Source organism: Nitrospirota bacterium, from assembly GCA_040755395.1.
Taxonomy (GTDB): Bacteria; Nitrospirota; Nitrospiria; order Nitrospirales; family Nitrospiraceae; genus DATLZU01.
Genome location: JBFMAX010000003.1, coordinates 283,296 through 339,398, shown reverse-complemented (window position 1 = coordinate 339,398; position 56,103 = coordinate 283,296). Strand labels below are relative to the sequence as shown.

Annotated in this window: 58 protein-coding genes and 1 tRNA gene (2 of these 59 running past the window's edge); 35 read left to right on the top strand and 24 right to left on the bottom strand. The window is 62.4% G+C overall.

Annotated elements, in window-relative coordinates; all coding sequences use genetic code 11:
- Nucleotides 1-139 carry the end of an SLATT domain-containing protein gene (locus AB1555_07810; protein MEW6246599.1) on the top strand. 362 nt of this gene lie to the left of the window's left edge, so only the last 139 of its 501 coding nucleotides appear in the window; its start codon lies beyond the left edge, outside the window; the stop codon is at nt 137-139.
- Between the two features lie 655 nt (nt 140-794).
- On the opposite strand, the gene AB1555_07805 is transcribed toward AB1555_07810, so the two are convergent.
- The 8 genes from AB1555_07805 to AB1555_07770 all read right to left on the bottom strand — a co-directional run bounded on the left by AB1555_07805 (nt 795) and on the right by AB1555_07770 (nt 9,320).
- Nucleotides 795-870: transfer RNA gene (locus tag AB1555_07805), tRNA-Ala, on the bottom strand.
- 237 nt (nt 871-1,107) lie between these two features.
- Nucleotides 1,108-1,371, bottom strand: coding sequence for a hypothetical protein (locus AB1555_07800; protein MEW6246598.1), 264 nt, complete (start codon nt 1,369-1,371; stop codon nt 1,108-1,110).
- Nucleotides 1,372-1,375: 4 nt separating this feature from the next.
- Nucleotides 1,376-2,053 (bottom strand): phosphoribosylglycinamide formyltransferase, encoded by a 678-nt coding sequence (purN, locus tag AB1555_07795; protein MEW6246597.1) that lies wholly within the window; start codon nt 2,051-2,053, stop codon nt 1,376-1,378.
- Nucleotides 2,043-3,080, bottom strand: a complete 1,038-nt coding sequence (purM, locus tag AB1555_07790) for a phosphoribosylformylglycinamidine cyclo-ligase (protein MEW6246596.1) — start codon at nt 3,078-3,080, stop codon at nt 2,043-2,045. Before purM ends, purN begins: the two co-directional genes overlap by 11 nt.
- 92 nt (nt 3,081-3,172) lie before the next feature.
- Nucleotides 3,173-4,474, bottom strand: coding sequence for a 23S rRNA (uracil(1939)-C(5))-methyltransferase RlmD (rlmD, locus tag AB1555_07785; protein MEW6246595.1), 1,302 nt, complete (start codon nt 4,472-4,474; stop codon nt 3,173-3,175).
- A 384-nt stretch (nt 4,475-4,858) separates the two neighbouring features.
- Entirely contained in the window at nt 4,859-6,250 is a 1,392-nt protein-coding gene (locus AB1555_07780) for a sigma-54 dependent transcriptional regulator (protein ID MEW6246594.1), read from the bottom strand.
- A gap of 114 nt (nt 6,251-6,364) precedes the next feature.
- Complete coding sequence (locus tag AB1555_07775; GenBank protein ID MEW6246593.1) at nt 6,365-8,725, bottom strand: ATP-binding protein; 2,361 nt, start codon at nt 8,723-8,725, stop codon at nt 6,365-6,367.
- Nucleotides 8,726-8,897: 172 nt separating this feature from the next.
- Nucleotides 8,898-9,320, bottom strand: coding sequence for a DUF1844 domain-containing protein (locus AB1555_07770; protein MEW6246592.1), 423 nt, complete (start codon nt 9,318-9,320; stop codon nt 8,898-8,900).
- A gap of 123 nt (nt 9,321-9,443) precedes the next feature.
- Here AB1555_07770 and mazG point away from each other — a divergent pair, with 123 nt between their 5' ends.
- Complete coding sequence (mazG, locus tag AB1555_07765; GenBank protein MEW6246591.1) at nt 9,444-10,373, top strand: nucleoside triphosphate pyrophosphohydrolase; 930 nt, start codon at nt 9,444-9,446, stop codon at nt 10,371-10,373.
- Nucleotides 10,374-10,400: 27 nt separating this feature from the next.
- The gene (locus AB1555_07760) at nt 10,401-11,018 is read left to right on the top strand and encodes a hypothetical protein (protein MEW6246590.1); all 618 of its coding nucleotides are present in this window, start codon (nt 10,401-10,403) and stop codon (nt 11,016-11,018) included.
- A gap of 298 nt (nt 11,019-11,316) precedes the next feature.
- Here the strand turns inward: AB1555_07760 and AB1555_07755 are convergent, their stop codons facing one another.
- From AB1555_07755 to AB1555_07720, 8 genes are all read right to left on the bottom strand, one after another.
- Complete coding sequence (locus AB1555_07755) at nt 11,317-11,724, bottom strand: hypothetical protein (protein ID MEW6246589.1); 408 nt, start codon at nt 11,722-11,724, stop codon at nt 11,317-11,319.
- Nucleotides 11,717-13,201 (bottom strand): protoporphyrinogen oxidase, encoded by a 1,485-nt coding sequence (hemG, locus tag AB1555_07750; protein MEW6246588.1) that lies wholly within the window; start codon nt 13,199-13,201, stop codon nt 11,717-11,719. Before hemG ends, AB1555_07755 begins: the two co-directional genes overlap by 8 nt.
- A gap of 10 nt (nt 13,202-13,211) precedes the next feature.
- Nucleotides 13,212-14,156, bottom strand: a complete 945-nt coding sequence (gene hemH, locus AB1555_07745; GenBank protein ID MEW6246587.1) for a ferrochelatase — start codon at nt 14,154-14,156, stop codon at nt 13,212-13,214.
- Between the two features lie 104 nt (nt 14,157-14,260).
- Entirely contained in the window at nt 14,261-15,286 is a 1,026-nt protein-coding gene (gene hemE, locus AB1555_07740; GenBank protein MEW6246586.1) for a uroporphyrinogen decarboxylase, read from the bottom strand.
- A 45-nt stretch (nt 15,287-15,331) separates the two neighbouring features.
- Nucleotides 15,332-15,799 carry a hypothetical protein gene (locus tag AB1555_07735; GenBank protein ID MEW6246585.1) on the bottom strand — a complete coding sequence of 156 codons (468 nt, stop codon included), beginning with the start codon at nt 15,797-15,799 and terminating at the stop codon, nt 15,332-15,334.
- Between the two features lie 38 nt (nt 15,800-15,837).
- Complete coding sequence (locus AB1555_07730; protein ID MEW6246584.1) at nt 15,838-16,764, bottom strand: DMT family transporter; 927 nt, start codon at nt 16,762-16,764, stop codon at nt 15,838-15,840.
- A 138-nt stretch (nt 16,765-16,902) separates the two neighbouring features.
- Nucleotides 16,903-17,106, bottom strand: a complete 204-nt coding sequence (locus AB1555_07725; GenBank protein ID MEW6246583.1) for a hypothetical protein — start codon at nt 17,104-17,106, stop codon at nt 16,903-16,905.
- A 59-nt stretch (nt 17,107-17,165) separates the two neighbouring features.
- On the bottom strand, nt 17,166-17,342 hold the full coding sequence (locus AB1555_07720; GenBank protein ID MEW6246582.1) for a hypothetical protein: 177 nt from the start codon (nt 17,340-17,342) through the stop codon (nt 17,166-17,168).
- Nucleotides 17,343-17,513: 171 nt separating this feature from the next.
- Between AB1555_07720 and AB1555_07715 the strand changes: the two genes are divergently transcribed.
- The 15 genes from AB1555_07715 (at nt 17,514) to AB1555_07645 (ending at nt 31,282) form a co-directional block, all read left to right on the top strand.
- Entirely contained in the window at nt 17,514-17,843 is a 330-nt protein-coding gene (locus tag AB1555_07715) for a zinc ribbon domain-containing protein (GenBank protein ID MEW6246581.1), read from the top strand.
- Between the two features lie 103 nt (nt 17,844-17,946).
- On the top strand, nt 17,947-18,774 hold the full coding sequence (locus tag AB1555_07710) for a substrate-binding domain-containing protein (protein MEW6246580.1): 828 nt from the start codon (nt 17,947-17,949) through the stop codon (nt 18,772-18,774).
- A gap of 14 nt (nt 18,775-18,788) precedes the next feature.
- Nucleotides 18,789-19,241: an IPT/TIG domain-containing protein gene (locus AB1555_07705; protein ID MEW6246579.1), complete on the top strand. Its 453-nt coding sequence runs from the start codon at nt 18,789-18,791 to the stop codon at nt 19,239-19,241.
- Between the two features lie 209 nt (nt 19,242-19,450).
- Complete coding sequence (accC, locus tag AB1555_07700) at nt 19,451-20,869, top strand: acetyl-CoA carboxylase biotin carboxylase subunit (protein ID MEW6246578.1); 1,419 nt, start codon at nt 19,451-19,453, stop codon at nt 20,867-20,869.
- Between the two features lie 246 nt (nt 20,870-21,115).
- Complete coding sequence (oadA, locus tag AB1555_07695; protein ID MEW6246577.1) at nt 21,116-22,936, top strand: sodium-extruding oxaloacetate decarboxylase subunit alpha; 1,821 nt, start codon at nt 21,116-21,118, stop codon at nt 22,934-22,936.
- A gap of 73 nt (nt 22,937-23,009) precedes the next feature.
- The gene (locus tag AB1555_07690) at nt 23,010-23,903 is read left to right on the top strand and encodes an alpha/beta fold hydrolase (protein MEW6246576.1); all 894 of its coding nucleotides are present in this window, start codon (nt 23,010-23,012) and stop codon (nt 23,901-23,903) included.
- Between the two features lie 91 nt (nt 23,904-23,994).
- Nucleotides 23,995-24,663 carry a thiol peroxidase gene (gene tpx, locus AB1555_07685; protein ID MEW6246575.1) on the top strand — a complete coding sequence of 223 codons (669 nt, stop codon included), beginning with the start codon at nt 23,995-23,997 and terminating at the stop codon, nt 24,661-24,663.
- Nucleotides 24,664-24,825: 162 nt separating this feature from the next.
- Complete coding sequence (gene sthA, locus AB1555_07680; GenBank protein ID MEW6246574.1) at nt 24,826-26,241, top strand: Si-specific NAD(P)(+) transhydrogenase; 1,416 nt, start codon at nt 24,826-24,828, stop codon at nt 26,239-26,241.
- 26 nt (nt 26,242-26,267) lie between these two features.
- Complete coding sequence (locus AB1555_07675) at nt 26,268-27,209, top strand: ABC transporter substrate-binding protein (GenBank protein MEW6246573.1); 942 nt, start codon at nt 26,268-26,270, stop codon at nt 27,207-27,209.
- A gap of 34 nt (nt 27,210-27,243) precedes the next feature.
- Nucleotides 27,244-27,912, top strand: coding sequence for a thiaminase II (gene tenA, locus AB1555_07670; protein MEW6246572.1), 669 nt, complete (start codon nt 27,244-27,246; stop codon nt 27,910-27,912).
- A gap of 849 nt (nt 27,913-28,761) precedes the next feature.
- Entirely contained in the window at nt 28,762-28,959 is a 198-nt protein-coding gene (locus tag AB1555_07665) for a type II toxin-antitoxin system HicA family toxin (protein MEW6246571.1), read from the top strand.
- A complete protein-coding gene (locus AB1555_07660; protein MEW6246570.1) occupies nt 28,956-29,168 on the top strand; it encodes a type II toxin-antitoxin system HicB family antitoxin in 213 nt (70 codons plus the stop codon). Before AB1555_07665 ends, AB1555_07660 begins: the two co-directional genes overlap by 4 nt.
- Nucleotides 29,169-29,258: 90 nt before the next feature.
- Complete coding sequence (locus AB1555_07655; protein MEW6246569.1) at nt 29,259-29,483, top strand: DUF2283 domain-containing protein; 225 nt, start codon at nt 29,259-29,261, stop codon at nt 29,481-29,483.
- Nucleotides 29,484-29,496: 13 nt separating this feature from the next.
- The gene (locus tag AB1555_07650) at nt 29,497-29,619 is read left to right on the top strand and encodes a DUF5647 family protein (GenBank protein ID MEW6246568.1); all 123 of its coding nucleotides are present in this window, start codon (nt 29,497-29,499) and stop codon (nt 29,617-29,619) included.
- A 763-nt stretch (nt 29,620-30,382) separates the two neighbouring features.
- Complete coding sequence (locus tag AB1555_07645; protein MEW6246567.1) at nt 30,383-31,282, top strand: AbiJ-NTD4 domain-containing protein; 900 nt, start codon at nt 30,383-30,385, stop codon at nt 31,280-31,282.
- Here the strand turns inward: AB1555_07645 and AB1555_07640 are convergent.
- Nucleotides 31,257-32,033 (bottom strand): NlpC/P60 family protein, encoded by a 777-nt coding sequence (locus AB1555_07640; protein MEW6246566.1) that lies wholly within the window; start codon nt 32,031-32,033, stop codon nt 31,257-31,259. The two genes, AB1555_07645 and AB1555_07640, sit on opposite strands and share 26 nt — an antisense overlap.
- 136 nt (nt 32,034-32,169) lie before the next feature.
- On the opposite strand from AB1555_07640, the gene AB1555_07635 reads away from it, so the two are divergent.
- The 9 genes from AB1555_07635 to AB1555_07595 all read left to right on the top strand — a co-directional run bounded on the left by AB1555_07635 (nt 32,170) and on the right by AB1555_07595 (nt 40,385).
- The gene (locus tag AB1555_07635; protein MEW6246565.1) at nt 32,170-32,625 is read left to right on the top strand and encodes a hypothetical protein; all 456 of its coding nucleotides are present in this window, start codon (nt 32,170-32,172) and stop codon (nt 32,623-32,625) included.
- Nucleotides 32,626-32,640: 15 nt separating this feature from the next.
- Nucleotides 32,641-32,955, top strand: coding sequence for a hypothetical protein (locus AB1555_07630; GenBank protein MEW6246564.1), 315 nt, complete (start codon nt 32,641-32,643; stop codon nt 32,953-32,955).
- Between the two features lie 325 nt (nt 32,956-33,280).
- Nucleotides 33,281-34,072, top strand: a complete 792-nt coding sequence (gene thiD, locus AB1555_07625; protein MEW6246563.1) for a bifunctional hydroxymethylpyrimidine kinase/phosphomethylpyrimidine kinase — start codon at nt 33,281-33,283, stop codon at nt 34,070-34,072.
- Nucleotides 34,073-34,081: 9 nt separating this feature from the next.
- Nucleotides 34,082-35,365 (top strand): hypothetical protein, encoded by a 1,284-nt coding sequence (locus AB1555_07620; GenBank protein MEW6246562.1) that lies wholly within the window; start codon nt 34,082-34,084, stop codon nt 35,363-35,365.
- Between the two features lie 225 nt (nt 35,366-35,590).
- Nucleotides 35,591-36,829, top strand: a complete 1,239-nt coding sequence (locus AB1555_07615) for a hypothetical protein (protein MEW6246561.1) — start codon at nt 35,591-35,593, stop codon at nt 36,827-36,829.
- Nucleotides 36,826-37,608: a hypothetical protein gene (locus AB1555_07610; GenBank protein ID MEW6246560.1), complete on the top strand. Its 783-nt coding sequence runs from the start codon at nt 36,826-36,828 to the stop codon at nt 37,606-37,608. Before AB1555_07615 ends, AB1555_07610 begins: the two co-directional genes overlap by 4 nt.
- Before the next feature lie 67 nt (nt 37,609-37,675).
- Nucleotides 37,676-38,467: an alpha/beta fold hydrolase gene (locus AB1555_07605; protein ID MEW6246559.1), complete on the top strand. Its 792-nt coding sequence runs from the start codon at nt 37,676-37,678 to the stop codon at nt 38,465-38,467.
- A gap of 147 nt (nt 38,468-38,614) precedes the next feature.
- On the top strand, nt 38,615-39,073 hold the full coding sequence (locus AB1555_07600; protein ID MEW6246558.1) for a hypothetical protein: 459 nt from the start codon (nt 38,615-38,617) through the stop codon (nt 39,071-39,073).
- A 1,081-nt stretch (nt 39,074-40,154) separates the two neighbouring features.
- Nucleotides 40,155-40,385 carry a fibronectin type III domain-containing protein gene (locus AB1555_07595; protein ID MEW6246557.1) on the top strand — a complete coding sequence of 77 codons (231 nt, stop codon included), beginning with the start codon at nt 40,155-40,157 and terminating at the stop codon, nt 40,383-40,385.
- A 10-nt stretch (nt 40,386-40,395) separates the two neighbouring features.
- On the opposite strand, the gene AB1555_07590 is transcribed toward AB1555_07595, so the two are convergent.
- From AB1555_07590 to AB1555_07575, 4 genes are all read right to left on the bottom strand, one after another.
- On the bottom strand, nt 40,396-41,229 hold the full coding sequence (locus AB1555_07590; GenBank protein MEW6246556.1) for an SUMF1/EgtB/PvdO family nonheme iron enzyme: 834 nt from the start codon (nt 41,227-41,229) through the stop codon (nt 40,396-40,398).
- 90 nt (nt 41,230-41,319) lie between these two features.
- Nucleotides 41,320-41,976 (bottom strand): class I SAM-dependent methyltransferase, encoded by a 657-nt coding sequence (locus AB1555_07585; GenBank protein ID MEW6246555.1) that lies wholly within the window; start codon nt 41,974-41,976, stop codon nt 41,320-41,322.
- Between the two features lie 76 nt (nt 41,977-42,052).
- Nucleotides 42,053-42,538, bottom strand: coding sequence for an MOSC domain-containing protein (locus AB1555_07580; protein MEW6246554.1), 486 nt, complete (start codon nt 42,536-42,538; stop codon nt 42,053-42,055).
- Entirely contained in the window at nt 42,539-43,417 is an 879-nt protein-coding gene (locus AB1555_07575; protein ID MEW6246553.1) for a 50S ribosomal protein L11 methyltransferase, read from the bottom strand.
- Between the two features lie 131 nt (nt 43,418-43,548).
- Here AB1555_07575 and AB1555_07570 point away from each other — a divergent pair, with 131 nt between their 5' ends.
- Together AB1555_07570 and AB1555_07565 are read left to right on the top strand one after the other, a co-directional pair.
- Nucleotides 43,549-45,450: a hypothetical protein gene (locus AB1555_07570; protein MEW6246552.1), complete on the top strand. Its 1,902-nt coding sequence runs from the start codon at nt 43,549-43,551 to the stop codon at nt 45,448-45,450.
- Nucleotides 45,437-46,132, top strand: a complete 696-nt coding sequence (locus AB1555_07565; protein MEW6246551.1) for a hypothetical protein — start codon at nt 45,437-45,439, stop codon at nt 46,130-46,132. Before AB1555_07570 ends, AB1555_07565 begins: the two co-directional genes overlap by 14 nt.
- Nucleotides 46,133-46,144: 12 nt before the next feature.
- Here the strand turns inward: AB1555_07565 and AB1555_07560 are convergent, their stop codons facing one another.
- From AB1555_07560 to AB1555_07550, 3 genes are read right to left on the bottom strand one after another with little or no spacing between them, the layout of a single operon-like run.
- Nucleotides 46,145-46,777 (bottom strand): hypothetical protein, encoded by a 633-nt coding sequence (locus AB1555_07560; GenBank protein MEW6246550.1) that lies wholly within the window; start codon nt 46,775-46,777, stop codon nt 46,145-46,147.
- Nucleotides 46,778-46,791: 14 nt separating this feature from the next.
- Nucleotides 46,792-47,019, bottom strand: coding sequence for a hypothetical protein (locus AB1555_07555; GenBank protein ID MEW6246549.1), 228 nt, complete (start codon nt 47,017-47,019; stop codon nt 46,792-46,794).
- Nucleotides 47,016-48,503, bottom strand: a complete 1,488-nt coding sequence (locus AB1555_07550; protein ID MEW6246548.1) for an FAD-binding oxidoreductase — start codon at nt 48,501-48,503, stop codon at nt 47,016-47,018. Before AB1555_07550 ends, AB1555_07555 begins: the two co-directional genes overlap by 4 nt.
- 173 nt (nt 48,504-48,676) lie before the next feature.
- Between AB1555_07550 and AB1555_07545 the strand changes: the two genes are divergently transcribed.
- The 6 genes from AB1555_07545 to AB1555_07520 all read left to right on the top strand — a co-directional run.
- The gene (locus tag AB1555_07545; protein ID MEW6246547.1) at nt 48,677-52,102 is read left to right on the top strand and encodes an acyl-[ACP]--phospholipid O-acyltransferase; all 3,426 of its coding nucleotides are present in this window, start codon (nt 48,677-48,679) and stop codon (nt 52,100-52,102) included.
- 105 nt (nt 52,103-52,207) lie between these two features.
- Nucleotides 52,208-53,179 carry an amidohydrolase family protein gene (locus AB1555_07540; protein ID MEW6246546.1) on the top strand — a complete coding sequence of 324 codons (972 nt, stop codon included), beginning with the start codon at nt 52,208-52,210 and terminating at the stop codon, nt 53,177-53,179.
- Nucleotides 53,180-53,256: 77 nt separating this feature from the next.
- Nucleotides 53,257-53,754, top strand: coding sequence for a sigma-70 family RNA polymerase sigma factor (locus AB1555_07535; protein MEW6246545.1), 498 nt, complete (start codon nt 53,257-53,259; stop codon nt 53,752-53,754).
- Nucleotides 53,755-53,846: 92 nt separating this feature from the next.
- On the top strand, nt 53,847-55,142 hold the full coding sequence (locus tag AB1555_07530) for a hypothetical protein (GenBank protein ID MEW6246544.1): 1,296 nt from the start codon (nt 53,847-53,849) through the stop codon (nt 55,140-55,142).
- A gap of 182 nt (nt 55,143-55,324) precedes the next feature.
- A complete protein-coding gene (locus AB1555_07525; protein MEW6246543.1) occupies nt 55,325-55,522 on the top strand; it encodes a hypothetical protein in 198 nt (65 codons plus the stop codon).
- 76 nt (nt 55,523-55,598) lie between these two features.
- A protein-coding gene (locus AB1555_07520) for a VIT domain-containing protein (GenBank protein MEW6246542.1) crosses the window boundary here: on the top strand, nt 55,599-56,103 show its start. The gene runs 1,961 nt beyond the window's last position; the window shows 505 of its 2,466 coding nt (coding positions 1-505); its start codon is at nt 55,599-55,601; its stop codon lies beyond the right edge, outside the window.

The following is a 56,103-nucleotide window of genomic DNA, read 5'->3' as shown; positions in this document are numbered from 1 at the left end:
GTTGAAATTGCTCAAGTCGCTTGCTCAAGAGCGTGACGACCTCAATTTATCGAGTCCCCAAATTCGAAGATTCGCTTATAAGCGGGCGCACTGTGGCATTGAATCCGGAGAAGCGGCATATAAGGTCGATTCACGGTAGTTCTAAAGGAAGCCCCCGGAAGGCCGGAGGCTTCCCAGTGAAGCGGCTCAGCGCTTCATGGCATGAGCAGCGATCCACTCCTTGGCCTGCTGGGCCACGGTGACGAGCGCCTCCAGGTCATTGAGACCGAACGAGGTCCCGTTGCGCCATTCCCCGGAGTGATCCTTGAACGGCCAGGAGAAGGTCGTTGCGGATTTAAGATTTAAGGGGTCGTTTAAGATTTAAGGGGTCGGGAGTCTTTTCTGAGGCGCGTGGAAGGGGAATGGGCGCACGCAAGGGGCGTGACAGGCGTTCAAGTAGACCGAGTGCGAGGATCAGCGGCCTTGTGACTCGAAGAAAATTCGAACGCGCTGCTAGAGAGCCCACTCTCTCCGAACCTCCCTGTCGTGGGTTCGACTTCTCAGGAGAAAGCTCACTGGTGGGATGTCTCCGGCGGCGTCACATGACGAGAAACCGCAAACGAGCCGCCGGCTCAACCGAAGGGTGGTTTGGTGGAGGGCAGGGGATTTGAACCCCCTCCGTCGCCGGTGCGACCCTGAAGCCTGTCTCACCGCCTCCTACGAAGGGGGCCAGCCCCCTTGTACGATCCCCACGAAGAGGGCACACCCTCTTCGAAACTCCCTGTCGTGGGTTCAACTCCCCTGCGGTGGGTTTTTGGTGGAGGGCAGGGGATTTGAACCCCCGACCCCGACGTTGCGAACGTCGTGCTCTCCCAACTGAGCTAGCCCCCCACCACGCAGCGAGCGAGTAGCGAACAGCGCATAGCCAACAGCGCATCACCCTGATGCTTCGAGCTACCGGCTGTTCACTATGAAAAAGCGAGCGCCGACCTTTTGACCGCAGGCTTTGCCTGAGCGGGATGGCTCGGGCTTCTCGGCTGCGGAGGAGACGGGGAGGAAGAGCGGCGCTCGCCAATCTCCCAACTGGCGCGAATTATACACGAGCGCCGAGCGGGACTCTACCGGAAGTTAATTGAGCGAGTCGGCGATGCCCCACTCCGCCAACGCTCGTTCGTTCAGGATGCGTTCGAATCGAGGCCGCAGCACCAATTCGAACACGTGCTCCTTCCCCGGGAAAAGATCGAGAATTTCAGCTTTCGTCTGTTCGATCAACGCCACCGCTTCCTCTCGGCTCAGTGGCGTAAACCGCAACCGCCAGCAGGTAAGATCCACGCGGAGGCGGAGCCGCAGCATCCGAATCTGCTCCTCACGAATCTCAGCCGGACTCGCCATGGATCTACACGGGATTCCGCAGCGCCCTCACCTCGTCTACGGCAGCATCGACCACGCGGACGCGGCGGCCTTCGACTTGCAGACGGCCTTCGGCAAAGAGCTGCACCGCTCGCGGATAAATCCGATGTTCCTGCTCCAGGATCCGCGCGGCCAGGGTTTCGGGAGTGTCCCCGTCCAGCACGGGCACTGCAGCCTGAATAATAATGGGACCCTCGTCCACCCCTTCGGTCACAAAGTGGACCGTACAGCCGGCGATCTTGACCCCCCACTCCAAGGCCTTCTTCTGCGCCTCCAGGCCGGGAAAGGCCGGCAGCAGCGACGGATGAATGTTCATCATGCGGTTCTCGTACGCGTTGATCAAAACGGGCGTGACGATTTTCATGTACCCTGCGAGGAGAACCAATTCGACTTCGTATTTCCGCAGCGCGTCCAGAATGGCGTGGTCGTAGGCCTCCCGACTGTCGGGCCGGCCGGCAAAAGACTTGGGATCGAGAAACACATCGGGCGCTCCGTGCTTCCTCGCCCGTTCCAGCGCCTGGGCATCCTGCTTGTTGCTGATCACCACAGCGATCCGAGCCGGCAGCGCCTCGGTTTCGATCGCGTCGATGATCGCTTGAAGGTTCGATCCCCGGCCGGAGGCCAACACTCCCAGACGGAGCGGCGTGGTCCGGTTACCCGACATATTCGACCTGTTGGTCTTCCGGCCCGGCATCCACGATCTCGCCGATCCGATACGCGGGATCCCCCAAATGAACGGCGCGGGCGATCACCCCTTCGGCGGCCGGCGGCGGCACGATCAGAATCAGCCCGATCCCCATGTTGAACACGCGATACATCTCGTCTCGATCAACGCGTCCGCGTTCCTGAATCGCTCCGAAGATCGCCGGCACCGGCCAGGCGCCACGGCGGATTCTCGCCCGGCATCCTTTGGGCAACACCCGCGGCAGATTGTCCGTGATGCCGCCGCCGGTGATATGCGCCATGCCCTTGATGGAGAACTCTCGCGCGAGCGCCAGGATTTGCTTGGCGTAAATGCGCGTCGGCGTGAGCAACGTCTCACCGAGCGGGTGCGCCAATTCGGGTAAACGGCTGTCCACCTTCAATCCACATTCGTCCAGCAGCACGCGGCGTACCAGCGAATAGCCGTTGCTGTGCAGGCCCGAGGACGCCAACCCGATCAGCACGTCGCCGGGAGCGATGTCTCTTCCGTCGATCAACTTCGGCCGGTCCACTACTCCGACCGCAAAGCCGGCCAGATCGTATTCCCCTTCCGCGTAGAAGGACGGCATTTCGGCGGTCTCCCCGCCGATCAACGCGCAGCCCGCCTGCCGGCAGCCCTCCGCGATGCCGCGCACGATCGCCTCGGCCTTCGAGACGCTGAGTTTCCCGGTCGCCAAATAGTCGAGGAAAAAGAGCGGCTCGGCGCCGCTGACCGCGACATCGTTCACGCACATGGCGACCAGATCGATGCCCACCGTATCGTGGCGGTCCATCAGGAACGCGATTTTGAGCTTCGTGCCGACGCCGTCGGTGCCCGAGACCAACACCGGATCCGTGTACCGATCCGCCGGGAAGCGAAACAGCCCGCCGAAGCCGCCCAGATCGGTCAGTACTTCCGCCCGAAAGGTGGACCGGACGAGCGGCGTGATCCGGCGCACGAACTCGTTGCCGGCCTCAATATCCACTCCGGCTTGGCGGTAGGTGGTCATAGGATTCGTGCTGAGTTATGAGCGCTGAGTTGAAGGCATCATCCTAGCCGGTCAGCGCGGCAGATGGATGATACCGGAGGAGCACGGGCGGGTCAACGAACCAACTCCACCAACGTTTCCAGGTGCGCGGTCTGAGGAAACATGTCGAAGGGCTGCACCCGGATGATCTGATAGCCGCCGGCGCGGAGACGGGCCAGGTCGCGCGCCAAGGTGGGCGGATCGCAGGACAGGTACAGCAGCCGGGAAGAACCAAGACGGATCAGCCCTTGCGCGCAGGCTTCGCTTAACCCGGTGCGCGGCGGATCGACCAGCGTTACGTCATACTCTTCGGAATGCACCGTCTCCAAAAACGCCTCCGCCGATTCGGGCCGGAACCGGCAACGCCCGACGTGGTTGGTCTTCGCCGCATGCCGTGCGTCGGCCACGGCCCAGGGGTTCCCTTCCACCAGTGTCACCAGCGCGCCCCGTTTCGCGATCGGCAACCCGAGCGTCCCGATTCCAGCGAACACTTCGAGCACGCGCAGACCGGGGGCCGGCGCCGCCCATTCGGCAACCGTCCGCGAAAGCGTCTCGTTCAGCGCCCAGTTGGCCTGCATGAACGACCGCTCGCTGATGCGAAAAATCAGATCGCCGAGCCGATCGGCAACCCAATCCTGACCGGTCACCCACCGTGCTCCATTCCGGCCGATGACGACCTGCCCAACGACGTTCGGCCCATCGCTCCACAAATCCCAGAGTTCGCGAGCCTGTTCCCGTGTGGCCGGCCCGGTATGACAGACGAGCAGGATCGAGCCGAATGCGACCGAATATTTGACCTCCAGCGTCTCCAGCCGCACCGGCAAGCTCCGGTGAGCGGCCAACCGCTCGCTCATCAGTGCGACAAGACGGCGGACCGCCTCAGGCGTCAGGAGACAACATGACGCTTCAACCGGTTTGTGCGAGCCCTCCTGATGGAAACCCAGTGCAAACCCGCTTCGCTGACGAAACACCGTGAAGCGGACCGAACTGCGGTATCCATATGCGCTCGGCGAAGGAATGACCGGAGCGATGTCGTCGACCTTCAACTTCCCCACCCGCGCCAAGGTCTCTCCCAGCACCTCGCGTTTCAGCTCAAGTTGCGCCTCATACCGGATATGCTGCAGTTGGCATCCACCGCAGGTCTCATAGACCGGGCACGGCGGCACGACCCGGTCCGGTGACGCCTGCACGATGTCCCTGATCGCCGCCTCCTGATAGCCTTTTTTCGACGCCTTGCCGATGACCGCCACAGTCTCCGCCGGAATCGCCCCGCGCACGAACAACACCTGTCCGTCATGCCTGGCCAGTCCCTTCCCGCCCTGCACCAGCTTTTCGATGGTGACCGTCACCGGTTCGTGGCGCATGAGTTCTGCCATTCAGACCTCGACCAATGAAGCGATTTGCTCACTACTCCATCACCCACTCAACTCCCGACTGCAGCCGCCAGGACAGCGGTCAACGCGACTTTGCGGGCGAGCCATCCTTACGGCTTGAGGACTCACCGGTTTCCAGAGCACAAAGGACGACGAAGAAAGCGCCCAGCTAACCCTTGACAGGTATACGGCTTTCGTCTTTGCACGAAGGCGGCCGAGTCCTCAGCGAACTTTCAACCCTTCGACTTCCACCATTCTGGTTCGTGATGGCGCCGGACAGAGAGCACTGCCTCCCGCAGCGAAGTCCCTCGGGTACCCGCTTGCGGGTGTAGGTGAGGTGCGAGGACGGCCGGACTGTCCGGCGACAGGACCCGCGAGCCTGCCCCCCTAGCCCTCCGGCCGCATCTCCACTTCGAGCAACTTGATCTTCCGATGCAGGTGGCTGCGCTCGATCTTCAGATCGTCGGCGGTGCGCGAGATGTTCCAGTTGTGCTCGCGCAACTTCCGGGAGATGTACTCCTTCTCGAACGCGTTCCGCGCGTCGCGGAGCGAGTCGTAGGGTTTGGTGAGCAGCGAACCGGCGGGAGCGGTGACCGCTGGAGCGGCAACCGCGGGGCGGGAGTGCAAGGACATCGCGACGTGCGACGCCTCGATCACGTTACCGGGCACCATGATCAGCAGGCGCTCGATCAAATTACGGAGCTCCCGGATATTGCCGGGCCAATCATATTGCTGGAGCAGGTCCATCGCCTCGGGCGAGACCTGCTTCACTTTCAAACCCTGTTCCTCCGCGTTCAAGTGCATGAAATGCCGCACCAGCAGCGGGATATCCTCCCGGCGCTCGCGAAGCGGCGGCACGTCGATCGGGACGACGTTCAGCCGGTAGAACAAATCCTCCCGGAACGTTCCCCTCTCGATTTCCTTGGGCAGATCCTTGTTGGACGCGGCCAGCACCCGCACATCGACCTTCAACAACCTCGTCCCTCCGACGCGGGTGAACTGCTGCTCCTGCAACACGCGCAGCACCTTCGCCTGCGTGTTGAGACTCATGTCGCCGATCTCGTCAAGGAACAGGGTGCCGCCGTCGGCCTGTTCGAACTGCCCGCGCTTCATCGAGGTCGCCCCGCTGAACGCTCCTTTTTCATGGCCGAACAGCTCGCTTTCGATCAAGGTCTCGGGGATCGCCGCGCAATTCACCGCGACGAACGGCCGCTCCGCGCGCGGGCTTTGCTGATGGATGGCGCGGGCCACCAACTCTTTTCCCGTGCCGTTTTCGCCCGAGATCAAGACCCGGCTATTGGTCGGCCCCGCGGTGGCGATCAACTGCCGGAGTCGCTGCATGGCCGGTGAATCGCCGACCAGCTCGAACCGTTTCTCCACTTTGGTCCGGAGGCTGAGGTTCTCCTGCTCGAGCCGATGCTGGTCCAGCGCGTGCTTGACGCGGAGCGTCACGTTCTCCAGCGAAAGCGGCTTCTCGATGTAATCGTACGCGCCCAACTTGATCGCTTTGACCGCGGTCTCGATGGTGCCGTGGCCGGACATCATCATGACCATCGCCTGAGGCGCCGACTCCCGGATCCGACGGAGGGTCTCGAGCCCGTCCATCTCGGGCATCGAAATGTCCAGCAGCACCAGATCGGGCGGATCCGCAGCGAAGATCTTCAGCGCTTCCGCGCCGCTCTTCGCCACGAGGACCTCGTAGCCTTCGTCTTCCAGGATGCTGCTCAGCGAATTCAGAATGGAGACTTCGTCATCCACGATCAGAATCGTCGCCGACATGTTTCCCCTCGTTACCCGTAACGCGTGATGCATGACACGTGACAAGCAGGGATCATGGGTGCCACCTCTTTACTTTTGCGCTCGTCACGCTTCACGCCTCACGGGTCACGGCCTTCACACCGGCAATTCGAACGTAAACACCGCGCCCTTGGGTTGGTTGTGGCTCGCCTGGATCTGCCCTTCGTGATCCGTGATGATGCGGCGCACGATGGCCAGGCCCAACCCCGTCCCGGTTTTTTTGCGCGAAAAGTACGGCACGAACAATTTGTCCTGATCCTCGGGCGCAATCCCCGCGCCCTCGTCGGCCACACTCACGACCGCCCGGCGCCGCTTGGTGTCGTACCGCGTCGAGACCCACAGCCGGCCCCTCTGATTCATGGCCTGCACGGCGTTATCGAACAGGTTCACGAACACCCGCTTGATCTGCTCGTAATCGAAATTGAGCGCCGGGAGATCGTCGTCCAGGCTCAGCACGAATTCCACGTCGCGATGGGCCCCTTCATAGAGGGTGACCACTTCTCTGATCACCTCATGGAGCGAACCCGGCGCCAGGCGCGGCGCCGGCAGCCTGGCGAACTTGGAGAATTCGTCCACCATCTGTTTGAGACTGGAGACTTCGTTGACGATCACCTGGGTGGACTCGTCGAAGATCCGGTCGAAGTCCGGCGCTTTGTCGAAGAATTTTTTCCGCAGCCGCTGGGCCGACAGTTGGATCGGCGTCAACGGATTCTTGATCTCGTGGGCGACCCGTTGGGCGACTTCCTGCCAGGCGGCCGCCTTTTGGGCCTTGATCAATTCGGTGAGGTCTTCGAACACCAACACGAAACCCAGGTCCTTGTTGGCTTCATCCCGCATCCGCGAGCAGCTCAGACCGATGGTGAGAAATTTGCCCTGCACGTCCATCTGTCCTTCGATCGCCAGGTTGTCCCGTTGATCTGCCAGCATCCGGTCGTACACCGTCTGGAACAGATCCAGCCCGAATTCCTTGAAGGCTTCGTTGGCCGGCCGGCCGCGGAACCGATCTCCCCACAGACCGAGAATGCGCTCGGCCGACGGATTGAAGGTCGTGATGATCCCGTGGCGGTCGATCGAAAGCAGGCCGGCTGCGATCGTATCCACCACCGTCTCAATGTAGGCGCGCCGGCGATCGAGCTCAAGGTTCGACTGGCGGAGCGAGACGTTGGCCTCTTCCAGTTTCGACTTGCTGAACCGCAGGTCCTCGGTCATCCGGTTGAACGAATCCACCAGCGTCCCGATCTCGTCGGCGGCCTTGACCTGGATGTTCACGTTCAAGTCCCCCTGCGCGATGGCCTCGGTCGCTTCGGCCAGCCGCTGGATCGGCACCGTGATGCCGCGCGCGACGTAGAAGCCGAACCAGGTCGCGCCGAACAGAATCAGAACCGTGATGACGGCGACGAAGAGGTACGCGCCCGCTTTGATGGGATTCTTCATCGCCTTGATCTGTTTGTATTCGGCGTACTGCCGGCCGATGCCTTCCATCTTGGCCAACAGCGATTCCGGCACGTAGGCGTCCACCACGACCACGCCGTCGATCTCGCCGCGCCGGGCGTTCGAGGCGATGGGCACCCCCGCGCGGATCAGCCGCCCGTTCTGCGCTTCCTGGACGGAGGTGAGCTCCTGCTTTTCGTTCAGGACCTGCAGGACCAGTTGGCCGATCGGCAAATCCAGCACCATCGCCGGCACATCCGGATTGAGGGCCTTGGTGAGGGTCTCCATCTTGGCGGAAAAGACCTCGATGCCGGCGACGTTGTATTCCACCCGTTTGCGCGCCATCGCCGCCACCAGCAGATCACGCTGCTCGTGCGTCAGCAGGTCTTCCCGGTAAATTTCGTGGCTGATGGCCCGCGCGCTGTTCACCGCCAAGGCGATGTGGCCTGCGTGATGCATCCTCGCCACTTCGTAGGAATCCTTCATGACGCGCTCGATCTGATCGCTGAACCACACGTCCACCGCCTTGTTCACCAGTCCGCTCGCCACGAACGCCAGGAGCACGGTCGGGATCAGCGAAAAGCCGATGAACGCCGCGACCAGCTTGGCGCGGAAGCCCGATCCCGCCAGCCGGTGCCGGCGTTCGAAATAGGCTTTGATCAGGTTGCGCGAGAGCAGCAGCACCAGCACGACCAGGCCGATCAGGTCAAGGTTGATCAGCAACAGCACGAAGGCGTACCCGGTGCTGGGCAGGAAAGAGCCGGAGTCGGCGGTCCCCGGCACGTACTGGGAGTAGTAGACCGTGAGGGCCAGGCAGGGAAGGAGAAGAATCAAGACAATCCACACCGGCCGCAAATGCATCGCACGGCGATCCGGCTCGGTGGGACCTGCGGGCGCCTGGCCGATCGGACGGATTGCCGCCTTTGCGCCGCCCGCCGACGGCGCTGGGTCGCCCGGCTGATCGCCGGAACTCTTCAGCGTCGTGACCGGCGTGTCGACCTTGCCGATTTCAAACGGTTCCGACATTCGACCCTCAGAATACTCCCTGAATGCCGTCACGTCACTATAGCGAATTCACGCCGGAGTCTCAAAAGCTCTTCCTCAAACCGCGGTGACACTGGGGCGGCATCGGAAACGGCGACGGGAAAGGACAGGAGACCGCGGAAGGAGTCGGCGACCAGGGCGTGCGCTTCGGCGCTTACGGCGTGTGGATCGCGTGCTTGCCCGCCGCCAAATCGACGTACTTCATGCGCAGGGCATAGAGCATCTCGCTCAGCACCCCCTGCTCCTCCGAAGTCAGGTTGCCCTTCGTTTTGACTTCCAGAACGGATAGGAGATCGATGATCTCTTTGGCTTGCGGCAGGTTGACCGGAACCGTTTGCTGCTGAGGATCCGCCTGCTCCCCCATCAGCATAAACGCGGAAGTGCCGAGGGAAATGACGAACGACGAAAACGTGACGGGAACACTCGATCCGGACGATTGACCGGCCGTCCGCGCGGAGGCATCCGTCGAACCGGCTTCTGAGGCGGTACCAGGCTGACCGGCGGGTGCAGATTCTTCCGAGCTCCCCCTTCCCCGGCGATCTCGGATGACAAACCCTTTCTCGTCCTCTCCGCTCATCGCGACCACCGTCATCCAGGCAGAGAAAACGAGAGATAGGCTATCACACGTTCGATCGGAGGCGCAAGCCGCAGGCGGGCGCAGGCGCAGGCGGGCATTGAAGCGGCGACGGAAGTCGGTATAATGGGCTCCGCATCGCCGCAATCCGGCCGACGCAACAAGGTCTCCCGCATGTCGCAGAGTTTCAGCAAGCTCGTGGAATTGATGGCCGCGCTCCGGGCGCCCGACGGCTGTCCCTGGGACCGCAAGCAAACTCACGAGTCGTTGAAGCCCTATCTCCTGGAAGAAGCCTACGAAGTCCTGGAAACCATCGACAGGCGGGACACGGCCAAGCTCAAAGAGGAGTTGGGCGACCTGCTGCTGCAGGTCCTGTTTCACGCCCAGATCGCGACGGAAGCCGGCTCCTTCACGATCGAGGAGGTCATGCGGATGCTGGCCGACAAGCTCATCCGCCGACATCCGCACGTGTTCGCAAGAGATCGTCAAGGCGAATCGGCGGTCGACGCGGACCAGGTGCTGAGCCGCTGGGAAGACATCAAACGGGCCGAGCGGGAACAATCCGGAGGGACCCGCTCCGTCCTGGACGGCGTCCCTAATACCTTACCGGCCCTGCTGCGGGCGTATCAGATCCAGGCCAGAACGTCGCGCGTCGGTTTCGATTGGCCGCACAACGCACAGGGCGTCGAACAGGTGCTCGACAAGATCGAAGAGGAAATCCAGGAACTGCGGGCCGAGCTGTCGCCACCGTCCCGCGGCGATTCCTCCTCCTTGGCCGACGGCGCCGGGTCCGCGCCGCCTGAGGCCGTGGCGACGGAACTCGGAGATCTCCTGTTTTCGCTCGTGAACCTGGCCCGCCTGCTCAACGTCAACCCGGAAGACGCGCTGCGCCGCGCCGCGAACCGGTTTTCAGAGAGGTTTCGCCACATCGAGGCCGAGGCGGCGCGTCAGGGCCGGCCACTCGGCGACCTGTCGCTCGCCGAAATGGACGCGTTGTGGGAGGAGGCCAAACAACACGAAGCACAGGCGTCGGTCCGACCGGACACCGGGTCGTGACGCCGCAGCCCAGGGCGCGGGTGACCTATGGAGCGCGAGGAGAACTCCTACCAGGAAGGCAAACGCGCCGGCGTGCATCCGCTCATCGTCGTCTTCGGCGTGATCTTCGGATTATGGACGTTCATCGCCCTCATTGTCCCGAGTTCCAAGCACAAACAGGCGGCGAACCCCGAGCCGGTGCCGACCGCGATTCCCGATGACGCCGACGCCGCGCCGGTCATCTACAAAGTTCACGCCGCCATTCCGGACGTGAATGCGATCAGCATCGTGGTCCCGGTCCAGGCGACCAATAGCCAGATCGTCGGCCTACTGAAGCGATTCCGCGACGCGCGGCTGTCCAACACCCTGTCCAACCTGTTGCCGCCGACGACGCCCGGCCACCAACTCGGCGATCACGCCGTGGCGGACATTTACATTTTCTCGGACCCGAAATACGCGCAGCCCGATGCCGTCCGCGTCCTCGCCCGAGGCGCCCATGCGCCGGGCGAGCTGTACCCGCGGGCGATCCCGTTTGAAGACGCGATGGAGCAGGTCCGCGGCCACTATCGCATCAATCTGCACGACACCGGGCAGCCCGACATCGCCTCGCTGGGCTTCGCGGATGAATCGGGAGTCCACTCCAAGCACTACCGACGCATCTTCTGATCGCCCGAATTCAGGCCCGCTTTTTGCGCGAAATCCGGCTTCCGGCGCGTTTCCTATCCCCAGCGCTTTTCGTAGTTCCTGTCTAACCTAGTGAATTCCCTAGCTGTAAGATTTCAGCCACAAGATCTTGTAGGCCGAGCGCGAAGAAACCCAATGCCTAAAAGTTGGGCAGGTTGCTCGCGGGCTCGCCGTTTCTGCGAATCAGCGCGTAGAAACTCGGTTGTCCACATGGTTATCCACAGATTCTGTGGGTTGGTTTCGAGTATGGGGATCGGCTCTCCTGAGGCAGAAATTTCCGTTACAGACGGACTCGTTGCCGGATCTCCGCTCTCAGCGCCGCCTGTTCGTCGTTCAGCCAGGCATCCAGCCGCGGGAACAGATGGTTGAGGGGACCGGTGAAGGGACCGATCAGCACATCCTGGCGCTCCGACAGCATGCCTTCCTGGTCGGCGATGCGCAGCTTCTGATCGGCAATGCGACGGGTCAGCACCTGATTGAGCAACAGTTGTTGTCCGGGACTGCCGGTGACCTGTCCCAACAACTTGCCCTTCACATAGTCCAATTCATCGGCGATCGAGATTTTCACCCGGACGCCGAACGGAGAGGGCCAGGTCGGACGCTGGATCGCATAGTCATAGGAAAAAGCGGGTTCGCGCGGTTCCCGATAGGGACCGCTCACGTTGAGAATGGTCAGCGTGTTATCCATGCGACTCCGCGGTATACCATAATCCGGATTCGCGCGCGGTCAAGTAACGGACGGCCGCCCCCGCGACGGTCGATCCGTCTCTGATGCAGTCAGGGATGCCGACCCCGCGATAGGCGGCTCCGGTCAGGAACAAGCCCGGAAACCGGCTCAGCGCCGTCTCGATGTCTCTAAGTCGATCGAGATGGCCCAGGGTATATTGCGGCATGGCGCGGCTCCAGCGATGCACTTCGACATAGCGCGGCGACGCCTCGAGACCGGTGATGACCCGCAACTCCTCACGCACCGTCCGCACCATCGTCTCGTCGTCCGCCTGCACGATCGCTTCCCGTCCGACGCCGCCGACATAACATCTGGCGAGCACCGTTCCCGCCGGCGCGCGGTGAGCCCATTTCAGGGACGTCCACGTCGCGGCGATCAGATTGCGTCCCTCGACGCGCGGCACGACGAATCCGAACCCTCTCGCCCAGCCTTGGGTCTGGTCGGCGCCGTAGGCCAAAGACACCGTCGCCGTGGAGGCGTAGGGGATCATCTCCAAAAGTCCCGCCGCCGACGGACTGAGCGGCCTGACCAACTCGGCCGACACGTACGCGGGTGTCGCCAACACCACGACGTCGGCCGACAGCACGGATCCGTCGTCGACCAGCACGTCGTACACCCATTTCCCGATCTCCCTGGAACGGACCCGAAGGGCGACCGCCCGAGCGCCGAGCCGCAGGGTCGCTCCGTCCTTCCGAATGCGACCCGCGAGCGCCGCGACCAGATCGCCGAGCCCGTTCCGCAGCGCGACAAACATCGTGCGGTGGAGCTTCGGCCCCGGCGCCCCTGTCTGAGCGGCCTTGCGGGCGGCCAGCATGCCCCGAATGAGACTCCCGTGTTGTTGCTCCAACTCCGGAAACCGCGGAAATGTCGCCCTGACGCTCATCTGTTCCGCGTCGCCCGCGTAAATCCCGGCCATGAGCGGCTCAAGCACCCGTTCGAACGCTTCGCGCCCGAAGCGGCGGCGGAAGAAATCCGCGAGGGACTCGTCACCCGCGACACGGCGCGGCGGCAGCACCACATCGAGCGCCATCCGTGCAAGTCCCGCCCAGCTCAGCAGCCCGCTTCTGACGAAAGGTCCGATCTGCCCGGGCGCGATGACAGCCAGGCCTTCGGGCAACTCGCGTAACCGTCCCCGCGAATAGACGCAGGCCTTGGTATTCGTCTGGTTCGTATTGATGAGCTGATCGGCCAGCCCGAGCTTCTCGCATAACTGGATGGCCCACGGCTTCTGGGAGAGGAACGAATCGGGGCCCGCCTCGATGACGAGGTCGCCTGCGCGGCTCGTCCGGATCTTGCCGCCCAAAACCCGATCCGCTTCGACGACGGTACAGGCGAGAGACAGACCTACCGCCTGAGCCTGTTCTTGCAGGGCGAAGGCGGTCGCGAGCCCCGCGATGCCGCCGCCGATCACGACTGCTGTTCGGGGTGTCCCGGTCACGGACGCCGCGTCAAGGGACCAGCGCAGCCTCGTGCGCCTGGATCACGGAGGCGAGGGTTTCGATCAACGCCGCGGACGCGTTCAGCATCGGAATGCGCTCCAGATGGATGCCTTTGGCTTGGGCCGACCGTTTGAGCTCGATATCGATGTCGTACAGCACTTCAAGATGATCCGAGACGAACCCGATCGGAGCGACGAGGACGTGCCGGTGGCCTTCGCGGCGCAAGTCCTCCACGACGGCCTCGACATCGGGTCCTAGCCACTTCTCGCCCGACCGTCCCCGGCTCTGGAACGCCAAGCGAGCCGTGACCGGTCTCACCCGCTCGCAGACTGCCTGCATGGTGCCTCTCACCTCGTCAGGGTACGGGTCTTTCATCTCGACAATCCGCTCCGGCAGGCTGTGCGCCGTGAACAGGATCGGCACATGTGCCCGCACCTCGGGAGGGAATGTCTGCAGGCCGAGCTGAATGTTGTCGGCGACGGCCCCGATCAGCCCCGGATGCCGGTGCCAACTTTCGACATAACTGACCGGACAGTCGTTGCCAAGCGCCCGTCGCGCCTCTTCGACCTTGCTGATGTAGGCGCCGATGCTCATCGAAGAATACTGCGGCGCCATGCACAGCCCGATCACCCGCTCGGGTCTCTCGTCCATCAGCTCTTCATAGGCATCCTTGATGGAGGGACGCCAGTGCCGCAGACCGACGGTGACGCGATACCGCTCGCCGCCGGGACCGTTCAGTTTCTGCTCCAGCTTGCGCGCGACCTCGCGGGTGATCTCCAGCACCGGGGATTTTCCGCCGGTGAGCCGGTATCGCTCCTTGATCTCCTCCACCAATTCCGGCGGCGTGGGCCGCCCGCCGCGCACATCGCGGAGATACGGCTCCACGTTCTCCACGCTATCCGGTCCTCCCATGGCCATCAAGAGGACGGCCGTCGGCCTTTGCGGTCCGGGCATGCTGCCTCGCCGTTATGCGTGACGCGTGACACGTGATCCGTAAAACGACCGGAAAGACTCTTGCGCATCACGCGTCACGTTTCACGCATCACGTCTCCCATTCTCTAGCGCTGACTCAGCTTATGCACCATCTCGATCGTCGCTTCAACCGATGCCATCGGCGTGTTGGGCAGAATCCCGTGACCGAGGTTGAAAATGTGTCCCGGGCGTCCGCCGGCCCGTCTGAGCACATCTTCCACCCGCCGCTCGATCTCATGCAGCGGCGCAAACAACGCGACCGGGTCCAGATTGCCCTGCACCGCCACGTCATACCCGACCATCGCCCAGGCCTCGTCCAGATGGATGCGCCAGTCGACGCCGATGACGTCCCCGCCCGCTTCGCGCATCAATCGCAGGAGCGCCGCCGTGCCGGTGCCGAAGTGGATCATCGGCACACCTTCTCGCTTGAGCCCCTCGAAGATCAGTTGCACATGCGGAAGCACGTACTCGGCGTAATCACCCGGCGACAAACAGCCGACCCAACTGTCGAATAATTGCACGGCCTGCGCGCCGGCGCGGATCTGGCGACGAAGATAGCCGGTCACCACACGCGCCAGTTTGTCCATCAGCCGGTGCCACGCTTCCGGCTCCCGATACATCAACTGCTTGGTCAACACGTAATTTCTCGACCCGCCGCCCTCGACGGCATAGCTGGCCAAGGTGAACGGAGCCCCGGCGAAACCGATCAGCGGCACCCGGCCGTTCAAGGCCCGCTGCGCATGGCGGATCGCCTCGGCGACGTACTCCAGTTCGTCCCCCTCCACCATCCGCAGCCGCTCCACGTCCGCCCGCTCTCTGACCGGATTGTGAATAACCGGTCCTTCTCCTTCTGTAAATTCCAACCTGATGCCCATGGCTTCCAGCGGTAGCAGGATATCGGCAAAGATGATGGCGGCGTCCAGCGGGAACCGTTCGATCGGCTGCAGCGTCACCTCGGCGGCCAGTTCCGGGGTCTTGCAGACGTCGAGGATCGCGTGCTTGGCCCGTACTTTCTGGTACTCCGGCATGTAACGGCCGGCCTGGCGCATGAACCACACCGGCGTGCAATCGACCGGCTGACGCCGACAGGCCCTGAGGAAACGATCGTTCATGGGGTCGGCATTCTAGAGGGGTGAGCGAAAGGGTGTCAAACGCGGCTAGACCCATTCGGAGTCGTCGCGATCCCTGGTCGATCGGACCTGATCGCGCAGTTCCTCGCGGATCGAGCGGCTGTCGGCGTCGAGCTCGGCGGCTTCACGTTCGGTCAGCACCCAGGCATCCTCCGGAGCCAATTCGATGCGGTAATGGTTCTTCCTGAGCGAGAACCATTCGATGTAGGGATGGGGCGTGAGCAGCGGATGGGGGTCGAACGAAATCAGGCTCACTTCGCCGACCTGGGGCACTTCGAAGTCGCCCAGCACCTGCGCGGCCAGCTCGTCATCCGTGAACCGGCTGTTCCGGAAACGGATGGCCTTGCCGTAGATCTCGCCTTTGAAGTTCCCGGCCAGATAGAACGTGACCGACCCCACCGCGGCAAAAATGATCCGTCCGACCACGCACCCTTCCACTCGATTATCCAGGTATCCCTCTTGAACCCAGCGGCCGTTGCCGAACTTCTGCGCCATAAGAACTATTGCGACGCGCGAGCTCAAACAGTCCCTTGTCAGGATCGCGCGTTCGCGCGTGTCACGCAAGTCTCGCACTCTCGCACCGGATCAGCCCCGCGTCCGGCCAGCATCCCCGGAGGCTCGATCACAGTCGCCACCTTCGGATCCGTACTGCCGAGCACAACCGCGCCTAGGATGATTCCGCCTCCGAGCCAACCCGCGGCATCCAGGCGCTCGCCCAGGAACCACCAGGCCAACCAGGCCGCATAGACGGGTTCCAGGGCGAACAGCAACGCGACCTGTTGGGCCGGCAGGAACCGTTGCGCCCAGATTTGTACCGCAAAGGCGCCGGTGGCCAGCAAGCCCGTCACCAGCAGCCCGACCAGCAGCACCGCGCTCGGGGTGAACATGGATGGCGCCGGCCCTTCCCAGACCATCGCAGGCAACATCGCCGCCGTGACCAACAGTAATTGCCACACGAAGAACGAAGCCGAATCGCCGACCCTTGTAAACCGCTCCAAGCAGGCGATGTGCGCTGCAAAGGCGGCGGCGCAGCCTAATGTCAAAGCGTCGCCCTGATTGACGGTCACCGTCGGTCGGACGAGAACCCAAAGGCCGATCGTCGCCAGAACGGCCGAGAGCCAGACTCGCCACCCTCGCCGGCGCAGGAACAACGGGACAAAGACCACATAGAGCGCGGTGATGAAGGCGGAGTTGGAAGCCGTCGTGTCGCGCAAGCCGACGGTTTGAAGGAGATAGCCCAGAAACAGCCATACCGTCGCGATCACGCTGATGCGAAGCATGTCCCGGTCGAACCGAAGCCGCTTACCCAACAGCGCGAACAACCCGACAACCGACAGGGTCCCTAACAGGAAGCGGAGGAACAGAAAGGAGAGCGGAGGAACTTGATCGAGAACGGCCTTGGTCGCCGGAAAGGTCGCCCCCCAGATCAAGGTGCTCAAGAGGAGGGCGAGTCTGGGCATGACGTTAGGAGCAATGTTGAATTGGGAATGAGAAAGGAGGAATTAGCATCAGAAAGCTTGAAGCGGTAGAACCCGCAAACGTCTCCATTTCACATTCCACACTTCTCATTCCTCATTCCTCATTCCTCATTCAACGCTCTACGGCTTACACAGCGGGCACTTGCGCTGTTCGGTCGTTCCCGCTTGCTCCATCGCCTGCAGCGCCCGTTGTTTATCAGGATAGTCGAACCAGCCGCCTTCCCAGAAGTCGCTGCTGGTCACATTCGATGGCACCTCCGAACAGCGATCGCGGTGCAGCGTGGCTCGATCAATAGCGCGCGCGATATGGACCCAGTAGATCATAGGTCAGTGAGGAGTGATGGATGATGGCGTGACGCGTCGAGGAGAAGTAGGATTGAGTGTTACGGCAGAAGTTGCCACTCATCCTTTTCAATGAACACCTTGGCCCCGGACTCCAGTTTCTTCAGGTCTTCTTTGTCGAAGATACGCATATAGCGCTCGATGCGATCCGGATCGTCTATGCGCTCCTCCTGCATCAGCCCGCTCGACATCTTGTACTTTCGAATCAACACAGGCATGCACGCCTCCCCCTTGCCGACATATCTCCTTGCAACCCATTGAACTGTGTTACAATAGTGCAAACTCGAGCAGCCGGTCAAGCCCTGGAAGCCGCGAGCAAAATCGACACGTCTCGGCAACAGCTTCTCCGGCGCCCCGAATGATCGCACACGCTGACCGGGAGCACACCCATGCCGATGTATGAATATCGCTGCGAAGGCTGCGGCGAACAGTTCGAGATCGTCCAATCCGTGCACGCGAGACCGGAAGACACCGTGTGTCCCCACTGTAAAGCCCAGAAGGCGACCCGCCTGCTCTCATCCTTCGCCTCGAAAGTCGTCGGCGACCATAAGCCGACGTATTCGGAGATGAAGGCATACAGCATGCTCAATGAACGGATGCACAAGTTTTCGAAGCTGCCGCCGATGTTCGGCAAGCGAACCGACCCCCCGCCCATGGGAACGTATATCGGGCAGCAGGACCCGTCTTCCACAACCGACCGCGGCTCAGAGAATTCCTGACCGCGGTTGTGACGGCCGACTCCGCCCTTCTTTTTTATGATCACCCCTTTGCAGCCAATGCCTTATCCGGTCGACCATGAGACGCTTTGAGAAAGGAGGGATCATGCGAGCGAGAATTCTGCTCGCGTTATTGTGTGGTCTTACCATCGCCGGCATCCCCCTCCTGGGCATCGGCGGCGATGTGTCGGGCTCGCTCATCATCGCCGGCAACGGCCCGGAACTGCAAACCATCGAAGCCCTTGCCAGAGCCTTCGAAAAAGCCAATCCGCGGGCCTACGTCGATATTCTCTGGGATGAAAATTCCAAGCCCGTCGAATTGGTGAAATCAGGCCGCGTGCATCTCGCCGTCACCGGAACCGAGGACCCGGAACTGTCGGCCACCCAGATCGCCTGGGACGGCATCGCCATCATCGTCAATCTCTCCAATTTCACGAAGGAAGTGACAAAGCAACAGGTTGCCGATATCTTTTCGGGCAAAGTCAGGATGTGGTCCGATCTGGGAGGACCGGAGACCAGGATTCTGGTGATCGACCGGCCTCGCAACCAGAACATCCGCGATGCCTTCGAAGCGCAATTGGGCATTGAAGGCAAGATCCACAATTCGGCCAAAGTGATCGGGCGCGACGACAAGGTGATCAAAACGGTGGTCGGCACCCTCCCGCCCATGTCCGCCGTGGCCTATGTGTCTCTCGGGCAGGCTCTGGCGGCCGTCACGACGGGTGTCGCGGTGCGGTTGCTTCCTGTCGATAAAGTTGAACCGGAAATGCCGACGGTGAAGGACGGGCGCTATCCGCTTCGCCGGCCCGTGTTGCTTCTCTCGAAGAAAGAGCCCAATCCGGTGGTCGACGCGTTCCGGGAGTTCGCCCTGTCCGACGCGGGCCAGAAAATCGTTTCCGAAGCGTATACGCCGCTCGCAAAAAAACAATCCTAGCGAAGGAGGTCCGTATGTGGAAACACGTCTCTCCGGTTCTCACATTGCTGCTCATCACGGGATTCGTCGCCGTGCCTGTCGGCGTCGCCCGAGGTGAAGGGGCCAATGTCGAGGGTTCCGGCTTCTCCCTGTTCGATATGGAATCCATCAAGGGCTTTGACGCCCAAAAGGTGGAGAAGGATCCCGTCTGCGACCGAACCAAGCGCCCGAAGATCCTGAAGGTCGAGCCGGATGAAGCGAAGCCCGGCGAAAAAGTCGTCATTAAGGGCGAGAATTTCGGCACGAAGGAATGTTTCCACGGCGTGGCCTTCAGCGCTGCCGGAGCCGCGCAGGTGGAATATAAGTTCGTCAACGACTCCACCATCGAAGCGGTCGTTCCCGACACGAAGGCCGGTATGACCTTCATCGATGTCGTGGCGGGCGGTGGAAACGCCCGCTCCAAGGGATTTCTGATCAAGCCGAAGTAATCTCCCACCTTCTTTGGATGGAACGGTCGGAAGCGCGCGTCGATTCTCGACCGTTCCACTGTTCCGCAGGGCCATCAGACACGTCTGATCTCCTTTCCGCTTCCTTCCTGCGTCTCGACAAGACTCCTGAAGCTGTGCTAGGTTACGCGATCTTTTAACCCCCCAGTGGCCGCCCGTCGAAAGCGGCGCCACGCCGACGAGCGAGAGCGATGTTCAAGAAAATCCTGGTCGCCAACCGGGGCGAAATCGCTATGCGGATCATCCGCGCCTGCCGCGAATTGAACATCGCGACGGCCGCCATCTATTCGGAAGCGGACACCGCCGGCATCTATGTCAAAAAGGCCGACGAGGCCTACTTGGTCGGGCCGGGACCGGTGAAGGGCTTCCTGGACATGCAACAGATCGTCGACCTGGCCAAGCGTATCGGCGCAGACGCCGTCCATCCCGGCTACGGATTCCTTTCGGAAAACGCTCAGTTCGCCCATCTGTGTCGGGCTTCCGGCATGACCTTCATCGGTCCAAGTCCCCAAGCCATCCATCTCATGGGCAACAAAGTCAAGGCCCGGGAATTGGCCAAGGAAGTCGGAGTTCCGATCGTTCCCGGAACCGACGGCGGTGTGGCCGGCGCGGAGGAAGCCCTGGCCTTCGCTCGGACCGTCGGCTACCCGGTCATGATCAAAGCCAGCGCCGGCGGCGGAGGACGGGGGCTGCGCGTCGTCCGCTCGGACGCCGAACTCAAAGAGAGCATGGAGACCGCCTCCCGAGAAGCCGAGGCCGCCTTCGGCGACGGGAGCCTGTTCATCGAGAAATACATCGACCGGCCGCATCACATCGAGTTTCAGATCCTGGCCGACCAGCACGGAAACGTCATCCATCTCGGGGAGCGGGATTGCTCGATCCAGCGCCGCCACCAGAAACTGATCGAGATCGCGCCGTCGCTGATCCTGACGCCGAAGCTCCGGGCGGAGATGGGCGAGGCCGCCATCGCCATCGCCCGCGCGGTCGACTATGACAACGCCGGCACGGTGGAATTTTTGCTGGATCAGGAAGGCCGGTACTATTTCATCGAGATGAACCCGCGCATCCAGGTCGAGCATACGGTCACCGAGCAGATCACCGCGATCGACATCGTACGGAACCAGATTTCGATCGCCGCGGGCAAGCCGCTGGATATCCGGCAGGAAGACGTCACGCTTCAGGGCCATGCCATTCAGTGCCGCATCAACGCGGAGGACCCCCGCAACAATTTCCGGCCCTGCACCGGTACCGTCACGGCGTACCTCTCGCCCGGCGGGATCGGCGTCCGGATCGACGGCGCGGTGTACAAGGACTACACGATTCCACCCTATTATGACGCCCTGCTGGCCAAGCTGACGGTCCGGGGCCGCACCTGGGAAGAGGCGGTCAGCCGGATGCATCGCTCGCTGGAGGAATACGTGCTGCGCGGGGTGAAAACGACGATCCCGTTCATGAAGGCGATCATGGAAGAACCGGACTTTCGGGCCGGCCGGTTCGACACCTCCTATTTGGAGACGCACCCGGAACTCTTCAACTACGACGAGCGGATCGAACCCGAGGACCTGGTCCTGGCCATCTCCGCGGCGATCGCGGCGTATGAAGGACTGTAGGGTTTCCGGCAGGAGACGAACCCCCCAATTATGAAATCTGAATCGTGAACGCTGAATTCAAAACTACGAAACCGACAATTCGGAATTCATAATTCACCATTCACGAAGTGCAGAATGGTCCAACGCCGAACAAAGACGGCGGCGCCGAAAAAAGCCGCCAAAGGCGCCCGGCGATCCAAAACCGTTCGGACGTCGCCCCGGGAGGCTCCGGCTCTTGACCTGCAATCGGCGCCGGGCAAAAAGCTCATGATCACGGACGTCGCCCTGCGCGACGGCCACCAGTCCCTCCTCGCGACGCGGATGCGGACGGAGGATATGCTGCCGATCGCCCAGAAGCTCGACGCCGTCGGATATTGGTCGCTGGAAGTCTGGGGCGGCGCCACCTTCGATACCTGCCTGCGGTTTTTGAAGGAAGATCCCTGGGAACGGCTCCGCGCTCTCCGCGCGGCGATGCCCAACACCAAGCTGCAGATGTTGCTGCGCGGGCAGAACCTCGTCGGCTACCGCCATTATGCCGACGACGTGCTCGAACAGTTCATCGAGCGCTCGGCCGCCAACGGCATCGACGTCTTCAGGATCTTCGACGCGTTGAACGATGTCCGGAACCTCGAGCGGGCAATCCGTGAAGTGAAGATCTGCGGCAAGCACGTCGAAGCCGCGATCTGCTACACCGTCAGTCCGGTCCACAGCTTAGATCGCTTCGTCGATCTCGCCAGGCAACTGGAGGACCTAGGGACCGACACGCTCTGCATCAAGGACATGGCCGGCCTGCTGGCTCCTTTTGACGCGTACGCGCTCGTCCGCAAGTTGAAAGCCGCCGTCCGGGTGCCGATCCATTTGCACACGCATTACACCTCGGGCATGGCCTCCATGTCGTCGCTGATGGCGATCCTCGCCGGGCTCGACATGCTGGATACCGCGATTTCGCCGCTGGCTGGCGGCACGTCCCATCCGCCGACGGAGAGTCTGGTGGCGGCCTTGCGCAACACCCCATATGACACCGGGCTGGAATTGCGAGCCCTCGAGCCGATCGCGGAGCATTTCCGGACCGTCCGCAAAAAATACCGTCAGTTCGAAAGCGACTTCACCGGCGTGGATGCGGAGATTCTGACCTCCCAAATCCCCGGTGGCATGCTCTCGAACCTGGCCGCGCAACTGGCCGAACAGAACGCGCTCGACCGGATGAAGGAGGTCCTGGAGGAAGTGCCGCGCGTCAGGAAGGACATGGGCTATCCGCCGCTCGTCACGCCGACCAGCCAGATCGTGGGCACCCAGGCCACCCTCAACGTGTTGACCGGCGAGCGGTACAAGGTCATCACCACGGAAACGAAGAATTATTTTCTGGGCCTTTACGGCCGGGCACCGGGTCCGGTGGACCGGGACGTGATGGCCCGCGCGATCGGGGACGAAGAGCCGATCAAGGGTCGGCCGGCCGACCGTCTCGACCCGGAGCTGGACGCGCTCAAGAGCGAACTGCCTGTTGGGGCCAGGTCGCCCGAGGACGCACTCTCTTACGCGCTCTTCCCGACGATCGCCCGGGAGTTCTTCGAAGCGCGCGAGCGCGGCGAACTGACACCGGAGCCTCTGGAGCCGCCTGCGGCGAGCGGGCCGGCCGTCGCGCACGAACTGCATCTGGCGCCGGTGGAGTTCAACGTGACCGTTCACGGCGAGACGTATCACATTCGGGTCTCCGGCTCTGGACGCAAGACCGACGGGCGGAAGCCATACTACATTCGCGTGAACGACAAGCTGGAAGAAGTGCACCTGGAGCCCATTCAAGAAGTCCTGGCCGGCGTTCCAGAACTGCCGGAGTCGAAAACCGGCGGGAAGCCCAAACGCCCGAAGCCGACGAAGCCGGGCGACGTGGCGCCGCCGATGCCGGGACGGGTCGTCAAAGTCCTGGTGGCTCAAGGCGACACCGTGAAAGCGGGAGATCCGCTGTTGATCATCGAGGCCATGAAGATGGAAAGCCGCGTGCCCGCGCCCGTCGACGGGACGGTCGCCGCCGTGCATGTCGCCGAAGGGGACAATGTGAAGACGGATGAGACCCTGATCCAACTGGAGTGAGCCCGTGCGCCCCGTTGCGTCGTCCGCATGCCCGACGGGCCGGGTCCCTTTTCCTGCAGTCCTTCTGATCCTCATGGCCGCCATCGCGAGCGGTTGCGCTGCCCACCCAATCCCCCAATGGTTCGATGCGATCGAACGGATGCCGATCCACACGGTCCTGGTCGACGGCCATCGCATCGCCTACCTGGACAAGGGCGAAGGCCAGCCGGTCATCCTGATCCACGGATTCGGCGGTTCCATGTGGCAGTGGGAATATCAGCAACATGCCCTTTCAGCGGAGCATCGCTTGATCACGCTCGACGTGCTCGGATCGGGATTCTCCGACAAGCCCGCTCTCGAGTACCGGCCCGATCAGTTGGTCGAGTTCTTCCGCGGCTTCATGGACGCGCTGAACCTGCCGCGCGCGTCGCTTGTCGGGAACTCGATGGGAGCCGGACTGGCGATCGGCATGGCGCTAACCTACCCCGATCGGGTGGACCGTCTGGTCTTGATCGGAGGCCTGCCGGACCGCGTCGTAGAGAAACTGGCGAGCCCGTTGATCCGGCGCGCGATCGAGACGCGGGCGCCGGTCTGGCTCGCCTCTCTGGGAAATTGGCTGCTGGGCCGAAGCCTCACGGAAACGGTGCTGCTGGAGATCGTGCATGATCCCTCGCTGCTGACCCCTGCGGTGATCGACCGCTCGATTCGAAACCGGCGACGGCCCGGGCTGATCGGTCCCCTGCTGACCCTCGCCCGGAATCTGCCGCTCTGGGAAGAAGGTTTCGCCAAGCGCCTGGGCGAGATCCGTCATCCGACGCTCGTTCTGTGGGGCTCGCAGGACCGGGTGTTTCCTCCACAAGTCGGCCATGACCTGCACCGGACCATTCCCGGCTCGACCTTTGCGGTGATTCCCAACGCGGCCCATATTCCCCAGTGGGAGCAACCGCAGGCGGTGAACCCGGTGCTGATCAAGTTTCTGCAACCTTGACTTGGTCCAAACCCTGCTCCTATATACACGACAAACGGACAATGCTCGGCCTTCGCGCCGTCGCGTCGATTCTCAACGCATGGAGGAGAGTATGAATATGCTCCGGTTTCCTGTTCTCGTCGGCGGTACGCTCGTAGTGTCGATAGCGACTGCGGGCTGCGCCGGCATGGGTCAGTCCGCTGAATCCGGCTTTCTCTACAAGAACCTGCCGGTGGCCACCGGAAGTGCGGCGGCCGGCGAGGGGAACAGCGTGTTGTTCAAGGGCAGCCCCCTGGCCCTGGCCGGGCCCGGCATCAAAGTCGGCGACAGCCTCCGCGAGGTGAAACTGACGCAGACGGACTTGTCGCAGGTCAGCATCACCGACACCAAAGGCAAGGGGAAGGTCCGGATCATCAGCGTCGTGCCCTCGCTCGACACCAAAGTCTGCGAACAACAGACGCACTATCTCAGTGAAAAGAACCACGGACTCGACAAGATGGTCGAGTTGATCACCGTCAGCGTGGATACGCCGTTTGCGCAGAAGCGTTTCGCCGAGGAAGCCAAAATCAACAACGTCACATTCCTCTCCGATTACCGCGGCGCGGAGTTCGGCAAAGCCCACGGCTTGTTCTTGAAGGATCCGCATATCCTGGCGCGCGCCGTCATGGTGGTAGACAAAAACAACACGATTCGCTATCTCCAGGTCACGCCGGAACTGGCGCAACTGCCGGACATGGACGCCGCGTTTCGATTCGCCCGGTCGCTGGTGACGGCCAGCTAGCCTACAATCCCTGATGACGCAATGTCATTGCATCAAGTAGGTTCGAGCTTGATCTGATGATTTCTTGATCTGATGATCTGTTGATCTGTTACCTGGCCGGATTGCATCAGATCGACAGATCAACAGATTCGCCCATTTCGCACTTCACGGTTCACGTCAAATATGGCGCACTACGACATGCTGGTGATCGGTACCGGCCCGGCGGGACAGAAGGCCGCCGTTCAGGCGGCCAAGCTCGGCAAGAAGGTCGCGATCGTCGAGCGCAAGGAAGTCGTTGGCGGCGTCTGCATCAACACCGGCACCATTCCCAGCAAATCGCTGCGCGAGGCCGTGCTGTACCTGTCCGGCTTTCACCAGCGCAGCCTGTACGGAACCAGCTATCGGGTCAAGCAGGACATCACGATGGAGGATCTGATCTTCCGCGCCAACCACGTCATCAAACGGGAAATCGAGGTCATCCGAAACCAGATGGCGAGGAACCGCGTGGAACTGATCTTCGGCACCGCCAGCTTCGTCGATCCGCATCGGATCCGAATCGCCCAGACCAAAGAGAGCCTGGAACACACGGCCGACTACATCGTCATCGCCGTCGGCACGGTGCCGGCCAGGCCCGGTCATATTCCGTTCGACGGCGACGCGATCATCGACACGGACGGGCTTCTGAATCTCAAGCGCCTACCCAAGTCCATGACGATCGTCGGCGGCGGCGTGATCGGGACGGAATACGCCTCGATTCTCGCCACCATGGGTATGCACGTCGTGCTGATCGAACGGCGCCCGCGCCTGCTGGAATTTGTGGACACGGAAATCATCGAAGCGCTCCAGTACCAGATGCGCAACATCGACATCACGCTTCGCTTTAACGAGGAAGTGATGGCGATCGAGAAAGCCGACGACCAGGTGATCGTGCGGCTCAGGAGCGGGAAAGAAATCGCCGCGACCACGGTCATGTATTCGGTGGGACGCATGGGCGCCACCGACGGGCTCAATCTTGAAGCGATCGGCATCAAGCCGGATGAGCGGGGCCGCCTGCGCGTGAACGAGCATTTTCAAACCCCCGTGCCGCATATCTATGCCGCCGGCGATGTGATCGGGTTTCCCTCCCTGGCATCAACGTCCATGCAACAGGGGCGCCTGGCGGCTTGCCATGCTTTCGGCCTTCCCGCCAAGATCGAGACGGAGTTGCTGCCCTATGGGATCTACTCCATTCCCGAAATTTCCATGGTCGGCCGCAACGAGGACGAACTGACCCGGGCGGGCGTGCCCTATGCGGTCGGCGTCGCGCGGTACCGGGAGATCGCGCGGGGGCAGTTGATCGGAGACGAGATCGGCATGCTGAAACTGCTGTTCCATCCGAACACGCACGAGTTGCTGGGCGTGCACGTGATCGGCGAGGGAGCGACCGAGTTGATCCACATCGGTCAAGCCGTCATGGCCTTCCACGGCCGTATCGAGTACTTCATCGACACCGTCTTCAATTACCCCACGCTCGCGGAATGTTACAAAGTCGCCGCGCTGGACGGTATCAATCGCCTGCCCCGACCGTGGGCCCCGATCAAGCCGACCGGCTCGGCTTGACGGCTTGTGGTCAGGAGACACTTCGCATGGCCCGACTCGTCGGTAACCGCCCGCGGCGTCCGGCCCTGATCACCCTGGCCCTCGAATGGTTTTTGAACCCGGACCATCTGCCGCTCGTGGCGGCGAAAGAGCACGGCTTCTTTCGCGACGAAGGCCTGGACCTCTCCATTCTCGTACCCACCGTGCCGGAGGAATCGCTGGACCTTGTCGCGCGGGGCAAGGCCGACTTCGGCGTGGGCGAACAGACCAACCTGATTAAAGCCCGCGGCCGGGGACAACCGCTCCTCTCGGTCGCGCCGTTGCTGGACCACACCGTTGTCTGTTTGATGTACCTCAAGGACGGCCCGATCAAGCGCCTGGAGAATCTGCGGCATCGGCGTGTGGGCTGGCCGGGGCTGGAGATCGATCTCCCGATCCTCGGCACCATGCTCGAGGCGGCCGGGCTCACCTACGACGAGATCCTGCCCGTCGATGTCGGATTCGCGCTGACCGACGCGCTGCTCACGGGCAAGGCCGACGCGGTGTTCGGGGCCTTCGTCAACTACGAGCAGGTGGAGGCGCAATTACGGGGCGCCGACATCGAGTTCGTCAGCCCCACGCAGTACGGAGTCCCGGATTTGTATCAGCTTGTCGTGCTGACGTCCGACCGGATGGTCCAACGTCATCCCGAGATCGTCCGCGGCTTCTGCCGGGCCTACGCGCGCGGGCTGGCCTTCACCCACGACTATCCGGACGAGGCGCTGGGACTCTACTTAAAAGCGAACTCGATGGCCGACCCGACGCTGTCCGCCAAGACGTTTCATGCCACCCTGCCCTATTTCCCCAAAACCCTGCGGCAGGAACCCGCCAGGTGGCAAGCGGTCCACGATTGGCTGCTGAGCCGCCGCGTCATCGAGAAGAAGCTGCCGTCGAACCGGTTGTTCACGAATCAATTCGCACCGAGGTCGCAAGTACCGGCCATGAGCTAGTAGCTACGAGCTGCGAGCTTTCGAGGAGACTTCCATGTCGTTTTCCGACCGCCTTCGTCAACTGGCCAAACCGATCTGGGATGCGCAGTTGACCCATCCCTTCGTCGTCGCGCTCGGCAAGGGCACGTTGCCGGAGCGGAAGTTCAAGTACTACATCCTGCAAGACGCGCGGTTTTTGGGAGATCTGTCCCGAGTCTTTTCCGCCGGGGCCCAGAAGGCGCCGGATTCGGAATCGGCCTTGCGGTTTACCAAGCTCGCCGAAGAAACCATCACCGTCGAACGGAGCCTGCATGAAAGCTACGGGAAGCGCTGGAGGATGACGCCGCAAGAGATGACTTCGGTCCCGATGGCCCCGACCAACTATGCCTACACGCGGCACATGCTGGCCGTGGCCGCAGCGGGTTCAGCCTGCGAGATCGCCGTGGTTGCGCTCCCCTGCGCCTGGATTTATTGTGTGGTCGGGCAGCATCTTTTGAAAGACGGCCCGCCGCAAGCCGGGCATCCGTATCGCGATTGGCTCCTCCTCTACGCTTCTCCGGAATTCGCCGAGGTGCAGAAGTGGATGCGGAAGCAGGTGGATGAATGGGCGAAGCATGCGGGACGTGACGAGAAACGGCGGATGGAGGAGGCGTTCGTGATCAGTTCGCGGTATGAATGGATGTTTTGGGAGATGGCGTGGAACGAGGAAGAGTGGCCGGTGTAGCGCACCGGGTCCTGTCGCCCGACCAGCCGGGTACCCGTTGCTCTTCGCCCGGTTGCAACGGGTGCACGCTCGCACCCCGCCCGGTGTAGGGACCCCGCTCCGCGCGGACGGGTTCCCAGGTCGGCCCCACCCGCTGCCCTACACCAAGCCATGAGAGGCAGGAACGTGAGCGAATGGAATCAGTAAGAGTGAGAAGTAGCCGGTGTAGTTCGGAGAGTGGAGGGCCAGGGCTGGGAGGCTCTCTCCGCTCGCAGCCACAGAGCGCCGTTGACTGCTCCACGCTTTCCTTCCACTTGGCTGCGGAACTCGCTGCATTCCGCGCATTGCGCGAACGCAGCTTCAAACAGTCCTCGCCACCGGCTGAGCCGGCCACTCCAGCTTAGCAAGTGCGGTGACCCAACGGCGCTCTGATTGACGCGTCGCGAGCCTCCCCGGCCAGCTCGGTATAGGGAACATACTGGCCACGTGAGGCAGAGATTGGGAAGAATGGGAGAGCGGACGAGGAGCAGTGGCCGGTGTGAAAAAATAAGGAGGGCTAGGCGGCAGGGTTGTCCCTGTGCTCGCGCACCGCGCACACAAGATCAATCGTATATCTATCAGAATGGGCGGTGCTCGGTGGACGCGCGCAGTGTGGGACAACCCCGCCGCCTGCCCGCCAGAGACACCGGCCGCGATAGGAAGGAGGGTGGGCGCTTCGCTCACCAATCAGCACGCCAGGCATCTCTCCCTCCGTGGTCGTCACTCGCATCTTGCAACTCCTCCGAAACTGTCGACGCTTCACGCTTCACGAGGCCCGTTTCACGCGATTCGGTGGGGACGCGTGCATGAAAAAATGGTGGTCGAACAGAAGTGAAAATACGTGATATCATTAAACGCATCGAAGCGGACGGATGGTATCTGGTTGTGACAAAGGGGAGCCACCGGCAGTACAAACATCCGACGAAGCCAGGCAAGGTGACCATTGCCGGGCATCCATCTCACGAGGTACATCCGAAGACGTTAAAGAGCATACTGGTTCAAGCAGACCTTGAGAGGAGCGGACAATGAAATACGCGATCGTCATCGAGTCAGCGCCAGGCAGTAACTACAGCGCGTATGTGCCGGATCTACCAGGAGTGGCAGTTACAGCCGATACGCTTGAGGAGCTTCATCGCCTCATGGAGGAAGCCATTGCACTGCATCTCTCGGCCCTGCGGGCGGACGGGGAGCTGATTCCAGAGCCTCGCACCCACGTGGAATACGTCGAAGCAACTTAACCAACCACCAAAGCCCCTTTTTCTTTTGAAGCGAAAGCGTGGCAGGCTCGATTAATCCCCTAAAGAAGCGTCTCACAGAGGAACCGAAGTATGGAGAAGAAAATAAAGCTCTTCTTCGATCCGGTGGGAAACACGCTGACGGTGTGGTTTGGAGACCCTGACCAGGAACATCTGTGTGAGGAGACTGGCGATGATGTGATCCTTATGAAAGATCGCAAGGGGCAGGTCATTGGCTTTGAAAAGCTGAATTTTGTCCCTTCAGGCACGGAGATGCCGCTCGTCAGTTTCGAAACCATGGCAACTCCTGCGCGATAAAAGGAGAGTTCTGTTGAACGTTCTCGAAAAGCGCAATAGCCTCTTAGGGTTGGAATTCGACCGGTACGTGCGGGAACACCCGGAATTTCTCGAAAAGATTCCCCAGAATGCGCAGGTTGTCTTGCTGTTAGAATGAGACGAGGAAGAAACAGGCGGAGCCTAGCCAACCGATCATTTACGTGATGATCAAGAAACTCGGCCCTGCTCATTCACGCATCAAAGAGCTCAGTTTGGTGACCGGCTAACATGCCCATTGCCTGGAAAACCTTCCTTAAAAGTCCATCTAGCTCTACATTCCTTGAACGCGCACGATCAGAATGTGCCGGGGGACCCGTTGCTCTTCCATCGCAATGGGTCGCGACACGCGCAGTTTGGGACAGCCCAGCCACCACTCATTTTTTATTTCCGTGATGCGCGCCGGTCCGTGAGAGGGGGGGTAAATAAGGTGGTCGCCCGATCTGCCGATGTGCTCGCGCAACGCGCGGCCTCGGAAGGCCCTCGCTGGACGCGCGCAATTTCTGGCAGACTGGTCTCCGCTATTAAGAATTCACGTCCAACGCCCGCGCCGTCACCGCGTGGAGCCTCAATTATTAGGAAAAGGGGGACGAGAGGATGCCAGCACGTAAGAAATTGCTTGTGTTGACCCTTGCAGTTTTCTTTCTAGAAGCATGCACACCTTGGCAGGTCAACTATCTTCAAGAAGCTGTAGGCAAAGCGACTCAGGACGAAGTAACAAAGCGGCTTGGCCCACCCCATCTTGAAAGAGCCTTAGCTGATGGAAGTGTTGTATGGACCTATCAAAATCGCTCAGCTGTAGTTGAAGGAACAGGCGGTTTTTGTACCCAGTACGTCTTGGTTTTCAACAAGGATAAGATATTACACGACTGGAACCGGCAGAGATGCTAGAGAGGCTTGCAATGCCCGCAGATTACTTCAGCGACAGAGAACTGGGTACACGTCCTAGGACAAGAGACGATATTCCCACTAACGTTTGGGGTGGGATTGTTGCTGTCATCGAACGGCGTATTGAGGATGGCTCGTTTGGTTATCAATTTCCGTGGGGATGCCCAGACGGACGGGGTATCGCAGGGTGTGATTCGACGGCATTTTCTCTGGCATTGAAGGCTGTGATCCCAGAAATTGCATGGCCATTAAGAGGGGAAGAGGTCCCACCACCTCTTGCGATCTTGGATCTATTGGAGTTCTGCCACGAGGCTGTCGCAAAACCGGTAGGGCTCGATTACCACAGCTTTTATGGCCACAGCCATTTGTCATTTGAAGTCGAGGAAGGTCGTAGTGCTTTTAGAGAAGAGGTTAATAGGATATTTTCCCGCAACGGCCTGGCTTATGAACTAAACTCAGCAGGTCTTGTCGTTCGACTTGCACCAGAGGTGCTCAGCGCACCTCTGGTTGCGGCTGTGTTTAACACGGGCGATTCAGAACTCAATTCTCTACTAGAAGCCGCAAGAAAAAAGTATCTCGACCCGGATCCGAACGTCCGTCGTGAATCCCTAGAAAAACTTTGGGATGCCTGGGAACGGCTAAAGACCATCGAGCCTGGGAAAGATAAAGCAACGTCGGCAGCAGAACTGCTCGGCAGAAGCGCGAGAGAGCCGAACTTTCGAGCAGCGCTGGAGAATGAGGCGCGCGAACTAACTACAATAGGAAACAAGTTTAGGATTCGTCACAGCGAGACTACGCAAGTGCCATTAGAGCTGAACGAGCACGTAGACTACTTGTTCCACCGCCTCTTCTCACTAATTCATTTGCTTCTCAAGACCACACGGCGTGGTGGCTAGAAAATGGGGAAGGCTGCTCGTTGACGAGGGTACCGAAGGCGGCGAAGAGTTGGCCGGTGAGGTACTGGGTCCCATCCGCATCGCTGAATGTCTTCCGGCGCAGATAGTCGTTGAGCACGCGCCCGTCGTTGGCGCGGTGCCGGTCGGGCGTCTTCAGGTTCATCCGGTACCGTTCGATCCCTCCTGAGACCTGGCTGACGAAGAGCACGGTGCCGTCCGGCTCGACCGTCTCCACCACACCCACGTGCGTGAGCGGATCGTTGAAAGCCTCATCCCGGTTGAAATCCCAGGTATTGTGGAAGAACACCAGGTCGCCGGGACGGACGGTCGGGCCATAATGGATCCGTCCGTGCCGCACGACATGTCCGTAGATGCGCCCGACGCCGTTCCCGCCGTCCAACTCCCCCAGGCCATTGTACAGATCGATGCCTTGCGTCGCATACACGGCGCGGGCGAGACCGGAGCAGTCGAACGTGAAGCGTCGGCCGTTCACTTCGATCCGCGATTTTCCGAGGAATCCAACGGCTGCCCGAGCCAGCGCCTGCTGTCCGGCGGTCCCCGCGACCCTGTCGCAACAGGGGTGTCCGCGCATCCGTTTCATGAGGACGGCGCCGTCGCGTACCTGGTCCGATATCGTGTCCGGCTGGCGCCCGATCGCGCGGTGGTCCGTGGCGCAGCCTTGAAGCGCGGCCCCGAGGAGAACGGCCAGGAAGCCGAGCATCAGCCTGGAAGAGGCGCCGGAGCAGGCCATCGAAAGGAAGTATAACTCCTGACACCTCCAACGCGACACCCGCGCTGTGTATCCAGAAAACCGGGTTTCTGGTAGAGTGAGTGCCGACGCGCTTAGCGGACTCGGCAGACCAACGCATTTCTCGCATCCGGTGGCGATGACTTACCGCACCGTCTTTGAGATTTCCTGGCAGACGTTTCCGTGGCCGGCGGCGATCGTCGGCGTGGCGGGGTTGGCGGTCGGAGCGATCGTGCTCCGGTCAAAGAGGGCGGAGCGATCCGGAGCGTGGAAGCTCGCAGGCGATCTCCTGCTCGGTTTTGCGTTGCTGTGGATCGGCTGGAATGTCTTTGACCATTACCGGATGACGCAGGCCTTGGCGGCGCATGAGACACAGATTGCAGAAGGCACGATTCAGGACTATGAGTTCAGGCTACACGACGGGCATGGATTCGAGTCCTTCACGGTGAACGGCGTGAGGTTTCACTACTCCGATTTCATCCCCACCGGAGGATACAATCGGCCGGCCAGTAACGGCGGGGTGATCCGCGAGGGGCTCCAGGTTCGCATCCATCATATGGGTAACACGATCCTCAGACTCGAAGTCGCTCCGTAAACAGGGAGACTGATTATGCTTCGATGCTCTTCCCGGTTGCTTGCCGTCTTGTTCCTCCACGGCGCCGCGGCGTCCTGCGGGCATCTGGAGACCAACTATTTTCACGACAAGATCAATGACGCGACGCAAGAGATGGTGCTGGAGCATTATGGGGTCCCGCACCATCAGCAGTCTCTGGCAAACGGCGGAACGGTATGGACCTACTACGAGCGTGGCAGCGCGACCGCCGGTTACGCGGGCTCTGTGAGAGGCGCCTCCTGCCGCGCTTATGTGCTGACCTTCGACGCGCAGAACGTGTTGCGAGAGTGGCAACAAGAGACCTGCCGGTGAGCGCGAGCGCCACCATCCATTCCGGATTGCATCCCCGCTGAGTTGCCTGCCGCTAGCCCGCATTATTCACGACGGTTCGTCGCGTTCCACCCGTTGCGATGAAAGAGCAACGGGTACCCGGGAGTCGCGTCGCGAGACGGGCAAGCGCAGCCGCGAAGGAGGGAGGCATACTTGCAACAGTATGTTGACCGACTGAGCGGCGAGCACGCCCGCCGCCAGGCTTGTCGCAGCAGCGAATCCACGATTGCAGCAGAAGCGTTCGTGAATAATGCGGGCTAGACAGTTTTCCCAAGCCGAGTATAATGAGCCATCTCGGAGCATCGTGATGATCAAACAAGTATTGACGATCGCCGGATCGGATTCCGGCGGCGGAGCCGGGATCCAGGCCGACATCAAGGCCATGTCGGCGAACGGCGTGTTTGCCATGTCGGTGATCACGGCGATCACGGCCCAGAACACCGAGGAAGTCACCGACGTGTTCGAGCTGCCCACTTCGATCATCGCGGCCCAACTGGACGCCGTGTTCGATGACTTCGACATCGCCGCCGTGAAGACCGGGATGCTGTCCTCGGCGGAGATCATCAGGGTCGTGGTCAACCTACTTAAGCCGCAGAACGTGACGAACCTGGTCGTCGATCCGGTCATGGCGTCCAAAAGCGGCCACGCGCTGCTCAAGCCCGACGCGATCGACGCGCTGAAGAACGAGCTGATCCCGCTGGCGCTGGTCGTCACACCCAACATCCACGAAGCGCAACAGCTTTCCGGCATCGAAATCACGTCGCTGGCCGACGCGAGGCGCGCGGCGAAAGTGATTCGCCAGTTCGGCTGCACGCACGTGCTGATCAAAGGCGGTCACTTGCTCGCCGAACGGGCGACGGACCTTCTGTTCGATGGGCGATTCTTTAACGTCTTCAAAGGCGAATACATCGACACCCCTCACACCCACGGCACCGGCTGCACGTTCGCCTCCGCGATCGCCGCGCAACTGGCCCGAGGCAAGTCCGTGCCGGACGCGGTCCAGACCGCGAAAGCCTATCTGACGGAGGCGATCCGGCACGCGCTGGCGATCGGTCACGGCAGGGGACCGACCAATCATTTCTATTTTCTGGAGGGATAACGCTCAACGATGGCGCGATTGCAGATTCGTCCGCTGGTCTTTCTGCTGACCGGCTTCGGCTGGCTGGTGCTGTCTTCGCTCTTGGGTCTCGCCATTTTCATCGGGATCGTCCGAGGAACGCCGCTCCCGTCCTGGCTCCGCCTGCTGCACGTGCACGGAGCCTTGGTCGGCGGGGTCGCCCAGATGATTTTAGGCGCGATGCTGGCGTTCATCCCGCCGCTCCTCATGACCGGGCGCGACCGGCGCAATTCGCACCCATTCCTCTACCTTGCCGTCAATGGCGGCGCGGTCGGAATGCTGGCCGGCTTTACGCTGCAACACTACACAATCGTCGGCGTCGCCGGGCTGTTTGTCTTCGCAGCCTTTGTCTCATTGGCGGGCGACGCGCTCGGGCAGGCGCGTCGCAGCCTGAACTCGCCACCGCTCAACATCCTCTTCTATGGGTTGGCGTTGCTGGCGTTGTTCGCCGGGCTGGCGATGGGGGAAGGGATGGCTTTTCAACTCGTCCCTCCGACCTCCGTCGCCCACGCTCGATTGGCCCACATCCACCTCAACCTGCTGGGGTTCGTCACCCTGACCATCGTGGGCACCATGCACAATCTGCTGCCGACGGTGCTGCAGGCTTCGCTCTACAGCCCTGTTCTCGCTCGTACGGTGTTCCTGCTGCTGCCCGCGGGCATCGCCGTGCTGATCACGGGATTTTTTCTTTCATCGCTGTGGACGGAGATCGCCGGGGGCGGTACGCTTGTCGTCGGGGCCGCACTCTATGCCTACAACATGCTGCAGACCTGGCTCGCGGCCGGCAAACCGGGCGGCGCCGCTTCGGATCATCTGCTCACCGCCACGTTTTTTCTCTTCCTCGCCGTCATCATGGGTGTCCTCGTGACGGTGAACTATCTGTGGGACCCGCCGGCGGTTCCCTTCGGCACCCTGCATTTGGTCGCCTATACCCATGTGGCGCTCGTCGGGTTCATCCTCCAAACCATTTTCGGCGCGCTGTCGCATCTGCTGCCGGTCAGCTTGGCGGTGGCGCGGGTGGCGAGCAGCAAGAAGCGGGGGCCGTACCTGGAACATTTGACGAAGATCGTCGACCGCTGGCGCGCGGTCCAGATCGGCGCCCTCAGTCTGGGAACGATGGGGCTGGCCGTTGTGGCCTCTCTCACCTGGAGCCTCCCCCTCGGTTCGCTCGCCGTTCAAGCCGCCGCCTGGGCCAGCTTCGGTTTGCTGCTGCTGAGCTTCCTCCTGTTCGCCGCGAAGATCGGTTACGTGCTCGGGGCGAGCCCGGCTGAATAAGAAACGGGGGCCCTCCTGTCCAGAAGTCGTCATGTCCTTTCTTGTACGGCCCTATCCGCACCCACCTATACCAACTGGGTGAAATCAGCCATCCCGCTACCAGGAATTTCAGCGACATAGCCCTCCTTCCCTCTGCCACGCTTTTTGCAGAAGTCTAATCCCGCCATTGCCCGCAATCGACCGCGCTTGCGCGGGAGCCGAACATCTATACACAAGGGGGCCGACATGCCCGATCAGATCGCCCACATCGTCCCCGAGCCCTGGCAGAGCCTGTTTGACTTTCTGACCATCCCGCTTTCATGGATTCCCGACATGCAGCGGGCGCTCATGTCGTTTGTGCTGTCGTCCGCGACCGGATGGTTGGCCGGCGTCTATTATCTCTTGCTCCTCTTTCCCGTTCTTCTCTGGATCGGCTCCGTGTGGTGCACGCACCTGACGTTGTACACGTTGCCGTTCCGCTCGGGGCGCATCGAGATCCTCAAGATGTTGCTCCTCGCCTGGTGGGACGCCGCATTTGCCGTCTGGATGTATTGGGTCGGCCTGGCGCGATTCGTCATGGTCGTGGTCGGCTGGCTCTTCACGTTGGGCCGCTTGGCGCTGAAGCTGGGGGCGGAAACTTTGAAACAACTGGTGATCCTCCCCTTCAAGATGACGGGCCAGATGACCCAAAGCTACTTTCAGCCCGGCGTGCCCTGGATCGCCTTTGTGCTGTTGATCTTCTGGTGTCTGCTGGAGGCGCTGATTTTCACCTATACCCTCATGCCGACGGTGACGGAGGTGCTCGCCGGCATCACGGGCGCCGAGGCTTCAACCCTGACCGGCGCGATTCTCTACTTTTTCTTGTTCATGCTGATCATGGGAAGTTTTGCCTGTATCCAGGTGCTCGCCGACGCCATCAAGCACCACGAGTACAAGTTCCTGGTGCAAATGCTTCTGGTGGAGCTGTTCGTGATGGTCTTCGAAGTCATGTTCCTCTACCGGGAGCTGGTCGACGCGATCACACCCTGGATCGCCCAGCAGACCGGCGAGCAATTCCGTCCGGGGATCGGGTTCACGCTCTCCCTGGCGACGTTCGGCTGGCTTGGCGTCCGCGGCATGACGTGGTTCCTCTTCGGACAATACGGCACGCCTCCTCTGCTCGCCTTCATCTCCCGCCGGCCGATGCATCAACCGGCGGCGGAGGAAGGAGCGGGCCCGCTTCCTGCGGAACCCCACAACTGGTGGCGCGCTCCGTTGGAGGACTTCAAGCGGGAAGCCGGATGGCTCCACGGCAAGGCCAACGAGCTGATGGAATATCTCATGCTCCCGGTCCTGCACGTAGCCGCCGCCGTGTTGAACTTCGCCATGATCCTGGTTACCGCGCGCCCGGTCTTCAGCATTCCGTTCAAGAGCCTGCAGGAAGTCATCGAAACGAGGGAGCTCCTGCCCGCCGTCCGGTGGCAACCGAAAAAGGTGACGTCATGAGGCGCCTACGCCGCACCGTGTGGACCGCGCTCGTGGCCGCCGTCGTCGTGGCGGCGACCTTGCTCGGCTGCGTGGCTCAATCCGACGAACCGCGGAAGCCCAAGTCCACGCTGTTCATCGGCGTGGACGCCAGCGGCTCATTCAGGCATTCGGGCTACTATGACAGCGCCATGTCGTTCCTCGCCCATTACATCTACGGCCACCTCAACGAGCTGGGCGGGTTGGACAAGCCGCAGGCGTTGTTCGTCGCCAGCGTCGGCGGCAAACATCTCAGCGAGCCGAAAGCCTTTCACCCGATTCACGACTTCGAAGGCAAGGATGTGGCCCGGATCGAGGCGGATCTACGCACGTGGTTTTCCCCCACTGATACCGTCACGGACTTCAACCCCTTTTTCCAGGAAGTCGCCCGCATCACCAAAGAGCGGAATCTCGTCCTCGCGCCGATCAATCTGGTGGTGATCACGGACGGCGTGCCGGACGCCACTGCGTCAGGCGGCACAGCCGGCTCGCAGGAGCTGTACCAGCGGATCGACCTCAAACCGCTCGAATATTTGTCGAGGAACGTCACGCTGCGGCTGGCCTACGTCAGCCCCAAAGTCGGGGAACAGTGGCGCACCCATGTCCCGCGTCAGCGCGTGCGGCTGTGGACCGTGGACGCCGAGGTCATGAAGAGTTGGAAAGAGAAGCTGCAACCCGGCGCGGACCTGCACGAGCAGGAGCGGTTCTGGAAATGGCTTCGCGATAACGTCGATTTCCGCGTGCGCTCCGGCAAAGTCTAGGCAGACACCGGTCTCCTCTCCCCCATCAATCGGACAAGCCTGCTCCATGTCTGGTAGAATGCCGCACATGGAACAGGCTCTTTCTTTTTCCGACCCTCATCGCCACGAGGTCGCCGCGATCCTCGCGACCCCCCAGCAACCGACCGACCGTATCGCCGTGCTGTGCCACGGGTTCCTTTCGCACAAGAACAGCACGACCAATACGACGCTCACCCGCCTTCTGACGGAACAGGGCATCGCCACGTTCCGGTTCGATTTTTTCGGCATGGGCGAGAGCGACGGCCCGTTCGAAGAGATCACGGTCGCCGTGGCCGTCGGTCAGGCTCTTGCCGCCCTCGATCGCGTCGCGGATCGAGGCTATCGCCGCATCGGGCTCGTCGGCTCCAGTTTCGGAGGGCTGGTATCCATCCTCGCCGCATCGCGCTGGCCCGGGGCGGCCGGGTCGCGCTTGGCCTGCCTGGCGCTGAAGTGTCCGGTCGTGGATTTCGCGGAGGAGTTACGGCTGGAATTCGGCGACGACGAAATGGCGAAGTGGAAAACGACCGACACCGTCCCTAACATCATGGGTGGGCCCGGCCGGATCAAACTGCGTTACGCCTTTTACGAAGACTGCCTGCGGCACATCGCCTATGCCCCGGCCGTATCCGTCACGGCGCCGACCCTGATCGTCCAGGGCGACAAGGACGAACACGTGCCGCTGCACCAAAGCCGGCGGCTGTATGACGCACTGCAGGTAGAAAAGCGCTTGGAGATTGTGCCCGGCGCCGATCATCAGTTTACGAAGGCGGAAGACTTCCACACCATGACGACGTTGATCTCGGAATGGCTGGTCCGTCATCTGTCGCGGGTTGGTGATTAGTCCTCATGCGCCTTCGGCTCACCCGCGCAGCATGAACATCATGGCTGGGCGAGAGGCAAGGGGCTCGGGGCGAGGGGGGAAGAGACTCCGACCTCTAGCCCCGGACCTCTAGCCCCGCGCCCATTTTCGAAGCAAAGGATGCCGGACATGCGGACTCTGGGCGAGGAACAATTGGAGGTGCTGAAAATTCTCTATCCTTGGTACAAGGAAGAGGTGTTCCGCCGGCGAGAACAGATGATGCGCCTGACCGCTTTCGCCAGCGCCTTCCTCGTCCTGCTCCTCGTAACGATGCTGGCCGTGCAGGGCGGATCCCGCCACGACGTGATGGGAAAACTGTTCGCCGTGACCGGCGTGATTCTCTTCTCGGGCGTCTTCGGCTATTTGATCCTCCAGCAACGCGACCGTCACCGGATGGCGAAACAAGCGCTCATCGAGATCGAACGGGCGCTGGGACTTTATGAAGAAGGGCTGTATCTGCTGGACAAGCCCCTCTATCCGGAAAGCTGGCAGACGGCCTGGCTGGGTGATCGCAGCGTCACGGTTTACCTGACCGTCTTGACCGCGCTGACCGTGCTGGTGATCGCCGCCGTCCTTCTTCGCGCCTGAGCCCGGCGCACGTGCCTCTCGATCATCAAAGTTCCTTCCCCACCGCAAGATCGTACAAGCTGGTTCCTTAGCGCAGGGATATGCCTTCACTTCGACAATGACCTCTGCTTGACTCGTGATCAGGCCGACGGCCTGCGAAATGCGTGGGGTGCCTCAAATTCAAACAAAATCAACAGCAAGAAAAAGAGAATCTCGATGGCAAGAGCCAGGCATGCGTGTTGCTATGCAAAGGCGGTTTTTAATTGCTGCTGACAAAGAGGAGTCGGTGCGGAGCCGGAAGACGCTCGGAAGTTGTCACCTCGTGCTGATCGTGACGGCCCTCGCCTGGTCGAACGGTGTCTGGGCCGGCGAGCAGACCTTGTCATTGATCAGGCCCCCCGCCCTGCCGCCGCAGCCGGCCATTTCCGATCAGCCGGTGACGCCGTCTTCGCCGACGGCCGGAGGCACCGGGGGCCATAGCTTGATTCACCGGCCGCCCGTCGCCCAGATTCCGAGTCCACGGCCGGCCGAGCCAACGACAACAGCGCCCCACCCGCCTCACCGGCTCACGCAGCAGCCTCCGGCACTGCCGGCTCCGAAATCGCCGAACCCCGCGCGCTCCCCTCAGCCGCTCAACCGGAAATTGACGACACGGCCGCTCTCGAGCGTTCCCTTCTCAGACCCAAGCCCCGCCGTCTCCCTCCCTCCTACATCGTCGCCTCCGGCTACCGGCACGAGGCCCCTTACAGAAGCGTCGATCGGGACCGCATCAACCGGCGCGCCGCTCAGAGCAGCGTCCGCGTCTGTTCAAGCGATTTCTCCGCCGATCTCTCCCCTTCCGGCATCGGCTCACTTGTCCTCCATGAATCCTGGCCCACCCGTTGCGCAACCGGTCGCCGCCGCAGGGGTGGGATCAACAGCCGGAAGTCCCCGTTCCGCCAGAAACCTGCTGCAACATCCCCAAATCACTGCGATCCTGCAACCGCCCGCTCCTTCCCTTCCGGACGTTCCGCCTTCGCCTCAGCCGCAGCAACCTCCTTCCGTGTCCCCGCCGCCGCCTCCGGCATCGCCTCCGCCGGCAGCTGTGACCGGATCTGCCGTATTGACGTGGAACCCGAACACGGAAAGCGATCTGGCGGGGTATAAGGTGTACGTGGGGACCAGACCCGGCCAGTATGACGTTTCCGGCTCACCTTATGTGCTCGGCAAAACTGCAGCCTACACAGTCGCGAACCTCCCCGCGGGCCAGACCTACTACTTTGCCGTCTCGGCTTATGACAGCGCCGGGAACGAAAGCGCCCTGTCCAACGAGGTCAGCAAAAGCCTCTACTGATCGGAAGAGATTAGGGCGTACCGGACTTGGCGCAGCGAAAGCCTGTAAAGCTGTTGCGCGTGGTCGGAGGGAGTTTGAACCGGCCATAAGTCAGAAGATACTTCGGCAGATCGGACCATGAGCCGCCGCGCAGGACCTTGAATTGTCCCTGTTCCGGTCCCTGCGGGTTGCGTTCGGGGCTCACTTCGTAATAGTGAGCACCATACCAGTCGTGCACCCATTCCCAGACGTTGCCCGCCACCTCATAGAGGCCGTAAGGGCTTGCGCCCTGCTTGTAGTGTCCGACCGGCATGAGGACCTGGCTGTAGCTGAACCGCGCGCCCAGCGCGAAGTTGGCCAAGGACGCCGTCGGTGTCTGGTTGCCCCAGGGATACAGCCGTTCGTCCGTCCCGCGCGCCGCCTTCTCCCATTCCGCTTCCGTCGGCAACCGCTTGCCCGCCCAGCGGCAATAGGCCTCGGCATCTTCCCAATCCACGCCGATCACCGGACGGTCTCCGTGCACGGATAGGTCCACGGTCTCCCATTGCCACGGCGGCGGGCGTTTGGTCGCAGCCAGAAACCGCGCGTACCGGGCCGTGCTGACTTCGTACACATCCATCGAGTAGGCGTCCAGCCAGACCTGATGTCGGGGTCGTTCGTCCTCCAGGGCTTCGGTTCCGTCGCGGCCCATCCAGAACGGCCCCTCGGGGATCGACACCATGGGCGTCTCTTCAGCAGCCGGCGCTGCGGCGTCTTTTTTCAGCTTGCGGAGCCGGTCGAGCTGGGCGTCGCCTGACCCCGCCCAGAACATCGCGATCAGCAGAACAAGAAGCGAAACGACCAGAACATCCCGCCTCGCGTTCATTCTTCGACCATCCGCGCGCATCGTTCATTCATCCATTCATCATTTCATCATTCCTACAATTCATAATTCCAAATTCATCATTCACAATTGTTAGATCCTCCCTCCCACCACCCAGTGGCGGTCGTCGATCACCTCGACCAGCAGGCGGGTCAAGTTCAATTCGGCCAATTGCGCGGCGACCTCGTCCTCGGTGAAGGCCGCGAGCAGCGAGTTATAAAAGTCCCGGCGCAGGATCGCCGGCTCGCTCGCCGCGTACCGATCCACGATGGCTTGAGCCGCCTCTGGCGACTCCGGTCTGAACAAATCCATCACCAAGACGCAGCCGCCCGGTTTGACCAGTTGCGTGAGCTTGTGCCAGAACTGCAGCGGATTCGGGAGGTGGTGCAGCAGACTGTTCGAGACGGCGGCCTCGGCCGGCTCCGGCAGCGTCACCTGTTGAAAGCGTTTGCACCGCAGCGTGATGCGATCCGCCAGGCCAGCCGCCTGCACAGCCTCCCGGGCCAAACGGATCATGGGCTCCGACGCATCCACACCGGTCATGCGACACTCGGGTAAGGCGCGGGCCAAGCGGATCGGAATATCGGCCGGCCCGCATCCCAGATCCAGCACGTGGCCCTTGGTCAGATCGGGGAAATACTCCCGGAACAGATCGACGAACGTCTGATTCTCCTTCTCGAAATTTGCCCGCGCATAGGCCGCCGCCTGCTCGGGATCGTCCATGATTTCGGGTTCGAGAATCCGATTCATCGGCGTCGTTTGTATCTCGTGTCTCGTCGTCCGCATCTCATCTGCGAGATACGCTTCACGGGGGACGCTTCACCCTTCACCGTTCAACGCTGACCGGATCACCCTGCTTGACCGTTCCTTCGACCAGCACTCTCGCATACAACCGGCTCCAGCCCGGATGACGTTTGTGCGAGATCCGTTTGTAGTCGCCGTTTAAAAACCAGCGGGCGTTGTGTTCGCAGGGCGCCGTATAGCCGGTGATCTCCAGCCTCACCCGGTCACCGACCTTCAGCCGGTCGCCCGGCTTCAGTTGAGCCCAGTCCAAGCCGGCCACCGTGAGATTTTCGCCGGCCGAGCCTGGCGCGATCGCATGACCTTCCGCGCGCAGCGCCTCGATCATTTCCAGCGAATAAAGGCAGACCGCCCGCTCCGGCCCTCCGTGAATCTTCACGCTCCGCTGCCGGTCGCCGCTCACTCCGCAGACGGTGATGTGCGCCTCCGGCACCGGATGTTTCGGCACCCCGCCGTCGGAGACGTTGATCTGATGGATATGCGGAACAACCGGCCTCGCCGAGCGGTTCATTCAGGGACCTCCCTCGCACGAGTCCGGCGCCAGTAGCTCCAACGCCAGCCAACCGTCCCGCTCGCGCAGGTTTCCGATGTACGCACCCGCGGCGGCGAACGCGCGGGCGATCTCTGCCTGTTGGCCGTCCAGGATACCCGAGAGCAACGCCTTGGCCTTGCGACGCAGGTACGGGCCGAACGCCGGCGCCGAGCCGATCAGCGTATTGCGGTCGAGGTTCGCCAGGATCCAATCATACGGAGGCTGCTGCCGAGGATCGAGATCTTCCAGCCCGGCCGTCCGCAGCTCCAACTCCGAACCGAAGCCGTTCACGACCGCATATTCCCGCGCGCAGTCCACGGCGACCGGGTCGGTGTCTATCGCCAGCGCGCGCCGGGCGCCGAGCCGGAGGGCGATCATCGCCAGGATGCCGCTTCCCGTCCCCACGTCCAACACGGACTCGCCGCCGCGGATCACCTCTTCCAGCCATTCGATCAACAGTTGCGTGGTGGCATGGTGTCCCGTGCCGAAGGCCTGCTTCGGATCGATGACCAGCTCCACGTCGCCGGATCGGAGATCTGCTCGCCGCCAGCTCGGCCGGATCACGACGCGCCGGCCGATGCGGATGGGCTGCACCGACTGCGCCCACACCTGGTTCCAATCCCGATCAGGCAACCGATCGATCGTGATGCGCCCTTCCGGTTCCCGCTCGCCGAGTTCCTTCAACACCGTCCGCAGGTCCTGCAGCACATCGGGATTCCACCGCTCGACCGGCCAGTAGAGATGAATCAGGTCGGGCTCCTGCCACGCGCCCTGCACGGCCGGGTCGGAGAGCAACGCGACCAATTCTCCCGAATCGACCGAGGACCGGATCCGCACTTCGATCCATTCGCTCGTCATCTGGCTCACTACACGGCTATAGGCGAAGGGCTCTAGGAAGGCTTTGGTTGCGGTTTCTATAGCTCATCGCCTCGCGCTATCGCCTGCGTTCGATATTGACCTGATCGCAGGTAACCAGTATCGTCGCCGGCATGATGTTCCCGGAGGATCGGCCGCGGATCGGACCGAATCGCGAACGCGCGCTGCACCGGCTGTTGGGCAGGCTCGACCGTCTGCACCAACGAGGCGCGGGTGCCGGCACGCTCGTGACCCGGTGGCGACTGGCGATCTTCGTGGCCGGGGCGCTCTGCACGCTCCTTCCCTACAAACTCGGCTGGTACCATGTCGGCAACGCATCGCTGGCGTTGTTCGTCGCCGTGTTCGCAGCGGTGGCGCGCTATCATAACAGGCTCGAAGACCGCTTGCATCGCCTGCGGTTGTGGCGCGAGATCAAGCGGACTCATCTGGCTCGCGTGACTCTCAATTGGGACGAGATCCCGGCCAAGCCGGCGCCGCCGGCCGATCAGCACCCCTACGCCATCGACTTGGATCTCGTCGGTCCCCATTCACTTCAGCATCTGCTCGATACCACGGTGTCGTCGAACGGCCGGGAACGACTGTCGACCTGGTTGCTCTCCCAACCGTTCGATCCCGCCGGCTGGAGCAATCGACAGGCGCTGGTCAGGGAACTCGTTTCACTGCCGCTGCTCCGGGACCGGCTGGTTCTCGAAGCCAAGCTGGTCGGCGACGACGAGGAGATCAACGGCCGGCGGCTTCACGCCGTCCTGCACTTACCCGTTCACTACCCCGGTCTTGCGCCTCTGCTGGGCATCCAGACCGGGCTGATGGCGACCACGCTGCTGCTGGCGTCGGGGTCCCTCCTGCATTGGCTGCCGAATTATTGGATGCTGTCGTTCGGCGCCTATGCGCTGGTGCACATGCTGTTTGCCGGACGCAGCGAAGAAATCTTCGAGAAAGCCGTCGGCATCCATTTCCAGTTGGAGAAACTGGGGGCCGTCTTCGCCTGCCTCGAGCGCCGCGCCTATCGCGCCGCGCCAGCGCTGGGCCGGCTGTGCGCGCCGCTCGTGCGCGGGGATCTGAGGCCTTCCGATGCGATCCGGCGGGCCGCCGCGATCATGCACAAGCTCAGCGTTCGCGCCAACCCGTTGATCCATCTGGCCGTCAACGCCGTCGGCCCCTGGGATTTGTTCTATACGCGGAAACTCCGGCGCTTGCAGCGCCTTATGCTGTCCCGCCTGCCCCTCTGGTTCGAGACGCTGGCGGAATTGGAGGCTGCTTCCGCCCTCGCCACCTTCGCGTATCTGCACCCGGAGTATCAATGGCCGGTTCCGGCGTCATCGACCGAAGCGGGGGAGCACAACGGCTATCCGGCGACGTTGGTCGCCCGTCGACTCGGCCACCCCTTGATCCGGCCGGACCGGCGGATCGCGAACGATCTGGATTTGCGAGGGGCCGGGCGGATCGTCCTGATCACCGGTTCCAACATGTCCGGCAAGAGCACGTTCTTGCGGACCGTCGGGGTCAATGTGTGTTTAGCGCAGGCCGGCGCTCCCGTCTGCGCCGACCGGTTGGAGTGGAGTTGGGTGCGGCTGGCCTGCTGCATCCGCGTGGACGATTCGCTGGAAGCGGGGCTTTCGTTCTTTTACGCGGAGGTGAAGCGACTCAAAACGATCCTCGACGCGGCGCGCGATCGGTCGGCGCCGCCGGTGCTCTTTCTGATCGATGAAATTTTTAAAGGCACCAACAACCGGGAGCGATTGATCGGCAGCCGTGCCTACATCGCCGCGCTTGCGCAAGGCAACGGCTTCGGGTTGGTGACCACGCACGATTTGGAGTTAACCGAGCTGGAACGGGAGGTCCCCCGCCTGACCAATGCGCATTTTCAGGAAACGGTGGCGGCCGGCGCGTTGCAGTTCGACTACACGTTGCGCGAAGGCCCCTGCCCCACGACGAACGCGCTGCGGATCATGGCGCTGGAAGGGTTGCCGGTAGCGGACAAGACGGACGGAGAATCGGCTCATGGACACGAATGAGGGAGCCCGGGAGAGCGCTGATCCCCGGGCGGCTCCTTCGGCCGCACTTTCCCGGACGGCCAAGACGTTCGTTCGGTCGGCGCTGTCCCTGATTCCGCTGCACGCCGGTTTGGGCTCCGGCGTCTTGCTCCTCGCCGCCATCGTCGCAACTCGCAGCGTCCATGGGGCTAGCGCGTGGGCGACCATCGGCGGTTGGACGTTGACGTCCCTTTTCGTCGTCGCGGGGCTTGTGGGCGGCGCGCTCTCAGGGTTTCTGACCGCTCTTGTTCGGGGCTTGTCCGTATTCGAGCAGGAATGTCGGGCCTGGATCGAGCGCCTTCCCGTCACACCCGGCGATCTGATGCCTTCCGGCCTGACACCGGACGAATTGCGCCGGCGGATCGACCAGGTCGTGGACCGCTTGGTCGCGAGCGCGGTCGGCCGCCTCAGACTCCCCGCCGCGGCGACTCGGCTCGTGCGATCCCAGCTACGTCGCGCGATCCTGGATGATTTCATTGAGTCGTGCGAGCGCCGAGGCTTAACCAAGGTAGGCGCCGGGGACTTGCGCACTTGGCTGCTGATGAAAGGTCTTTCGTCGTCCTTGTCCGCCGCCTCCGCAAAGGTCGCGGCATGGCGCATCGCAGTCGTCGGCGCCTTGGCGTGCCTGAGCGGAGGCGCATTGCTCTTCGCGTGGCTGCACTGACAAGGGGTTTCTTCAGCGGTCCTTCAGCAACCGCGCGCCTCGATAGAACAGATAGATCCCCGCCATCTGAATCACGTGATAGAGATCGTTGTGGTTGAAGTGCGGATGAAGCGACAGGCCGCTGCGCTGGACGACCGCCGCCGCAAACGCGACCAGCACGCCTCCGGCGATCCACGAAGCGCCAGGTTCCCGGCGCACCAATCCCGCATGGGCCTGCAGCGCCAGAATGACCAACAGCGTCGCCGCATAGTCGTAGATCGCGTAGCGAAAGTCGTCGTGCCCGACCATCCAGCCGGCATAGACCGCGAGCTTGACGGCGGGGATCGGGACGAGAAGCCGTCTCGGCGACGCCGGAACGGAAGCGACCAGGGCGCCGACGAAGAGGCAGAAGCCGGCAACGCCGACGGCATAGACCGTGACTTTCCACAAACCGTGAAGCACGGCTTGGGTCAAGACTAAAGAAAACCCGTGGAACGTGCCGCCCGCGAGGGCCGCCGTCCCGAGACCGGCGAGTCCGGCGCTCCAGTATCGCACGCTCGTCCGGCCCGCCTCGTTGGCTGTCCGCCACAAGCGCCACGCACACAGACCACACAGCGCCGAGAGCCCGTAGTCCGTCAGCATGGTGGATGGTTCCGAGAGCAGCATGTGGGACCTACCGATCAACGTGCGGACAGTCGCGTCCGATGATAATGGCCGAACGCGATGACGGAACACGCCAGCACCCAGTGGAACACGATAGGAATCGCGCCGCCGAACCAGCGGACCGCCATCGGCGGCAACCAGGTCACGCCGGCGAACGCCACGAGCGCCTGCCCGAGCACGCGGAGGCAAAAGGCGAAGAGGAGCGCCCACAACAGCACGACCAGCTTGCGAGGGGGAGCGGTCACAGCACATCCGCGAACAGGCGTGCGTAGTGGCGGTACCAGTCGCTCTGAAAGCGTTCTTGCGGGTCGTACCGCTTCTTGAGTCTCAGAAACTCGGGAAACTGCGGGTAGCAGGCCTCCACTTGTTCGCGGGCGGCCCACTTGTGATACGTGAGGTAATAGCTGCCGCCCCGCTTCCTCGCCAGATCGATGAGCCGCCGAAAGGCCGCCGCCGCGCGCGTGATCCCCTCCGGGGTATGTTCAACGTGGAGATTCAGCACCGTGCACGCCCAGCGATCTTTCGCCCACGCGAGGAACGTCTCGTCGTCGCGTTCGATCAAGCGAATGGTCCCGTAGATCACGTCGGTCTTGTTCCTGCGAAACTCTTCCCGCGCCTCCGCGAAGAACGAGGCCAACTCCGAACGCGGCACATAGACCTCGGTGATCATCTCCGATCCCGCCGCCGGCGCGCGCAACCGCCGATCGAGCGACTTGTGGTAGGCGTCGGGATAAAAGCTCATCTGATGCGTATCGGACCAGTAGATCTGGCCGTTGGTCGCGAGATACTCCTCAGCGTAGGTCCCGAACGCCTGCGTCTTGTCGGCGTGCGCGAGGTACAAGAGCCGCAACCACTGTTCTTCGGCGATCTCCCGTTGACCGGCGGGGATGGGCGTGGCGGGATCAACCGGCTTGTAGCACGAAAAAATCCCGCGGCGCATGAAATCGTCGGACGCGGGATCAATGGCGAACTGGCAGTCGCCGTACAGGAAGCCGTCCGCGATCCGGTGCTCGAACTTGGCCATGACCTCGTCGATGCCGACCAACTCGACCACCCGCATGAGTTTCCGCCGGGGAGCCAGCCGGAGCGTGACCGACGACACGACGCCGAACAGGCCGTAGCCCCCCACTGCGAGCCGGAACAGTTCGCCGTTCTCATTCCGGCTGCACGTCACAACGCGTCCCTGGGCGTCGATCAACCTGAACGACTCGATGTCGCCCACGAACGGCTTGAGCGTCAAGCCTCGGCCGTGAACGTTGGCGGCCAACGAACCGCCGAGGCTGAGCCGGTCCGCCCCGGTTTGCTTCTGAACGATCCCCCATTGGTTCAACGCGCCGTTCTGCAATGTCAACGTCGCTTCGACGAGGTCCGGCCACTGGATGCCCGCTTCCACTTCGATCAGGCCGCTGCGGCTCTCGAAGTTCAGGACGCGGTTGAACGGCCGCGTGTCCAGATGGACGGTGTCGGTCCCGAACTGTTGGCCCCCCATCGCATGCCGCCCCCCGGCCACGGAGACGGCCTTGCCCTCACGCGCGGCCCGCTCGATCGCGCGCCGGAGATCGTCCGGAGAGCGCACCGGCACGACCTCGTTCACTCGGGTCGGGTTCAACTCCGAATGCAGATCGTTCAGCACCGCCCCGGACGGCGGACGACTCCACCCGGCGCAAGCCCACGGCAGCGCCAGCGCGATTCCGGCCGCCTTGAGAAACTCCCGGCGATTGATCATCATGCCTCCGACAGCGCTGTTCGCTCAGGACCCGTCCCGGGCAAGAACACCTACTGGGAATCAACCGTAATCAGCTTCCGCGGTCTTGTCAAACCGTTGTGCGATTCCTATCCTTTGATCTTTCCGCAAAGTTCCTCCATAGTAATGGCGTGCTGGAAAAACCCCACCGTACGGACATGCCCGATTTGCACCGCCATCCCCTTCGCGGCCTCTTGATCGCCCAATTCTGCGGCGCGTTCAACGATAACGCCTGGAAACTGATCGTGGCGCTGCTGGGGATCAAGGCCGTTGCGGCGGAGGTCGGCGCGTCGGGGCCGGCTTTCGAAGCCGCCGCTCAGACGCAGACCACACTGGCCTTTGTCGCGATCACCCTCCCGCTGATGATCGTCTCTCTGTTCGCCGGCGTGTTGGCCGACCGGGTCAGCAAACGCACGGTCATCATCGCCATGAAGGCCGTCGAAGTATTGCTCATGGCGGCGGGTGCAGCCGTACTGCTGCTCAATCCCTCCGGAACCGTGTGGCCTCTCGCCATTCTCGGGCTCATGGGAGTCCACAGCGCGCTCTTCAGCCCGGCCAAGTACGGGATTCTGCCGGAGGTGCTGCCGCACGAACGCCTGTCGGCCGGCAACGGCGTCCTGGAACTCTGCACGTTCCTGGCCATCATCCTTGGCACGGCGGCGGGAGGCGTGTTGCTGGACGTCACCGATCCTTCGCCCTGGAAGGCCGGGTTGATTTTGACGGCGTGCGCCGTGGCGGGCTTCATCGCCTCCTGGGCGGTTCCCCGCGTCGTCCCGGCGCGATCCGAAGGCGGGCTCGCCGCGACGCTCCGGGGGGCCTGGTCCGCTATCCGGGCGGATCGCGTGCTGCGGCTCGCCGTCGCGGGCGCCTTCTTCTTCTGGACCGTCGCCAGCCTGGTCGGCCAGGACATGCTGGTCTACGCCAAGGCTGTCCTCGGCCTCTCCGATACCTTTTCGGGCGCGCCGCTGGCGCTGTTCGCCGTCGGCGTCGGAGGCGGCGCTTTCCTCGCGGGAAGGTTGTCGGCCGCGAAGGTGGAGTACGGTCTGATTCCCCTGGGCGCTGGCGGCCTGGCTCTGTTCCTGGGCCTGCTCGGATCGATCACGCCGAGCATGCCGCGCACGCTTGTCTTCATGGCGCTGCTCGGCGTGTCGAGCGGGTTGCTCATCGTGCCGATCAACGCGCTGATCCAGTGGCGGTCGCCGGGAGATCGGCGCGGAGCCGTGATCGCGATGAGCAACACCTTCGTCTTCGGCGGGATCCTGATCGGCTCGCTGGCCGCCGAAGCCTTGTCGCGATCCGGATTTTCTCCCGGCGGCATCCTCCTCGCCGCATCGCTGGCGACCGTCGCGGGAACCGCCTGGGCCCTGCGGCTCCTGCCCGACGCCTTCCTCCGACTCATCCTGGTGTTGCTCACCCACACCGTGTATCGGCTGCGCGTCATCGGACGGGAGCAGGTTCCTCAGGAAGGCGGAGCGCTGCTCGTTCCCAACCACATCTCGTTCGTGGACGGGTTCCTCCTGATGGCCAGCCTGGACCGGCCGATCCGCTTTGTGGTGGACACCGAATACGTCAACCATCCGCTGCTCAAGCCCTTCATGCGGGCCATGCGGGTGATTCCGATTTCCTCCTCCGGCGGGCCGCGCATGATTCTCCGCGCGCTCCGCGAGGCGGGGCGGTCGCTGGACGACGGCGACCTCGTCTGCATGTTTCCCGAGGGTCAGATCACGCGCACCGGGGCGATGCTGCCGTTCCGTCGGGGATTCGAACGGATCGTGAAAGGCCGGACGGTCCCGATCATCCCGGTCCATCTGGACCGCATCTGGGGCAGCATCTTCAGTTACGTCGGTGGCCGTTTCCTGACCAAGCTCCCCGAGCGCATCCCCTATCCCGTCACCGTGTCCTTCGGTCCTCCTTTGCCTCCCGACACTCCGGCCTACCGGGTGCGGCAGGCCGTCCAAGAGCTGGGTGAAGCCGCCTGGCGCCTGCGCAAGCCGGATTGCCGGCCGCTGCACCGGCGCTTCATTCGCGCGATGCGCCGGCATCCGTTCCGCTTCGCCATGGCCGACGCCACGCGGCCCCATGTCACCTGCCTCAACGCGCTGATCGGCGCCATCGCCCTGGCCCGGGCGCTGCGCCCTCATTGGGACAACCAACCGCACGTCGGGCTGCTGCTCCCGCCGTCGGTCGGGGGCGCGCTCGCGAACGTCGCCGCCACGCTCTGCGGGAAAGCCAGCGCGAATCTCAACTACACGGTCGGCCGAGCCGGGTTGGAGTCCGCCTGCCGGCAGGCCGGCCTGCGCACCGTCGTCACCAGCCGCCGATTCGTGGAGAAAGCCAAACTGGAAGTGCCGGAGGGCGTGACGCTCATCTGGCTGGAAGATATCGCCAAGACGATCGGACGCGGTCAAAGACTCGCTGCGCTCCTTCTTGCGATCCTCGCGCCCACTCGAATCATCGAACTCGCCTGCGGCCAGTCGAGGAGAACCACCATGGACGACCTCGCAACGATCATCTTCAGCAGCGGCAGCACCGGCGAGCCGAAGGGCGTCATGCTCTCCCACTTCAGCATCGACTCCAACGTAGAAGGTGCGGCTCAGGTCCTGCACGTGCAGCGAAGCGATGTCGCGTTGGGCATCCTTCCGTTCTTCCACTCGTTCGGCTTTCTGATCTTCTGGTTCGTCGTCACCCACGGAGTGGGCATCGTGTTCCATCCCTCTCCGCTCGACGCCGCCGCGATCGGCGACCTCGTTGCCCGGTACCGTGTCACCTTACTCGTCGCCACGCCGACTTTCCTTCAACTGTATTACCGCCGGTGCACACCCGAGCAGTTGAGCACGTTGCGGGTCATCATCACCGGCGCGGAGAAGCTACCCGAGAAATTCGCCCAGACGTTCCACGATCGGTTCGGCATCCGGCCGGTGGAGGGCTACGGAGTCACCGAGTGCGCGCCGGTCATTTCGACGAACCTGCCGGATTTCCGAGCCTCCGGCTTTTTCCAACCGGCGTCGCGCCGGGGCACCGTCGGGCAACCGCTCCCGGGCGTCTGCGTACGCATCGTGGATCCGGACACGTTCGAACCGCTGCCTCCCAATACGCCCGGCATGCTGCTGGTGCGCGGCGCGAACGTCATGAGCGGGTATCTCGGCCGCGAGGACCTCACGGCGAAGGCCATGCGGGACGGATGGTATATCACGGGCGACATCGCCCAGGTGGACGAAGACGGCTTCATCACCATCACCGACCGGCTCTCCCGCTTCTCGAAGATCGGCGGCGAGATGGTGCCCCACGGGCGGGTGGAGGAAGCCTTGCATGAGGCGGCCGGTGTCGACGGCCAAGTCTTCGCTGTCACGGGTATCCCGGACGAACGCAAGGGCGAGCAGTTGGCGGTGCTGCACACGCTGGATGAGCCGATGATTCCGGAAATCCTGGACAAGGTCGCGGCGACCGGCTTCTCCAACCTGTTCATCCCGCGCCGGGATCACTTCATCAAAGTGGACGCCCTGCCCGTGCTGGGCAGCGGCAAACTGGACCTGCGCGCGCTCAAGCGCATCGCCATGGAACGGCTCCAGGCGCGTGAAGCGTGAAGCGTCTCACGTGAAGCGTATCTCGCGAGATACGAACCACGCCCGACGAGATACGAGGACATATGACGGCTCCTTTACAATTGAGTGAGTAATGGCCATCGACCAATGACCGGCAAAACCCTGATCGACTGCCACGTGCATCTCGCCGCCCTGCCCGACGCGGGCAACGGCTGTTACATCTCGCCGAAGATGCTCAAGAGTCCGTTGTTTCGCTTTCTGCTCTGGAAGCACGACCTCTCCACGAACGACCCGAAGCGAGCCAATCAGAAATACCTCGACGACCTGCTGGCCGAACTCCGGGCCTCATATCACGTCCGGAAAGCGGTGCTACTGGGGATGGACGGCGTCTATGACCAGACCGGTCGCCTGGACCGCGCGCAGACCGAATTTCTGATCAGTAACGACTATGTCCTCAACGTGGCCAGGGCCTATCCCGACGAGTTTCTGGCCGGCGTGTCGATCAATCCGCATCGCCGCGACGCGGTGGACGAGGTCCACCGCTGCGCGGACGCGGGCGCCGTCCTGGTGAAGGTCCTGCCGAATGCGCAGCAGTTCGACCCGGCCGATCCCCGGTACAAGGCGTTCTATCGGGCGTTGGCCGAACGCCGGTTGCCGCTCTTGAGCCATGTCGGGTATGAATTCAGCCTCATCGGGAAAGACCAATCCGTCGGCGATCCGGCGAGGCTGCGCGCGCCGCTGGACGAAGGTGTGACGGTGATTGCCGCTCATGCCTGCAGTTACGGCCTCATGCTCTATGAAAAGTTCCTGCCGACCTTCCAGACGCTCGTCCGGCAGTACCGGAACTTCTACGCCGACATCTCGGCCCTGACCCTCCCGAACCGCTTCAAGATGCTGCTCCACCTGCGCCGCCATCCGGAGCTGCACGACCGGCTTCTGTTCGGCACCGACTATCCCCTCTCCGTATTTCACATCGCGGCCTGGGGGCGCCTTGGCCTGCGCGCACTCGCCATGATCGTCCGCACGAAGAATCGGTTCGACCGGCAGTACCTGATCTGCCGGCGGCTCGGGCTCGCGTTTGGGTCATTCGATCGCTTTTTGCCAAAGCACCCGAGTTGATCAACTCAAACGAAGCGGCGCTCGCCTGATACAATCGGATCGTACTCACCAGCGCACGAAGAACTGCCAGAGGCGCGATGGACCGGGATGAGATTCTTTCCAGACTGCGCGAAAGGATCCTGGCGTTCGCCACATCCCGTCTATCGAGGGAAGCGGCTGAGGACCTGGTTCAGGACGTCATGCTCGTGCTGCACGAAAAATACGGTCACGTCACGGAGTTGACCGAACTGGTCCCGCTGTCCTTTCAAGTCTTGCGGTTCAAGATGCTGGACCTGCACCGGAAGATGGAACGGCGCGGCGAGTATGATGCGGCATCCATCGACGACCTCCACATTGCCGATGGGCGTGACAACCCGGGAACGGAATTGGAACGCAAGCAGACGGTCGAACGGCTGATCGCGGCCCTCGACCGGCTCGGTCCCCACTGCCGGGAACTCTTCCGGCTGAAACTGGAAGGAAAAACCTTTCCGGAAATTCAGCAGCTCATGGGTCAACATTCCATCAATACGATCTACACCTGGGACTCTCGGTGCCGGAAGCAGCTCTTACGTCTGATGGGAGGGGGATGGGAGTGAGAGAATGAAATTATGAATGAGGAATTAGGAATGAGGAATTGCGAGCGCTTTACGATTGCCGTTTCACCTTTAACGATTCACGCTTTCTGAAGATGGCTGAACGCGATCTAGAAAAACTTTTGGGGGCATTCGCGACGGACACGTTGACGGCCGAGGAGCGCCGCGCGCTGTTTGAAGCGGCCTTGCGCGATCAGGCGCTCTTCGACGCGCTCGCCGATGAACAGGCGTTGAAGGAACTGCTCAACGACCCGGTCAGCCGGCGGCGCATCCTCGCGGCGTTGGAGCGACCGCCGGCTACGACTACCACATCGTGGGCTGCTCGTTTCACAGAATGGTTCCGCCGGCCGGTGAATGCGGCTTTGGCCGGAGGACTGGCGGCCGCCGTCGTGGCGATTGTCGTCGGCACCCGGCTCTACGAAGAGACCCTGCGCACGTCCGTCCCACCCATGGCCGCCGAGGATGCGAAGCCGCCCACGCAAGCCCCGGCTCCGGCATCGACAGAACCGCAAGCGCGACACGAACCGCGCACGCTTGTCCCGAAGTCCGAGCCCGCTGCCCCTGAGGCCCCGGCCCGCGCCATCGCGCCTCGGGCGGAACAGAAGGCGGCGCCGGAGCAGGAAGAGCCGGCGCCCCAAGCCGGTCGCCTGCCGCCCAAGGCCGACCTTCCATCACCAGCGGCTCCGCCATCGGCCCCGCAACAGGCCGGACCGGCAGCGTCCGCGCCGACCATGCGGGCCTTGGGCGCCATCGGCGCGGCGCCGGTGAGCGCACGCGCGTTGTTCTACGGAGAAGGCCGGCGGACGATGGCGGAAACGCCACGCGCCCCAACCGGTGAGAGTGCCTACCTAGAGGAACGGGACATCGGCGCCAAACCGCTTGGGTTCCGCTATAGCTTCCTCCTTCGAGGCCGGGACGGCCGCGATGTGGAAGTGGACTCCTTGGCCGCCTTCACCAAACGCGATCACCCGCGCCTCACGATCGAAACCAACGACCACGGCTATCTCTTTGTCTGGTACGAGGAGAGACCAGGAACAGCGAGCTTGTTCTTCCCTCCGCCGCCACCGCCTCCGAACAAAGAGCAACAGCCGGAGGGGCCGGAAGTGACCGCCGGCACGCGCTATGTGATCCCGCTTCCGGTCGGGCCGATGCGCGAAGGCGTCGCGCCTCGGGGTCGCCTGTTCATTCTGTTCTCGCGCGAGCCGGAAATGGACATCACGGATTTGGCATCCGTGGTCGAGCGGAGCAAACCAGGAGCAAAGTCTCTCGTCATCGAACACGTTGACCCGAGCCGACTCGGCTCTCCCGACGAACGAGCGGTCTATGTCGTGAATCCGGACCCTGCCGCAAACGCCAGGCTGGTTGTAGATATTCCCCTGGCCTCTCACTAAAACAGACTGCAAGTCGGCAGGGACCCCTCTAACAGGGGGTCCTGTTCCCTACACTCTGGTCACTGACAGATCCGATGATCTTGGCTATAGATCAAAGGGTCATGGCCGTATGCGTTCTACGGAGCCAGATCACGGATGTCAGAAAGGGGGCACCCGGCCTCACCGAATAGGAAGGAGACAGCATGGACAGCATGATTGTGCGCGGCATGCTCGACACCGGCTCGCAGGATACCAAGCGCGCCTCAGCGTACCTCATCGTTCCAGTGCTGAGGCCGGGTCTTCAAGGGGCGGGACCCTACTATTTCCCGCTCTACCTCCCTCACCCACGCCGCCGACCGCGTGAGCGCAGCGAGTTCTTCTCCGTGCGCGAGGACGTGTAAGCCCTGAAAGGATTCGCTCCCTCGCGGCATTCCCTTGGTGAGGCGGCATGCTGCCGTCCCGCACAAGGAGGATGCCATGAGAAGAAACGCCGTTCCGCTCCACCCCGTTCCTCGATGGCTGGTCATCTCCGCGGCCTTGGTCGCCGCGCTGCTCTCCATCCGGCCTGGCTTCGCCTTCGCCAGGGTGGCCGCACCGGCTCCGGTCCCTGCTCCCCCGCACAGCGAGCCACAAGGGGGTCTGACGGCCCTCGATGCCGACGGGAAGCCCGCGCAACTGTTCCCCCTCAAGCACACGGACGTGAAGATCGAGGTCAGCGGATTCCTCGCCCGCGCCCGCGTGACCCAGCGGTTCGAGAATCCGTTCCCGGACAAGATCGAAGCCGTTTACACCTTCCCGCTGCCGCAGCGGGCTGCGGTGGACGACATGACGCTGACGGTCGGCGACCGCGTCGTAAAAGCCAAGATCACGAAGCGGGAGGACGCGCAGGCCATCTACGAGGCGGCGAAAGCCAAAGGCCACCGAACCGGTCTGCTCGACCAGGAACGGCCGAACATCTTTACACAGTCGGTGGCCAATATCA

Bases quoted from the DNA above. Each gene is read 5' to 3' on its own strand.
- tpx (MEW6246575.1), top strand. From the start codon at position 23,995: ATGAATATGCTCCGGTTTCCTGTTCTCGTCGGCGGTACGCTCGTAGTG.
- sthA (MEW6246574.1), top strand. From the start codon at position 24,826: ATGGCGCACTACGACATGCTGGTGATCGGTACCGGCCCGGCGGGACAG.
- AB1555_07575 (MEW6246553.1), bottom strand. From the start codon at position 43,417: ATGACGAGCGAATGGATCGAAGTGCGGATCCGGTCCTCGGTCGATTCG.
- AB1555_07550 (MEW6246548.1), bottom strand. From the start codon at position 48,503: ATGATGATCAATCGCCGGGAGTTTCTCAAGGCGGCCGGAATCGCGCTG.
- AB1555_07755 (MEW6246589.1), bottom strand. From the start codon at position 11,724: ATGGATAACACGCTGACCATTCTCAACGTGAGCGGTCCCTATCGGGAA.
- AB1555_07560 (MEW6246550.1), bottom strand. From the start codon at position 46,777: ATGCTGCTCTCGGAACCATCCACCATGCTGACGGACTACGGGCTCTCG.
- hemH (MEW6246587.1), bottom strand. From the start codon at position 14,156: ATGCCCGGACCGCAAAGGCCGACGGCCGTCCTCTTGATGGCCATGGGA.
- AB1555_07635 (MEW6246565.1), top strand. From the start codon at position 32,170: ATGACTTACCGCACCGTCTTTGAGATTTCCTGGCAGACGTTTCCGTGG.
- AB1555_07725 (MEW6246583.1), bottom strand. From the start codon at position 17,106: ATGATCTACTGGGTCCATATCGCGCGCGCTATTGATCGAGCCACGCTG.
- hemE (MEW6246586.1), bottom strand. From the start codon at position 15,286: ATGAACGATCGTTTCCTCAGGGCCTGTCGGCGTCAGCCGGTCGATTGC.
- AB1555_07780 (MEW6246594.1), bottom strand. From the start codon at position 6,250: ATGTCGGCGACGATTCTGATCGTGGATGACGAAGTCTCCATTCTGAAT.
- mazG (MEW6246591.1), top strand. From the start codon at position 9,444: ATGGGCTCCGCATCGCCGCAATCCGGCCGACGCAACAAGGTCTCCCGC.
- rlmD (MEW6246595.1), bottom strand. From the start codon at position 4,474: ATGGCAGAACTCATGCGCCACGAACCGGTGACGGTCACCATCGAAAAG.
- AB1555_07645 (MEW6246567.1), top strand. From the start codon at position 30,383: ATGCTAGAGAGGCTTGCAATGCCCGCAGATTACTTCAGCGACAGAGAA.
- AB1555_07540 (MEW6246546.1), top strand. From the start codon at position 52,208: ATGACCGGCAAAACCCTGATCGACTGCCACGTGCATCTCGCCGCCCTG.
- AB1555_07655 (MEW6246569.1), top strand. From the start codon at position 29,259: ATGGAGAAGAAAATAAAGCTCTTCTTCGATCCGGTGGGAAACACGCTG.
- AB1555_07630 (MEW6246564.1), top strand. From the start codon at position 32,641: ATGCTTCGATGCTCTTCCCGGTTGCTTGCCGTCTTGTTCCTCCACGGC.
- AB1555_07565 (MEW6246551.1), top strand. From the start codon at position 45,437: ATGGACACGAATGAGGGAGCCCGGGAGAGCGCTGATCCCCGGGCGGCT.
- purN (MEW6246597.1), bottom strand. From the start codon at position 2,053: ATGTCGGGTAACCGGACCACGCCGCTCCGTCTGGGAGTGTTGGCCTCC.
- AB1555_07710 (MEW6246580.1), top strand. From the start codon at position 17,947: ATGCGAGCGAGAATTCTGCTCGCGTTATTGTGTGGTCTTACCATCGCC.
- AB1555_07770 (MEW6246592.1), bottom strand. From the start codon at position 9,320: ATGAGCGGAGAGGACGAGAAAGGGTTTGTCATCCGAGATCGCCGGGGA.
- AB1555_07605 (MEW6246559.1), top strand. From the start codon at position 37,676: ATGGAACAGGCTCTTTCTTTTTCCGACCCTCATCGCCACGAGGTCGCC.
- AB1555_07705 (MEW6246579.1), top strand. From the start codon at position 18,789: ATGTGGAAACACGTCTCTCCGGTTCTCACATTGCTGCTCATCACGGGA.
- AB1555_07640 (MEW6246566.1), bottom strand. From the start codon at position 32,033: ATGGCCTGCTCCGGCGCCTCTTCCAGGCTGATGCTCGGCTTCCTGGCC.
- AB1555_07690 (MEW6246576.1), top strand. From the start codon at position 23,010: ATGGCCGCCATCGCGAGCGGTTGCGCTGCCCACCCAATCCCCCAATGG.
- AB1555_07600 (MEW6246558.1), top strand. From the start codon at position 38,615: ATGCGGACTCTGGGCGAGGAACAATTGGAGGTGCTGAAAATTCTCTAT.
- AB1555_07610 (MEW6246560.1), top strand. From the start codon at position 36,826: ATGAGGCGCCTACGCCGCACCGTGTGGACCGCGCTCGTGGCCGCCGTC.
- accC (MEW6246578.1), top strand. From the start codon at position 19,451: ATGTTCAAGAAAATCCTGGTCGCCAACCGGGGCGAAATCGCTATGCGG.
- AB1555_07530 (MEW6246544.1), top strand. From the start codon at position 53,847: ATGGCTGAACGCGATCTAGAAAAACTTTTGGGGGCATTCGCGACGGAC.
- AB1555_07525 (MEW6246543.1), top strand. From the start codon at position 55,325: ATGGACAGCATGATTGTGCGCGGCATGCTCGACACCGGCTCGCAGGAT.
- AB1555_07580 (MEW6246554.1), bottom strand. From the start codon at position 42,538: ATGAACCGCTCGGCGAGGCCGGTTGTTCCGCATATCCATCAGATCAAC.
- oadA (MEW6246577.1), top strand. From the start codon at position 21,116: ATGATCACGGACGTCGCCCTGCGCGACGGCCACCAGTCCCTCCTCGCG.
- AB1555_07535 (MEW6246545.1), top strand. From the start codon at position 53,257: ATGGACCGGGATGAGATTCTTTCCAGACTGCGCGAAAGGATCCTGGCG.
- AB1555_07675 (MEW6246573.1), top strand. From the start codon at position 26,268: ATGGCCCGACTCGTCGGTAACCGCCCGCGGCGTCCGGCCCTGATCACC.
- AB1555_07720 (MEW6246582.1), bottom strand. From the start codon at position 17,342: ATGCCTGTGTTGATTCGAAAGTACAAGATGTCGAGCGGGCTGATGCAG.
- AB1555_07615 (MEW6246561.1), top strand. From the start codon at position 35,591: ATGCCCGATCAGATCGCCCACATCGTCCCCGAGCCCTGGCAGAGCCTG.
- AB1555_07715 (MEW6246581.1), top strand. From the start codon at position 17,514: ATGCCGATGTATGAATATCGCTGCGAAGGCTGCGGCGAACAGTTCGAG.
- purM (MEW6246596.1), bottom strand. From the start codon at position 3,080: ATGACCACCTACCGCCAAGCCGGAGTGGATATTGAGGCCGGCAACGAG.
- AB1555_07775 (MEW6246593.1), bottom strand. From the start codon at position 8,725: ATGTCGGAACCGTTTGAAATCGGCAAGGTCGACACGCCGGTCACGACG.
- AB1555_07620 (MEW6246562.1), top strand. From the start codon at position 34,082: ATGGCGCGATTGCAGATTCGTCCGCTGGTCTTTCTGCTGACCGGCTTC.
- AB1555_07660 (MEW6246570.1), top strand. From the start codon at position 28,956: ATGAAATACGCGATCGTCATCGAGTCAGCGCCAGGCAGTAACTACAGC.
- AB1555_07545 (MEW6246547.1), top strand. From the start codon at position 48,677: ATGCCCGATTTGCACCGCCATCCCCTTCGCGGCCTCTTGATCGCCCAA.
- tenA (MEW6246572.1), top strand. From the start codon at position 27,244: ATGTCGTTTTCCGACCGCCTTCGTCAACTGGCCAAACCGATCTGGGAT.
- AB1555_07735 (MEW6246585.1), bottom strand. From the start codon at position 15,799: ATGGCGCAGAAGTTCGGCAACGGCCGCTGGGTTCAAGAGGGATACCTG.
- thiD (MEW6246563.1), top strand. From the start codon at position 33,281: ATGATCAAACAAGTATTGACGATCGCCGGATCGGATTCCGGCGGCGGA.
- AB1555_07590 (MEW6246556.1), bottom strand. From the start codon at position 41,229: ATGAACGCGAGGCGGGATGTTCTGGTCGTTTCGCTTCTTGTTCTGCTG.
- AB1555_07730 (MEW6246584.1), bottom strand. From the start codon at position 16,764: ATGCCCAGACTCGCCCTCCTCTTGAGCACCTTGATCTGGGGGGCGACC.
- AB1555_07585 (MEW6246555.1), bottom strand. From the start codon at position 41,976: ATGAATCGGATTCTCGAACCCGAAATCATGGACGATCCCGAGCAGGCG.
- AB1555_07760 (MEW6246590.1), top strand. From the start codon at position 10,401: ATGGAGCGCGAGGAGAACTCCTACCAGGAAGGCAAACGCGCCGGCGTG.
- AB1555_07570 (MEW6246552.1), top strand. From the start codon at position 43,549: ATGATGTTCCCGGAGGATCGGCCGCGGATCGGACCGAATCGCGAACGC.
- AB1555_07800 (MEW6246598.1), bottom strand. From the start codon at position 1,371: ATGGCGAGTCCGGCTGAGATTCGTGAGGAGCAGATTCGGATGCTGCGG.